Raw genomic sequence first — 55,414 nt, 5'->3', positions numbered from 1 at the left:
CCGTTGGCCCCGCGACCGGCACGGAAGACGTACCGGTCCCGGGCCGCCGATCCGGGACCGGCGGCCAGCGCCTCCCGGAACCAGGCGTGGCGGTGCGAGGTGTGGTTGGGCACCAGGTCGACGATCACCTTCAGGCCCAGCCGGTGGGCCTCGGCGGCCATCGCGTCGAAGTCGTCCAGCGTGCCCAGGCGCGGGTCGACGTCGCGGTAGTCGTCGACGTCGTAGCCGCCGTCGGCGAGTTCGGAGGGGTAGAAGGGGCTGAGCCACAGGGCGTCGACGCCGAGGGCGGCCAGGTGGGTCAGCCGCTGGGTGACGCCGCGCAGGTCGCCGAGTCCGTCGCCGTCGGCGTCGGCGAAGCTGCGGGGATAGACCTGGTAGATGACGGCCTGCCGCCACCAGTTGGGGTCCTTGGACGACAGGTCGGGGGTGCTGGCGGTGCTGGGGGTGCTGCGTACGGTCACGCGGCCTCCTTCGAGATGCCGAGTCGGTACGTGCGGGCGACACGAACTGATCTGGTACGTCTGTCCAGATCACCCGAAAAGGGAACCCGTGCGCCCGCGACGCGCCGGGGGCTACGCCACCGTGCGCTCGACCGTGCCGAGGTACAGCTCCACGTACCGGGGCACGTCCACGTCCAACGCCACGTCCACCAGGGCCTGTTCGCGCATGCCGTCGTGCAGTTCGGACTCGCCGACGCGCAGCCGGCGGTCGACCAGGGTCTGGCCGCGGGACGGGCCGGGGGCCAGGGAGACCTCGACGGGCAGCCGGTGCGTGGTCAGGCCCGCCGGGTCGATCACCGCGCAGACCGCGCCCGCGTCGCCGAGCCCGCCGCCGGGGTCCGTCGCGTCGGTGGCCGGGCCGCGGTGGGCGAGCAGCTCCCCGGCGAGCCGGGTGCCGGGCTCGGCGCTCGCGCGCAGCCGCCGGACGTCCGGGCCGGGCACGATCACCCGCTCGAACACGTCGAGGCCGTACATCGTGATCGGCACCCCGGCGGTGAGCAGGATCGCGGCCGCCTCCGGGTCGTGCCACACGTTGAACTCGGCGACCGGCGTCGCGTTCCCGGTGGCCACCGCGCCGCCCATGAACACGATCCGCTCGATGTTGCCGGTGACCTCCGGGTGGGTGCGCAGCAGCAGTGCGATGTTGGTCAGCGGCGCGGTCGGGATCAGGGTGACCGGGCGCGGGGAGGCGAGGATCTCCCGGCGCAGCAGCGTCACCGCGTCCACGTCGGCGGGGGCACGGGTGGGCGCGGGCAGCCCGAGGTCGCCCATGCCGTCGGCCCCGTGCACGTGCCGCGCGGTGCGCACACCCTCGATCAGCGGCCGCTCGGCACCCCGGGCGACGGGGACGTCCGGGGCACCGGCCCGCTCCAGCACCGTCAGCGTGTTCCGGACGACACCCGCCACGTCCGTGTTCCCGGCGACGCAGGTGACCGCGCGCAGGTCGAGGCGCGGGTGCCGGACCGCCAGCAGCAGGGCCAGGGCGTCGTCGATGCCGGTGTCGCAGTCGATGATCACCGGAATGGGCTGCTGCTGCTCGGAGACGGTGCTCACGGCCGGGGGCTCCTTGTACTTCGCGGGGGGACGCCGATGCGGTGACCCTACGCGGGTGCCGCCGAGTTCCCCGGCTCGGGAGACTCGGGCGCACCCGTGCCGGGAGCGCGGGCTCAGGTGGACGGCCACAGCTCCGGGGCGCGGGCCTCGACCCGGTCGGTGATGCGGTGCAGCAGTTCGGTGCCGGGGAGCCGGCCCGGGCGGCGGCCGTCGCGCAGGCGTACGTCGACCAGGTCGCCGCTCTCCGCCTCCCGCGCGCCGATCACCGCCTGGTACGGCACCTTCCGCGCCGCTCGGACCCGGGCGCCGAGGCTGCCGCGCTCCGGGTCGGCGACCTCGGCGCGCAGGCCGCGGTCGACGGCCTGCCGTACGAGGGCGTGCGCCGCCTCCCGCTGGGCGTCGGCCACCGGCAGCACCACCAGCTGCACCGGGGCCAGCCACGCCGGGAAGGCGCCGCCGTGCGCCTCGATCAGGTGGGCGACCACTCGTTCCACGCTGCCGATGACGCTGCGGTGCACCATGACCGGGCGGTGCCGGGTGCCGTCGGGGCCGATGTAGCGCAGGCCGAAGCGTTCGGGCTGGTGGAAGTCGATCTGCACGGTCGACAGGGTCGACTCGCGGCCGGCCGCGTCCTCGATCTGCACGTCGATCTTGGGTCCGTAGAAGGCGGCCTCGCCCTCCACCGCCTCGTACGGCAGCCCCTCCAGGGCCTCGCGGAGCAGGGCGGTGGCCCGCCGCCACAGCTCCGGGTCCGCGACGTACTTGCCGCCCGGACCCGGCAGCGACAGGCGGTAGCGGGAGGCCCGGATGCCCAGGTCGGCGTGGGCGCGGCGGATGAGCCCGAGGGCGGCGCGGGCCTCGTCGGCGGCCTGGTCCGGGGCGCAGAAGACGTGCGCGTCGTTGAGGTGGATGGCCCGCACGCGGGTCAGTCCGCCGAGGACGCCGGAGGGCTCGGAGCGGTACATCGCGCCCAGCTCGGCGATGCGCAGGGGCAGTTCGCGGTAGCTGCGGGAACGGGAGCGGTAGACGAGGGCGTGGTGCGGGCACAGGCTCGGCCGCAGCACGACCTCCTCGGCGCCCAGCTCCATCGGCGGGAACATGTCGTCGCGATAGTGCTCCCAGTGCCCGGAGATCTCGTACAGCTCGCGTTTGCCGAGGACGGGGGAGTACACGTGCCGGTAGCCGGCCCGGCGCTCCGCCTCCCGGACGTACTCCTCAAGGGTGTGGCGGACGACCGCGCCGTCGGGCAGCCAGTACGGCAGGCCCGCGCCCATGAGCGGATCGGTGTCGAACAGCGCCAGTTCGCGGCCGAGCCGCCGGTGGTCGTGGTGATGGTCGTGGCCGTGGTCCCGGTCATGGTTCCGGTCGTGCACGGTGGTCTCCCTCGGAACGGTCCACGGGACGAGCACCACGCGACGAAGCCCCGGGGCGCTCGCCCCGGGGCTTCGGACTTCTGGTCAGCAGTCAGCGCGCCGGGACGGTCCCCGGCGTCGTCATCAAGGACGAGCAGGCGCGCTTCATGGGTGCGACGGTACGCAGGGCCGGGGCGCGGACGCGAGCGGTTTTTCCTCCGGCCGGGACCCTCAGCGGACGATCACCAGCTCGTGCGAGGTGGTGTTGAGCCGTCGCGCCCCGTCCTCCGTGCAGGTCACGACGTCCTCGATACGGACGCCGAAACGGTCCGGGAGGTGGACGCCGGGCTCGATGGAGAAGCACATGCCAGGTTCCAGGGGCTGGTCCTCGCCCTCCCCCAGATAGGGCGGCTCGTGGGTGGTGACGCCGACGCCGTGGCCGGTGCGGTGCGCGACGTGCCCGGCGTGACCGGCCTCCTCGAGCACCGCGCGGGCCGCCCGGTCGACGTCCTGGCAGGACGCCCCGGGCCGCACCGCCTCGAAGGCCGCCCGCTGCGCCGTCCGGACGGTCTCGTGGACCCGGCGCTCCTCGTCCGTCGGCGCCCCGACGTGGACGGTGCGGGCGATGTCGAAGCCGTAGCCGTCCCGCAGGCCGCCGAAGTCCAGGACGACCATGTCGCCGTCCCCGATGACCCGGTCCCCGGGCCGGTGGTGCGGGTCGGCGGCGTGCGGCCCGGCGCCCACCACCGTGAAGTCGACCCGGCTGCCGCCGTGCCCGCGCAGCAGTCCGGCCAGGTCGGCGGCCAGCTCCCGCTCGCTGCGCCCGCCGAAGCGCAGCCCGATGACCTCCTCGTACGCGGCGTCCGCCGCCGCTGCCGCGGCCGTCAGCCGGGCCACCTCGTCCGCGTCCTTCACCGCCCGCCGCATGGGCAGTACGACGGACAGCGGCTGGTAGGTGGCCAGCGGCAGGGACGCCTGGAGGCAGAGCAGGTGCAGCGCCCAGGTCGCGTCGGAGACGGCGTACCGCCCGTGCGGGCGCAGCAGTCCGGCCGCGGCGGCGTAGGCGTCCTGTCCCTCCCACCAGTCGGACACCCGTATCGCGCCCGCGCCGGGAGCCGCCTCGGCGGTCGGGCGGTCGATCGCGGGCACCAGCAGCCGGGGCTGGGAGGTGGCGGTGAGGACGAGGAGGGTGAGGCGTTCGGTGGTGGCGGTGGGCCGGTAGCCGCACAGCCACACCAGGTCGGGGCCGGGGGTGACCAGCACACCGGCGAGCCCGAGGGCGGCGGCCTCGTACGCGGTGCGGTCCATGCGGGCCGCGTAGACGTCCTCCGCGAAGGCGCCGGGGGCGGCGTCACCCACGGCCTCAGACGTGTCCCGGCCCACCGCTGCCGAAGGCTCCGCTGGACCCCGGCAGCCAGCGCCGCCGTTTCTGGTCCTCGCCGCGGCGGCTGCCCGAGTGGTGCAGTTCGTAGGGCATGAGCCGCGGGCTCCCGTTGTCGTTCAGCGGGATCTCGTCGGGTTCACGCATCTCCCGCTCCTCGCGGACGGCCCCGGTGTCCGGGAGGTGCGGCTGTTCGTCGGCGCGGGGGCGGTCGGGCTCCCGGTCCATGACCCGCATGCCGATGCGTACGGCCCAGACCAACGCCCCGGCGATCACCAGCCCGATGATGAAGACCACTGCCACCTTGAGCCCGCCCGAAGGCGCGGCCAGCACTACATACGTTGCCGTACTCATGTTCTGATTATGTACCCCCAAATGAGATAAAGCGCCTGATATGTCCCCATCTCTGTCCTTGCCTGTGTCCTTGCCTGTGTCCTCGCGATTGGGGCGGGCCGGTGCCTGGTACCCGGTCGGCGTCACCGGTGGAAGGAGCAGCCCATGACCGCGCCGTTGACGGCGGACGCCCATGAGTACGGCCTGGTCGGGGACGGCACCGCGGACGACGGGCCGGCCCTGCAGAAGCTGGTGGACGCACTGGGCGACGCCACCGCCGGGGACGGACGGCCGCGCACCGTGCGCGTGCCCGCCGGGCGGTACCTGATCCGGGACAAGCCCGTGCTCTGGCGCAGCGGCGTCTCGCTGGTCGGTGCCGGACGCGGCGCGACGTGCTTCGCGCTCACCAACCCGGGTGCCCCCACGCAGCCGGTTCCGCTGGCCTGGTTCACCACCGCGCAGCACGGCGCCGGACGGGATCACCACGTCGCCGACGTCACCTTCGCCCACTTCGAGATCGACGGTCTTGGGGTGGAGACCGAGGAGTACGAGGTCCTGGCCAAGGGCCTGGGCCTGCAGTACGTGCTGCGCGGGCGCTTCAGCGACCTGTGGATCCACGACACCGCCGCCACCGGCTTCGGGTGCGACTTCCTCCAGGACACGGTGGTGGAGGGGGTGCTGACCGAGCGGTGCGGGCGGCAGGACCCCGGCGAGAAGATGGGCGGTGCGGGCATCGGGATCGGGGTCGGCGGCTGGGGGCCGGTCGAACGGCTGGCGGTGACCGACTGCACCGCGCGCGGCAACGGCACCAACGGCATCTTCCTCGAACTCCAGCAGGACGACTGGGTCCCGCCCCGCGGCATCCGCCTCACCGCCTGCCACGCCGAGGACAACCGCTACGGCATCTCCGACTGGGGCGCCGACGGCCTCCTGGTCACCGGCTGCACCATGCTCGGCAACCACGTCGCCGGGTTCGACGTGTCGGCGCAGGGCACGACGAGCGTGGGCGGGCGCGGCGGCCTCGTCACCGGGTGCGTGATCGACGGCAACGCGGGGGACGGGATCGCGCTCGGCAACACCCCGGGGCCGTACGGCTTCCACGGCAACCGGGTGAGCAACAACGGGCGGTACGGCTACTGGGAGCACAACCTGTCCGGCGGCGACCAGGAACCCGCCACCGACATCGTCCTGGAGTCCAACGACATCCACGACAACGCGCTGGACGGCATCCGCGTCGACGCCCCGCTGCACGAGCCCGCGATCTTCAGCAACCGGATCCGGGGCAACGGCCGCCGGGCGGCGCCGGAGGCTCACGGGGGCGGCGAGGGCGTCCACTGCGGGCCGCTGTCCCTGACCGACGAGCGGGCCGACTGGCTGCCGGGCGGCCACCGCGGCAAAGAGCTGACGATCGGTGGCGAACCCGGCGGGGCCGAGGTCACCGCCGTGGTCACCGACAACACCGTCACCCGGCTCACGCTCGCCCCCCTGCGCCCGGGAGCCGACACCGCGTGGCCGGACGGCACCCCCGGCCCCGGCACCGCCTACCGCCTCCCGGACTCCCCGGCCCCGCGCGCCGGTCTCACCGCCGCCGCGGCCGTGACCCACCCGTACGTGCACGGCAACCGCGTCCGGGACGACGGGCGCCCCCGCACCCAGGTCCACGCGGTGTGGATCGCGCCCGAGGCCACCTGGACGGGCGGCCGGGTCTCCGGCAACGACTTCAGCGGCAACGGCTCGGCGTCGACCCGTTTCGACTCGGCGCCGAGCGGCGGACGCTGGCGCGACAACGCCGGGTGACGCGGGTGACGCGGGTGACGCACGCGGCGCACATGGCGCACGTGGCTGGGTGACGCGAGGGCCCCGGCACCGTCAGGGTGCGCGCAGCGCGTCCACCGCGATCCGGGCCGCGGTGCCGATCACCGCGTCCGCCGCCGGGAGTACGGCCGCGGTGTGGGCGGTGCGGGTGAAGACGGCCACGGCGTAGCGGCCGCCGTCGGGGTATTCGACGACGCCGACCTCGTTGCGCAGGGTCGGCAGGCTGCCGGTCTTGCCGGCCACGTGCACGTCGTCGAAGGGGAAGCCGGAGGCCAGGCGGTGCGGCCACACCTGGAGGCCCATGATCCGGCGCATCGCGGCGCCGTACTCGGCAGGGCACGCCTCGTCCCGCCAGACCGTGCCGAGCAGGCGGGTCATGTCCCGCGGGGTGCTGTGGTTGGTGCGGGCCGGGTCCAGGGCACGCAGCCGGGTGATGACGTGCGGGTCGGTCAGCGCCCGCGCTCCGTCGGGCCCTGCGTCCTCGCGCATGGTGCCCAGCATCTCGCCGAAGCCGTACACCGCCCGTGTCCGGGTGAGGCCGAGCCGGGCCGCGGTGCGGTTGACGGCGTCCAGACCGACCCGGCGCAGCAGCAGGTCGGCGGCGGTGTTGTCGCTGACGGACATCATCAGGAACGCGGCGTCGCGCAGCGACAGCCGGACCGGGTCGAGCATGGCCGCCAGCCCGGTGGGCCCCGGGGTGCGTCCGGCGGGCGGGCACTCGACCTGCTCGGTGAGGTCCAGGGCCCCGGCCGCCGCCAGCTCGTGCAGGGTCACCAGCACGCACAGCTTGTGGACACTGGCCGTGCACACCGGCTGGTCCGCCCCGGCGCCGATCTGCGCCCCCGAGTCGATGTCCACGGCGTGCAGCCACCCGGTGACCCCGGCGTCGGCGAAGGCCGCGTCCAGCCGTGCGGCGGTGGCGGTGTCGCTCATGACCGGTCCTCCGGTGCCGGGCCGATCCGTGCTGGGCACGCCGGGTAGCGGTGGGCGGCACCCGTGGCGGCGGCGGGCCGTGCGGGTCGGTGGCCCAAGGGGGCTGGGGCGCTCAAAGCCAGAACTCCGATGCCGGGCGTAGGTGCAGGGGCCGGGCGGGTGTCTCGGCGTGGGCGTCGGCCGTGGTGCGCAGGGCGTGGGTGGCCGCGTCCGCGAAGGCGCCGACGGCGGCGTCGCCGCGGCCCCGGGGCCACGCCGCGGAGTGCCGCCAGGCGGGCGGCGCCCCGGCCAGCGGGCGCCAGACCAGGTCCTGGTCGCCGGGGGTCACCAGCCGGGTGTCGCGGGGGCTGAGGGCGACGGCCCCGGACGACAGGACCAGGCCGCGGACGAAGCTCGCGCCCTGGCCGTGCCGTACCGCGGCGGGCGTGTAGCCGCCCCGGGCACAGGCCGTGAGCAGGTCGTCGTAGACCGCGGGGGCGTCGGCGCGCGGGAAGAGCACCAGGTCGTAGCCGGTGAGCGCGGCCAGCGGCACGGCGTCCAGCTCGGTCTGCGGCGCGCCCCGCGGCAGCAGCACGCCGAGGTCGCGGCGGAGCACCGGGCCCAGCTCCAGGCCGGTGACGTCGCACGGGTGGTGGATCAGGCCGACGTCCAGCTCGTGGGCGGCGAACCCGGCGAGCTGCTGGGCGGTGGTCAGCTCGTGCAGCTCCAGTTCGAGCCCCGCGTGCCGGCGGCGGAAGTCGGCCAGCAGCGCGGCGACGGTCTCGCCGGAGATGTCGGGGGACAGGGCGGCGCGCAGCAGACCGCTCTCGCCGTCCCGGATGCGGCGCGCCGCGGTCCGCAGTGACTCGGCGCGGGCCAGCAGCTCACGGGCCTCGGCGAGCAGCAGCGTGCCCGCCTCGGTGATCGCCACCTGGCGGCTGGTGCGCTCGAAGAGCCGGACGCCCAGCTCCTTCTCCAGTCGCTGGATGCGCTGCGACAGGGGCGGCTGGGCCATGCCGAGCCGGGCGGCGGCACGCCCGAAGTGTGACTCTTCTGCAACAGCCACGAAGCACTCCAGGTGCCGCACCAGGTCCACGACCAGTAATCATATCGGTGATTGATCGATCCGACATCCATATCGGTCTTGGACAGGGACTCGGCGGGGTTGCTCTCCTCGGGCCATGCGCTCCTTCCGCGGCCGTGCCCCTGCCCCTGCCCCTGCCCCTGCCTCTGTCTCTGCCTCTCCTGCCCCTGCCTCTGTCCCTGCCGGTGCAGATGCCCCTGTCCGTGCCCGTGCGCATGGCCGTGCCCGCGACTTCGCGGTCCGTGCCCGCCGGTGGCCCGGTGTCCTCGCCCTCGCGGTCGTCCTCCCCCTGGCGGGCTGCGCCAGCGACTCCGGCCGTCCGGCCGCCGCGCCCTCGGCGAGCGGCTCGTCCGCCGTCGGCGGCGGTACGGCCACCGCGGCGCCGGAGGTCAGGGCCCAGCTCCGGGTGGACGGTGACATCCGCCAGTACCTCCTGCACCGGCCACCCGCCCCGCCCGCCGATGGCGAAGGCGACGGTCCGAAGCCCCTCCTCATCGCGTTCCACGGCCGTGGCGCCGACGCCGCCGAACTGCGGGCGAAGACGCGGCTGGAGCGGGCCGCCACCGCGCGCGGCATGCTCGTCGCCTTTCCCGAGGGGCTCGGCCACGGCTGGGGCGCGGGCGCACAGGCGACGAAGCAGCGTCCCGACCCCGCCCTCGACGTGCGGTTCACCGAGGCGCTGATCAAGCACCTGGCCCGCACCGAGCGGGCCGACCCCGACCGGGTCTACGTCGCCGGGTTCTCCAACGGCGGCTCGATGGCCCTGCGCATGGCCGCCGAGCGCCCCGCCCTGCTCGCGGGCGCGGCCTCGGTCTCCGGTCAACTGCCCACGGGGGACGCCGCGGTGGAGCCCACCGGGTCCGTCCCCGTCATGGTCGTCTACGGCGCCGACGACCCCGTACGGCCGCTCACGGGCCTGCCCTCCCCGCCGCCGGACCCCGAGGAGCCGATCCTGCCGACCCGTTCGGCCCGGGACAGCGCGGCGGCGTTCGCGGCGGCCGGGGGCGGGGGCGAGCCGGTCACGCGGGAGGAGAAGGGCTACGACCGGACGGTGTGGCGGCTCGGGAAGGAAGCCCCCGGCGGCGACCGGCGGTCCGGCGGCACCGTGCAGCTCCTCGTCGTCGACGACGCCGGTCACACCTGGCCGGGTTCGACCGTCCCGCCGCCCGAGGGGTTCGGCCCTGTCAGCACGGCCCTCGACGCCACCGACACGATCCTCGACTTCTTCACCGACCCCGGCCCCGGCCACTGACCGGCTCCGGCCCCGGCCTCGGCCGCTGACCCCGCTCCGACCCCGGCCCGGCCACTGACCCGACGAAGGACCTGCCATGCCCGACCTCATGCCCGACGCCCCCCACCTCGCCTCCTCCTCCCGCCGCCGCAGGCCACGCAACGGTGTGCGGGCCGTCGCCGCCGTGGGCGTCGTACTCGCGGTCGCCGCGGGCGGCTCGTACGCCGCCGGGTTCGGCCCCTTCGCGCGCGGCGACGACGGACCCGACCCGGCCGCGATGAAACAGGCGCGCGCCTTCCTCGCCGACTGGGCCGCCGGCCGGCTGCCGAGCGCGGCCGGACGCACCACCGAGCCCGGCAAGGCGCAGGAGGTGCTGCAGAGCTTCACCGCGGGGCTCGACATCGAGAAACCGAAGCTGACGGCGGCGGACGACGACGTGAAGGAGGGCGAGGACGGCACCCTCGGCGTCCCCTTCACCGCGCGGATGCCGGTCACCGGCCTGGGCACCTGGACGTACGAGTCGGAGCTGCCGCTGCGCGAGCAGGACGGGGGCTGGAAGGTGGACTGGCGGCTGTCGCTGGTGCACCCGCGGCTGAGCGAGACGGAGAAGTTCCGCCTGGAGCGCGAGGAGAGCGCCCCGCCGAAGGTCACGGACCGCGAGGGCGTCTCGCTCGTGGGCGCCCAGTACCCGTCCCTGTCCCCGCTCCTGGGCCGGCTCGCCGGTGACGCGGGCGGCGGCGGTCCGCGCGGCGCGGTCGAGCTGGTCGACCGGGCCAGCGGCGAGACCGTGCGCACCGAGGCGTCCTTCGGCAAGAAGCCCGACCCGGCGACGGCGGACCGGCCCGTGCGCACCACCCTGGACGCCGGCTGGCAGTCCGCCGCCGAGCAGGCTCTCGGGGAGGCCGACGGCAAGAACGCCTCCCTCGTCGCCCTGCGCGTCGACAACGGCGAGGTGCTCGCCCTCGCCAACTCTCCCTCCTCCGGCTTCAACCGTGCCGCGTCCGGCACCTACGCGCCCGGCTCCACCTGGAAGATCGTCACGAGCAGCGCCCTGCTTCTCAAGGACGCGGTCGCGCCCGACGACGTCGTGGACTGCCCCAAGTACCTGACCGTGGGCAAGGAGTTCCACAACGTGGAGACCTCCGAACACCCGGGCGCCACCTTCCGCAAGGACTTCACGGAGTCGTGCAACACCGCGTTCATCAGCCTGCGCGGCAAGCTCGACGACGGGGAGCTGGGCAAGGTCGCCCGCACCTACTTCGGGGTCGGCCAGGAGTGGCACATCGGCATCCCGACGTACGACGGCTCGGTGCCGGTGCCCAAGGACGAGACGGAGAAGGCCGCGTCGATGATCGGGCAGGGCCGGGTCCAGGCCAACCCCCTGATCATGGCGTCGGTGACGGCCACCGCGGTCTCCGGCGAGTTCCACCAGCCGTCCGTCACCGCGGGCAACGAGGACGAGACCCGCACCGAGCCGCTGCCCGACGAGGTCGTCAGCCAGTTGCGCGGGCTGATGCGGGCCACCGTCACCGACGGCACCGCGCGCGTCCTGGCCGACCTGCCCGGCGAGATCGGCGCCAAGACCGGCACCGCCGAGGTCTCCGACGACCAGGACAACAACGGCTGGCTCGTCGCCCACCGGGGCAACGTCGCCGTCGCCGTGGTCGTCGAGGAGGGCGTCACCGGCGGCGGCTCGGCGGGGCCGATCGTGCACAGCCTGCTGTCGGCCGTACCGGAGGACCCGTCCTGAGGCCCCTTCTTGAGGACCCTTCTTGAGCCCGTCCCGAGGGGATCAGCCGAGCCGCACCGGCAGTTCCGTCAGCCCCCGCAGCAGGGTGCTGGTGCGCCAGGTGAGGGTCGCCGGGTCGGCGGCCAGGGCGAGCGCGGGATGCCGGTCGAGGAGCAGGCGTACGGCGACGGCGGCCTCGAGGCGGGCCAGCGGGGCGCCCAGGCAGTGGTGCGGGCCGTGGCCGAAACCGAGATGGCCGCGCGGGCGGCGGCCGATGTCGAAGCGGTCGGGGTCGGGGAAGTGCGCCGGGTCGCGGGAGGCGGCGGCGAGGGAGACGAGTACCGAGTCGCCCGCCGCGATCGCGGTGCCCGCCAGCTCCAGCGGCTCGGCCGCGAAGCGGAACGCGGAGGCGTGGACCGGGGAGTGGTACCGCAGCGACTCCTCCACGGCGGCCTCGGTCAGCTCCGGCTCGGCGCGCAGGCGGGCGAGCTGGTCGGGGTGGGTGAGCAGGCCGTGCACCGTGGCCGAGATCAGGTTGACGGTCGTCTCGTGCCCGGCGACCAGGATGAGGAAGGCCATGCCGAGCAGTTCGCCGGGGGTGAGTTCGCCGCTGTCGGCGGCGGTGACCAGATCGCCGAGCAGCGTGCCGTCCGGGGTGCGGCGCTTGGCGTCGGTCAGCTCGGTGAGGTAGCCGGTCAGCGCGGTCGCCGCTGCCCCGGCCGCTTCCGGCGAGGTGGGCATGACCAGCTCGTTCGACCAGGTGTGGAAAGTTGCTCGGTCGCTCTCCGGGATGCCCAGCAGCTCGCAGATCACCGTGACCGGCAGCGGCAGCGCGTACCGGGCGACCAGGTCGGCCGTGCCCGCTCGCGGCAGCGCGTCCAGCAGGTCGTGCGCGATGTGCTCGACGCGCGGGCGCAGGGCGGCGGTCCGGCCCGGCGTGAAGTGTCCGGCGACCAGCCGGCGCAGGCGGGTGTGGAGCGGCGGGTCGCTCTGCAGCATGTTGTGGCCGATGGCGTGCCCGCCGTCGCTGTCCCAGGAAGCGGAGTGCCGGATGTCGTTGCGCAGCCGCGGGTCGGTGAGCGCGGCCCGTGCCGCGTCGCGCGTCACCACCAGCCAGCTCTCGCCGCTGCCCGGCACGAGCGCCCGGTGCACGGCGCCCACGGCCCGCAGGGCGGCCAGTTCCTCGGAGGTGGGCGCGGTCATGGGACCTCCTGTGCACCTGTGAAGGGACATTGAACCGGGGAGTGCTCCCCATTTCCTCGGCCGACGATAGCATCGGCGTTCGGAGCACGGGGAGCACTCCCCGGTTCGTACGACCCGGAGGGTGAGGATGACCGTCGGCGCACGCGACGGAGCGCCCCGGCAGCGACGTGACGCACGGCGCAACCGGGAGCTTCTGCTGGAGGCGGCCCACGAGGTGTTCACCGAGCAGGGGCTGGACGCGCCGCTGGACGTGATCGCGCGCCGGGCGGGGGTCGGCAACGCGACGCTCTACCGCCACTTCCCCACCCGTGCCGCCCTGGTGGACGCCGTGTTCCGGGATTCGCTGACGGGCACGATGGACGCCGGCGAGCGGGCCAGGAGGGCCCCGGACGCGTGGGCGGGCCTCACCGCCTATCTGGAGGCGGTCTTCGGCACCCTGGCCGCCGACCGCGGCTCCAACGACCTCATGACCACGCATCTGCGGGGCGTCGGGAGTCTGGAGGCCGTGCACGAGCACAACCGCGGGACCGTGGACGCGCTGCTGTCCCGGCTCCGCGACGAGGGCACCGTCCGCGCCGACGTCACCACCGAGGACGTACTGTTCGGCCTCGCGGCCCTCGGCCGAGCCGTCCCGGCCCTGACCGCGGCGACGACGACGCCGACGGACGGGGCGGCGCCCGGCGCCGCGACAGCCGCCCCGTCGGACGCCTGGCGGCGCCCCCTCGCCCTGTTCCTGGCGGGGCTGCGCACCGCGCCGGTCGCCGGGGCGCTGCCCGCGCCCGCACTCACCGCCGCCGAACTCGGCGAGGTGCTGCGTGAGCTGGGTCCGCACCGCACCCGCGCCGGGGACCGCGCCCCCGGCGCGTGAGGCGGGCCGGGCTCAGCCCCGGGGGCCGGTGTCGGTGCCGGGGTCCTCGCGCTTGACCGTCTCGCCCTGGATGACGCGCGGCGTCCCCGGTTCGTCCGCGTCCCTCGCCGCGCGGGCCTCGGACTTGAGGATGCGGGCCGACTTGCCGGCCGAGCGGGTCAGCTCGGGGAGTTTCTTCACGGCCAGGACGGCCGCGACGACGATGAGAATGATCGCGAGCTCGCTCAGTCCGAACACGGCGCTCCCCTGGTGAACGTACGGTGCGGGTCCGCGGCACGGACCCGACCACGGAATCTACGGCAAGGCCGGCGGGCCCGGTGCCCGCGCGGCCCGGAGGCTGTCAGAGGTCGAACTCGTTCAGAGGTCGAACTCGTGCGGCGGCAGGTCCAGGGCGTAGCACGCCTCGCGGACCACGGCGCGCTCGTCCTTGTCGAAGTCCCCGTCGGCGCCGCCGATCACGATGCCGATCTGGACCACGGCCCGTGCCTCGGCGGGCTTCTTCTTCGCCTTGGCGATCTCCTGGAGGATGCCGACCTTGCCGAAGGCGAAGTCGGCGGTCAGCTTGTCCAGGTTGCTCTCGAAGCGGCGGCGCAGGTCGTCGGCGGGGAAGTTCTGCAGCACCTCGTTGGTCGAGATCAGCTGGGCGACCCGCTGCCGCTCCGAGGGGTCGACGCTGCCGTCGGCCGCCGCGACCAGCGCGCACATCGCCATGCTCGCGTCGCGGAAGGCGCCGCTCTTGAGGTCGTTCTTCTTCGCCACGAGCTGCGTCTGCATCTGCGACGCGGACTCCTTGAAGCGGTCCCACAGGGCCATGAGAACTCCGTACTCCGTACCGGTCGGACGGGAAGGGGGTGCTGATCGAGGGCGTCCGGGACCGGCTCGGCCCGGCCCGACTCGCGCCGACCCGGCCGCCTGTCCCTCTACATCACTGTAGAAGTTATCAGCCTTCCCCGTCGTCCGAGTCGCCCTCGAAGAAGTCCCCCACCTCGTCCACGACCTCGGCCGCCACCATCCCCCCGGCGATTCCCGCGGCCCCGGCCAGGACGGCGGCGCCGACCCCGGACTCGTGGCCGTACACCGCGTGGGAGCCGTACGACGCGCGGTGCTCGACCAGCTCCTGGATCCAGCCGTCGACGAGGGCGGACCAGTCGTGCGGCCCGGCGGGGCCCTCGTGCGGGACGGTGAAGCGGCTGAGCGCGTCGTGGCCGCCGCGGCCGTCGGCGAACGGGCCGCCGCGCTTGTCCGCCTCCAGCACCACCTCCAGGGCGCCCGGCACGGCCAGGAAGGTCAGCTCGATCTCGTCGACCTGGTGGGCGTAGCGCGGGGGCGGGGTCAGCTCGATCTCCTGGTGGAAGGGCAGCCGCTGCCCGGTGCCCCCGATGCGTCCGTACTGCAGGTCGGCCGAGCGGAAGCCGAAGCCGAGCGCGCCGAGGGCCTCCAGGACGGCCTCCTGGGCCGGGAGCGGCGCCACGGTGAGCGGGTCCAGGTCGCCCCTGTCCCGGGCGCCGGCGACCGCCAGTTCGGTGCGCACGCCGAGCACGATGCCCAGCGGACGCCCGTACAGCTCGGTGGCCGGGGTCTCCCAGGGCAGCGTCACCGTGAACGGGAGGCTCGTCTCCTCACCCGCCGCGAGCCGGAAGGTCCCGCCGACGGTGTGCCGGCCGAAGACGACGACGCCCTCGCCGTCACCGTGCTCCCCGTTCCCCCTCTCCACGCGGGCCACCAGCTCCAGCACGACGTGCTCGACGTCGTGGCCGGAGGTGCCGCCGGCGAGGCGGACCCGGCCCGACAGCGTGCCGCCCGGCCGAGCGGCGCCCGGGTCGAGGACCGTGTCCACCGTGGGTCCGCCCACGCCGAGGGAACCGAGCAGCCGCTTGAACACCATCGAGGCGTTCGCTCCTTCACTTTCGGGCGGGGAACAACCGGAGCCGTCCGGCCGTTCTCTACAGGCGAGTAGAAGCATAGGGGCCTCAGGACTCCCGATCTTTTTGCTCGTCCTTTACCATGAGGGAGAACCCTCGGGCGCCCGGCTGGTACCGGCGCCCACCGACCCCGTTAAGGAGTCCCGTTCCGTAATGGAGCCTCCCAGTACCGGCCGTATCTCGGCCGGCCCGCCAGTGCCCCCGTATGCGCGTGAGGGAAGCGGGGTGGCACGGTGACCGAGGTCCTGCTCCTCCTGCTGGCCCTCCTCCTCACCCTGGCCTGCGCCCTCTTCGTCGCGGCCGAGTTCTCCCTCACCACCGTCGAGCGCTCCGACCTGGAGCGTGCCGCCGAGTCCGGTGAGCGCGGTGCCGACGGCGCCCTGAAGGCCGTACGGTCCCTGACCCTCCAGCTGTCCGGCGCCCAGCTCGGCATCACGGTGACCTCGCTGGTCATCGGCATGCTGGCCGAGCCGTCGATCGCGGTGCTGCTGCGCGGCCCGCTGACGGCGATCGGCCTGGGCGGCGCCGCCTCGACGGTGGCGACCCTGCTCGGCGTGGTCCTCTCCACCGTCGTCCTGATGGTCGTCGGCGAGCTGGTCCCCAAGAACTGGGCGATCTCCCGCCCGCTGGCCGTCGCGAAGGTCGTCGCGGGCCCGCAGCGCGGCTTCACCACCGCCTTCGGCCCCTTCATCCGGCACCTGAACAACACGGCGAACCGCTTCGTGCGCCGCTTCGGCCTGGAACCGGCCGAGGAGCTGGCCTCCGCCCGCAGCGCCGAGGAGCTGGTCGCCCTCGCCCAGCACTCGGCCGCGGAGGGCGCCCTGGAGGCGGACTCGGCCGAGCTGTTCGTCCGTACGCTCCACCTGAGCGAGCTGACCGCGGAGAACGTCATGACGCCGCGCGTGGACGTCAAGGCCCTGGAGGCGCACGCCACCGCCGCCGACGCCGCGAACCTCTCGCACGCCACCGGCCTGTCCCGCTTCCCGGTCTACCGGGACAGCCTGGACGAGGTCGTCGGCACCGTCCACATCCGCGACGTGCTGGCCCTGGAGCCGGACAAGCGCCGGGACACCCCCGTCACCGAGCTGGCCACCGCGCCGCTCCTGGTGCCGGACAGCCTGCCCGCCGACCGTCTCCTGGAGCGCATGCGCGCCACCCGCACCATGGCCGTCGTCATCGACGAGTACGGCGGTACGGCGGGCGTGGCGACGGTCGAGGACATCGTCGAGGAGGTCGTCGGAGAGGTGCGCGACGAGCACGACCCGGTCGAGATACCGGACCTGCTGCCCGCCCCCGCCGACCCGGACGGCCGCGCGGCCTGGGAGGCCGACGGCTCGCTGCGCCTCGACCACCTGGAGCGCATCGGCCTGACCGCGCCGGAGGGGCCGTACGAGACCCTGGCCGGCCTGGTCGCCACCCGTCTGACGCGCATCCCCGCCAAGGGCGACGTGGTCGCCCTGGACGGCTGGCGCATCGACGTCCTCGACGTCGACCACCACCGCGCCGACCGCCTGCGCGTCACCGCCCCGGCGGCCGACGACGCGCCGGCGCACGAGCGGCCGGAGCGTGAGCGGACGTCGCCCGCACCGGCATCCCACGAGCGGTCGGCGCACGAACCGTCGGCGCATGAACCGTCGGCGCACGACGAGCGGGAGCTGGCCCGATGACCGTCGTACAGCTCTTCATCGGCGCGCTGACGCTGCTGACCAACGCGTTCTTCGTGGGCGCCGAGTTCGCCATGATCTCGGTGCGCCGCAGCCAGATCGAGCCGCGCGCGAAGACGGGCGACAAGCGCGCCCGGATGACCCTGTGGGGCCTCCAGCACATCTCCCAGATGATGGCCACGGCCCAGCTCGGCATCACCGTCTCCTCCCTGGTGCTCGGCGCGGTCGCGGAGCCGGCCATCGCGCACCTGATGGAGCCGGTGTTCGAGGCGGTCCACATGCCGCACGCGCTGGTCCACCCGGTGGCCTTCGCCATCGCCCTGACCCTGGCGACGTACCTCCACATGCTGATCGGCGAGATGATCCCGAAGAACATCGCGCTGGCCGCCCCGGCGACCACCGCGCTGATCCTCGGCCCGCCGCTGGTCGCCCTCACCCGGGCCCTGAAGCCGGTCGTCTTCGGCATCAACGCCTTCGCCAACACGCTCCTCAAGCTGCTGCGGGTGGAGCCGAAGGACGAGGTCGAGGCCGTCTTCACCGACGACCAGCTGGCCCGCATGGTGGTCGACGCCAGCGAGGCCGGACTGCTCACCCCGGCCGACGGCGAGCGCCTGCGCGACGCGCTGGAGCTGGGCACCCGCCCGGTCGGCGAGATCCTGGTCCCGGCCCAGAAGATGCGCTCGGTCCCGCACACGGTCACCCCGGCCGAGCTGGAACGCCTGGCCGCCGACGCGGGCTACTCCCGCTTCCCGGTCACCGGCCCCGGCGGCACCGTCCTCGGCTACCTGCACATCAAGGACACCCTGGGCCTGACCGACCGCGAGAGCCCCTTCCCGCGCACGGCCCTCCACCGCGTCACCCGCGTCCGCATCGACACCCCCCTGGACGACACCCTCACCGCCCTGCGCACCGAGGACAGCCACCTGGCCGCCGTCACCGGCGAGACGGGCGCGGTCCTGGGCTTCGTCACGATGGAGGACGTCCTGACGGAACTGGTGGGCCCGACGACGCCGGTGGCCTGACGCCGGGAACCTCCCCCCCGGGCCGCGATCGTCTCCTCCGGCGACAGTGACGTGCGTACCGCCGGAGGAGACCGCCATGTGCGGCTGACCGGGGACGGGGAGCACCCGCCGCTCTTCACGGTGTGCGTGGAGACGGAGGCCGACGGGGCGGTCGAGGCGAGCGCCCTGGCCGCCGTCGCCGGCGGGATCCGCACGCCGGACGAGTACGACCTCTCCCGCACCCTGCTCGGCCGCCTCGCCGACGGCACCAGCACCGTCGGGGAGCTGGTCGCCTGGCGCTGCTGCGGGAGTGGACGGCGGCCTCCGTCTGACCGACGGGTCGGTCACCGACGTGGCCGACTCGTAGCCGACCCCCTACCCGGGTAGCATCCGCGGCTTGGCTCCCCGGGGTGACGTGCCGGCCGGTGCCGTCTTCCTACCTTCCCTCCGTCAGCGCCACGACGAGACGGAGGAGGCGGACGGATGGGTCGCTTCAGGAGGTTCCTGACCACCGCCGTACTGACCACGCTGCTGGTCGGCGGCACGGCCGGCTGGGCGTCGGCGAGCAGCGGGAGCGTGCCGAGCGGTCCGCTTCCCGGTACCGCTTCCTGGCTGGCGGACGATTCCCTGGGCCGGAAACTGCCGGACCCCGCCACCGCCACCCCGGCGGAGGTGGCGGCGTTCTTCGCCGGTCTGAGCCACGCCCAGCAGGACAGACTCGTCGAGGACCACCCCACCGTGGTGGGCAACCTCGACGGCGTCCCCGTGCACCTCCGTTACGAGGCCAACGCGCCCGCGGGCGACCGGGTGCTGGCGTACGACCCGCGCGGGCGCGGGACGATCGCGCGGGTCGCGGGCGACCTGGAGAGCGCCGCCCACGTCTCGGTGATCGTCCCGGGCTCGGACATCGACGCCGAGACCTTCGACCGTACGGCCGAGCGGGCCGCCGACCTCCAGGCGGCGGCGGGCGACGACACAGCCGTCATCGCCTGGGCCGGGTACACGACGCCCTCCGGCATCGGGCTCGACCTGGCCACGGGCCGGCTCGCCGAGGCGGGGGCCGAGCGGCTGGTCCGTCTCACCGAGGGGCTGGACGCGGCCGGTCTGCCCGACCCCGCCCTCTTCTGCCACAGCTACGGCTCCGTGGTCTGCGGCCTGGCCGCCGACGACACCGACGCGAGCGACATCGTCGTCATGGGCTCGCCCGGCATGCGCGCCGCCGACGTCGGCGCACTCGGCACGGACGCCCACGTCTGGGCGGCGAAGTCCCCGCACGACTGGATCGGCCGCGTCCCCAACGTCGAGTTCCTGGGCCTCGGTCACGGCGCGGACCCCACCTCGCCCGGCTTCGGCGCGACCGTCCTGCCCGCCGACGACGTCCCGGCGCACGACGAGTACTTCGCCCCCGGCACCTCCACCCTGACCGCGTTCGCGGCGATAGCGGACGGAGCGCTGTCATGAGGGGCCCGCGTGCCGCGTTCGCCCGGTTCGGCGCCCGGGTCGACGAGCGGACTCCGGCCCACCGCGACCGTGCGATCGATGGCCTGCGCGCGTTGGCGCTGCTGGCCGTCCCGACCGGGCACTGGCTGGTCGGCGGGTTCACCCTCGACGGCGGCGGGCTGCACAACGCCAGTCCGCTGGCCACCTTCGGCGGCCTGGCCCCGGCGAGCTGGGTCCTGCAGATGCTGGGCATCTTCTTTCTGGTCGGCGGCTACTCCTCGTACCTCTCCTACCGGCGCCGCAAGGGGTCGGTGCGGGAGTGGACGGTCGGGCGGCTCAGGCGGCTGGGGCGGCCGGTCCTCGGCGTCACGGCCGTATGGGCGCTGCTGCTCCCCCTGCTGCACTACGGCGCCGGGGTGCCGGCCGACACCCTGCACACCGCGTCGACCCTGGTCGTCCAGCCGTTGTGGTTCGTCGGCGTCTACGCCGTGATCACGGCCCTCACGCCGTACTGCGTCCGCGCGTCCCGACGCCTCGGCGCCTGGGCCGCGGTGCCGTTGATCGGGTCGGTCGCGGTGGTCGACCTCCTGCGCTACGGGCCGTACGCGGACGCGATGCCGTCCTGGCTGAGTCTGCTCAACCTGCTGCCGGGCTGGATGTTCGCCTACCAGCTCGGAGTGTCCTGGGCGGACGGGCGGATCGGCAGGCGCGGGGCGTGGCTGCTGCTGGCCGGCGGTACGGCGCTGTTCGCCACGCTGCTGCTCGCCTTCCACTACCCGATGTCGATGGTGGGCGTGCCGGGCGAGGACCGGACCAACTCCCACCCACCGTCCCTGCTGGTCCTCGCGCTCGCCGCGGCCCAGTCCGGCGCGGCGATCCTGTTGCGCGACCGGCTGGCCCGGCTGCTGCGGCGGCCCGCCCTGTGGGCGCCGGTGGTGGTCGTCAACCTGTCGGCGATGACCATCCTGTGCTGGCACCAGACGGCGATGCTCGCCGCCGCCGTCCCCGCCTCGTACGTCGGGGAGGTCCCCGGTCTGACCGGCGCACCCGACACGGGCGGATGGGTTCTGGCGCGGCTGGCCTGGATGCCGCTCTTCGCGGGGCTGCTCGTGGTGATCGCGAAGTTCGCCCGGCCGCTGGAGGCCCCGTGGGATCGCACCGGCACGGCCCGGCGCGCGGCGGCGGCGGTGCTGGCGGCGGGCTTCGGCTACTTCGCGCTGGCCGCGTGAGACGGCGACTCCGACAGACCCGACGCGGCCCGATCCGGCCCGGCCTGATCCGACTCGGCCCGATCCGGCCCGATCCGGTCCGACTCGACCCCGTCCCGACCTCAGCCTCAAGGAGCCCCCATGCCCCCGGCCCGCGACACCTCCCCGCCGGACATACTCCCGCCGGACACCTCCCCGCCGGGCGCCGCCCCACCCGACACCGGCAGTGAGTTCACGCCGCTGCTGCGCGACGTCAAGGGGCAGCGACTGCTCGAACGGCGCACCGGCTGGTACGCGCGCGCCATCGCGGCCAACGCCCTCGGTCTGGTCGCCGTCGGCACCGGCATGGCGTTCCTCGGCGGTTCGTGGTGGGTGCTCGCCCTCGCACCCGTCCTCGCCGTCCTGTGCGCCCGCACGGCGTTCATCGGCCACGACGCGGGCCACGCCCAGATCAGCGGCGACCGCGCCGTGAACCGCCGCATCGGGCTCGTCCACGGCAACCTGCTGCTCGGCATGAGCTACGCCTGGTGGAACGACAAGCACAACCGCCACCACGCCAACCCCAACCACATCGACAAGGACCCCGACGTCGCCGCCGACGTCCTGGTCTTCACCAGCGAACAGGCTGCCGTCCGCACGGGTTTCCGCGGCTGGCTGACCCGGCACCAGGCGTGGCTGTTCTTCCCCCTCACCCTCCTCGAAGGCGTCGCCCTGAAGGTCCACGGCTTCCGGGACCTGCGCCGCCAGAGCGGCCGCGAGCGCCTCGTGGAGGGCACGCTCCTCGCCGCGCACGTCGCCGGGTACGCCACCCTGCTCCTGACGACCATGCCGCTCGCGCACGCCGTCGTCTTCGCCGCGGTCCACCAGGCCCTGTTCGGACTGCATCTTGGCCTGGCCTTCGCGCCCAACCACAAGGGGATGGACATGCCCGACCCCGACGGCGAGAAGTGGGGCCACCTGCGACGCCAGGTGCTCACCTCCCGCAACATCAGGGGCGGCTTCGTCACCGACTGGTTCCTCGGCGGCCTCAACTACCAGATCGAGCACCACCTGTTCCCCAGCATGCCCCGCCCGCACCTCCGGCTCGCCCGGGGTGCGGTCAAGGCCCGCTGCCGCGACCTCGGCCTCCCCTACGCGGAGACCGGCCTCGTCGACTCCTACCGGCAGGCCCTGCGGCACATGCACGAGGTGGGAGAACCGCTGCGTGCCGACATCTGAGGAGCCGACATCTGAGGGGCCGACACCCCAGGAACCGACAGCCGAGGAGCCGATGCCGTGCGTGCCCGCGGACGCCGCCCCTTCGGACGCCGTCGTGGCGCACACCGGGCGCCTAGGCTGGTGCCCATGACCCCAGTGGAGGAGGGACGTCCGCGTGCGCTGCTCGCGGGGGCGTCGCGGCGGTGGGTGCGGGCGCTGCCGTGGGCCGTGGCGTTCGTGCTGTGCGTCGTGCTGCTGCCCACCACCATCGTGGTCCTCACCGCCGACTACGGGCTGAACGGCGGCGTCGCGAGCGCGCTGGCCGTGGCGCAGTCCGCGCCGCTGCTGCTCGCCGTCGTACGGCCGCTGCACGCCTGGTACGTGGTCTTCGCCGCGGACGTGGCCGGGGCGCTCGCCCTGCTCGGCGTCGACTTCGAGCAGCGGCTGCTGTGGCCGTTCCCGCCCATGGAACTCGTCGGGTACGTCGCCCTCTGCCTCGCCCTGGGCCTGCGCGAGCGGCGCCGGACGCTGGTGCTGGTGTGGCTGGCGACGGCGGGCGCCAACGTCGGCCTGGGATTCGCCGCCCCGCACGGCTCCGGCGCCAAGGAACTGCTGTTCACCATCCTCGGGGGCGTCGCGCTGCTGCTGGGCGGTGTGCTGCGCGAGCGGTCCGAGGTGCAGCGCAGGCTGGTCGAGCAGGAGACGATCAGCGAGGCCGAGCGGGGCCGGCGCACGCTGCTGGAGGAACGCGCCCGCATCGCGCGCGAGCTGCACGACGTGGTGGCGCACCACATGTCCGTCATCACCGTGCAGGCGGACACCGCCGAGTACCGCCTCGCGGCGCTGCCGCCGGACGTGCGGGAGGAGTTCACGTCCATCGCGGCGACCGCGCGGGAGTCGCTCGGCGAGATGCGACGCCTGCTCGGCGTGCTGCGCAACGAGGAGGCGCACGGCGAACTCGCGCCCCAGCCCGGCCTCGCGCAGATCGGGCAACTGGTGGAGGCGACCGCGAGGACGGGCGGCCCGGTGGACTTCACCCCCTGCGACGCCGAGGTGCCCGAGGCGGTGGGCCTGTCGGCGTACCGGATCGTCCAGGAGGCCCTCGCGAACGTCGTACGGCACGCGCCCGGAGCCGCGACGCACGTGTCGCTGTCGGTGTCGCGGCCCGCCGACGGGCAGGGCGGGGAGCAGCCCGCCGACGGCCGGGGCGGGGAGCAACTCGCTGTCGGGCGGGGCGGGGAGCGGCTCACCGTTCTGGTCGTCAACGACCCGCCGCCCGAGCCGCCCGCCGGACCGCTCGAAGTGGGCGGCACCGGGCACGGACTGGTCGGCATGCGCGAACGGGTGCGGCTGGTCGGCGGCACCCTCGATGCGGGGCCGCTGCCGGACGGCGGCTTCCGGGTCGCCGCACAACTCCCCCTGACGGAAGAGGACCTCACGTGACCACGCGCGTCATCATCGTCGACGACCAGGCCATGGTGCGGGCGGGCTTCGCCGCGCTGCTGGCCGCCCAGAGCGACATCGACGTGGTGGGCGAGGCCCCCGACGGCGCCCAGGGCGTCGAGCTGAGCCGGCGCACGCATCCGGACGTCGTGCTGATGGACGTGCGGATGCCCGAGATGGACGGGCTGGAGGCCGCGCGCCGCCTGCTGTCGCCCCCGCCGGGGGTGACCCACCGGCCGCGGGTCCTGATGCTCACCACGTTCGACGTCGACGACTACGTGTACGAGGCGCTGCGGGCCGGCGCCAGCGGCTTCCTGCTCAAGGACGCGCCGCCCGCCGACCTCATCGCGGCGGTCCGCGTGGTGGCCTCGGGCGACGCACTGCTCGCCCCCTCGGTGACGCGCCGTTTGATCGCGGACTTCGCCCAGCAGCGCCCCGCCTCACGGGGCAAGCCCGCGCTGCGGCTCAAGGGCCTGACCGAACGCGAGACCGAGGTACTCACCCTGGTCGCCCGCGGCCAGTCGAACACGGAGATCGCCCGGACCCTGGTGCTGGCCGAGCAGACGGTGAAGACCCACGTGAGCCGTGTCCTCACCAAGCTCGATTTGCGCGACCGGGCGCAGGCGGTGGTCTTCGCGTACGAGTCGGGGCTCGTGGCCCCGGGAGAGTAGTCCCGCCCGGCCGGTCCCGCGGGCCCGGCCGCCTCCTCCTTCTCCCCCTACCGGGGTAGCACCTCCACATTGGCTCCCCGGTATGACGCCCGGCGCCGAGCCGCCCCCGCACTCTTCACCTCGTCATCAAGACGCACGAGCGCACCGACGAGGAGACGGCACCATGAGGCTACGCAAGGGCAAGCGGCGGCAGGCGGACGACCGGGCCGGGGCGGACCACCGCCCCGAGGCCCCGGCCGCCACACCCGGGCTCGCCGTCGAACTGCGCGGGGTCCGGCGGCAGTATGGCCGCGGCGCGGGCACCGTGCACGCGCTCGCGGGCGTCGACCTCGCCCTCCCGCGCGGCACCTTCACCGCCGTCATGGGCCCCTCCGGGTCCGGCAAGTCGACGTTCCTGCAGTGTGCCGCCGGGCTCGACCGGCCGTCGGCGGGTTCGGTGCGCCTCGGCGGTACGGAGATCACCGGCATGGACGAGAACGAGCTGACGGAGCTGCGCCGCAGCCGCCTCGGCTTCGTCTTCCAGGCGTTCAACCTGCTGCCGTCGCTGACCGTGGAGCAGAACGTCCTGCTGCCCATGCGCCTGGCCGGGCAGCGCCAGGACCGCGGCCGCGCCGCCGCGGTGCTCGCGCAGGTCGGGCTCGCCGACAAGGCGCGGCGCCGGCCCGGCGAGCTGTCCGGCGGCCAGCAGCAGCGCGTGGCCGTCGCCCGCGCCCTGGTCACCGCCCCCGACGTGATCTTCGCCGACGAGCCCACCGGCGCCCTCGACACCGGCACCGCGGCGGAGGTGCTCGGACTGCTCCGGCACGCGGTGGACACGCTCGGCGCCACCGTCGTCATGGTCACCCACGACCCGGCCGCGGCCGCCTGGGCCGACCGCGTGCTGTTCCTCGCCGACGGGTCCTTCGCCGACCACCTGGAGCGGGGCTCGGCGGAGCAGATCGCGGCACGGATGACCGCGCTCACCGGGCGTACGCGGGCGATGGCCGGGGCCGGTGCGGGGGTGGCGGCATGAGCGTCAAGCCCAACGGCCTCGCCCGCGCGGCCGTGCGCTTCAAGCCCGCCTCGTTCGCGGGCACGTTCGTCGCGCTGATGATGTCGGCGCTGGTCGTCGCGGCCTGCGGGGTGCTCCTTGAGACCAGCATCCGCGCCTCGGTACCGGCGGAGCGGTACGCGAACGCGCCGGTCGTCGCGGCCGCCGACCAGTCCGCGCGCGTCGTCGCCGACACCGTCGACGGCCCCGAGGAGACCGCGTACCCGCTGCCGGACACCGCCCGCGTGGACGCGGGGCTCGCGGCGAAGGCCGCCGGGGTGCCGGGCGCGGCCACCGCCGTACCGGACTTCACCTTCCCGGTGCACGGCGGTGACGGCCCGTCGGGCGCGCTCACCGGCCACGGCTGGGGCTCGCACGCCTTCACCGGCACCGCGTTGACGCAGGGCGCCGCGCCGCACACGGGCGAGGTGGTCCTGGGCGCCGACGCGGCCCGCACCGCGCGGGTCGGCGTCGGCGACACCGTCGCGCTGGAGACCGCCGACGGGCCGGCCGACTTCCGGGTGTCCGGGCTGGCCGAGGCCGGTGCGGGGGACACCGCGGACGAGGGGGCGGACGGCGTGGGCACCGCCTGGTTCGCCGACGCCGAGGCGCCCGTGCTGGCGGGGCACCCCGGCAAGGCCGACGCCATCGCCGTCATGGCGAAGGAGGGGGCCGACACGGACGCCCTCGCCGCGGCCGTCGAGAAGGCCCTGGCCGGCTCCGGCGCGCGGACGCTCACCGGCGACGACCGCGGTGAGGTCGAGGACCACGGGCTGGCGTACGGCAAGGAGACGCTCTTCGCGGTCGGCGGTTCCTTCGGCGGGATCGCCACGCTGGTCGCCGTCTTCACCGCGGCCGGTACGGTCGCGCTCTCCGTCGGCCAGCGCACCCGCGAGTTCGCGCTGCTGCGCGCCGTCGGCGCCACCCCGCGGCAGATCCGCCGTGCCGTCGCCGCCGAGGCGCTGCTGGTCGCCCCGCTCGCCGGGCTGCTCGGCTGCCTGCCGGGCATCGGGCTCGCGCACTGGTGGTTCGGGCAGATGCAGGACCGCGGGGCCGTCCCCGAGGCGGTCGAACTGCACGTCTCGGGGTTCCCGCTGCTCGCCGCCGTGGGCGTGGGGCTGCTCACGGCGCTCGGTGCCGGCTGGGCGGCCGGGCGCAGGCCCGCGAAGATCAAGCCGGGTCAGGCGCTCGCCGAGGCATCGGTGGAGCGGCTGCGGCCGGGTGTCGTCCGTACGGTCCTCGGTGTGGCAGCGGTGGGCGGCGGTTCGGCGCTCGCCGGTGTGGCGGCCTCCGCCGCCGGTTCCGACGCGGCCAACGCCTCGCTCGGCGTCGTCATGCTCTTCATGCTGGCCGTCGCCCTGCTGGGCCCGATCCTGGCCCGGCTGTGCGCGGGGCTGTTCGGCCTGCTGCTGCGCGGCGGTGACGCCTCCGCGTCGCTGGCCGCCGCCAACTCCCGTACGAACGCCCGCCGCCTGGCCTCCGCGATCACGCCGATCGTGCTGGCGATGGCCTTCGCCTCGACGCTGGTCTTCATGCACACCAGCGAGAGCCACGTCGCCTCGGAGCAGCTCCGCGACGGCATCACGGCGGACCACGTCGTCACCGCCCCGGCGGGCCTGCCCGCCGACGCCGCCGACCGGGCTGCCCGCGCACCGGGCGTCGACGCGGCCGTGAGCCTGCTGGACACGCAGGTGCTGGTGCCCGTCCGCGGCGGTGGCGAGACCTCGCTGCAGGGAACGGCGACGCAGGGCGTCTCGGGCTCCGGCGCGCAGCTCGCGAAGGTCCAGGACCTGGACGTGCGCGAGGGCGGCCTGGACCGGGTGGGGCCGGGCCGGATCGCCATCGACAAGACCCTCGCCACCGCCACGGACGTCGGCCTCGGCGACAAACTGCCCCTCTACCTCCCCGACGGCACGAAGGCCGACCCGGAAGTGGTCGCCGTCTACGGCCGCGGCCTGGGCCTGCCCGCCGTGACCATGGACCGCGCCGCCCTGGACGGCCACGTCACGTCGCCCTTCGCCGACACGCTGCTGGTCAGTGGCGGCGAGGCGGGACCGCTGCGGGCGCTCGGCGAGGTCACCGACGCCTCCGGCTACGCGCTCGCGCAGAACGTGGACCGCGAGTTCGGCGCCTGGGCCAACTACATGATGGCCGCCGTCCTGGGCGGCTTCGCCGCCGTCGCCGCGGTCAACACCCTGGTGATGACGGTCCTGGACCGCCGCCGCGAACTGCACACGCTCCGCCTCGTCGGCTCCACCCGGCGCCAGGTGCTGCGCATGCTGGGCTGGGAGAGCTTGCTGGTGTCGGCGGCGGGCGTGGCCCTGGGCACCGCCATCGCCATGATCACGCTGACTCCGATGATGCGCGGCCTGACCGGCGAGTTCCCGCACGTCCCACCCCTGCTGTACGCCGCCTTCGCCGCGACCGCGGCCATCCTCGGCCTGGCCTCCGTCACCCTCCCGGCCCACAGAACCCTGCGCAGCCGACGCCCATGAGCCCCGGCGAACGGCCCGGCCCGCCCGACGCCCCGGCTCCCGGGCCCACCCGGACGGTCCGGCCGCCACCGGCCCGCACCCGAACTCCCCGAGGGCCCCGTCACGGCGGGCCCCGGGGAGTCGGGGCGTGTCGGCGGCGGGAAGGCGCGTCCGCTCGCGCGGCGGTGCCCCCGGCGCCCCGGTCGACGAGGCATGCGTCCGGTCGCGGCACCCGGCGGCGAAGGCCGTCCGGCGCGGCACGCATCGGCGGCGAGGGCTCGCCCCGCGGGAAGGCCCGGGGCCCGGCCGGAGGGTCCGTCTGCCGGGGGTGTCCCGGTGCGCGCGCCGCCGGTCGCGGGGGTCCGGCTGCCTGTGGCGGCGGTCCCACCGGGCCTCGCCGTCAGTCCCCCTGGCGGCGGGTCCGATGGGGGCTGGCCGCGAAGGCCCGCCCGTGGCGGCGGCCCCGCCCCGCCGTCAGCCCGTTCGCAACGCGTCCGCCGGGGGTGTGCGCAGGGCGTGGCGGGTGGGGAGTTCGATGGTGAGGTACGAGGTCAGGGCCACCGTTGCCGCCACCGCCGGGAGGAGCCAGGACGGGCCGGCCGGCCAGGGGTGGCCGAGGAAGCCCTGGCCGAGGAGGGCCAGGGGGACGGCGGACAGCAGGAGCCCGGAGACGAGGGCCGCGGCGGCGATCACCGCGGCCTCGCGGCGCATCATCGCGCGGACCTGGCGCGGGGTCGTGCCGACCAGGCGCAGCGCGGCGATCTCCGCCCGGCGCTGGGCGGTGGCGGCGACCAGCTTGTTGGCGATGCTCAGCAGCAGGTAGCCGAGGAGCACCACGACCACCGCCAGGTTGACCCACACCTCGGGCGGCGCGTCCGCGCCGGTGGCGTCCTGGGCGGTGCTCGCGACGGCGAGGCCGGGGCGGTCGGCGGCCAGCGCGGCGAGCGCCCGCCCCGCCTCCCGCGTGCCGTCGGTGCGGACCAGGGCCCGCTGGTCGAGGCCGGTCGTGGTGTGCCCGGCGGCCAGTTCGCGGGAGAGGACGACCGGCCCGAATCCCAGCCCCCGGTCGTACACGGCGACGACCCGGGCGTCGACCCGCGCCCCGTCGCCGAGCACCAGGCGCACCCGCTTCCCGAGCCCGGCGTCGCGCGTGCGGGCGGCCTCGGCGCTGACGGCGACGGTCGCCCCGGTCAGCCGGTCCAGGCCGCCGTCGGTCACCCCGAGGTCCACCACGCCCCGGGCGTCCGGCGCGAGGATCATCGCCGAGGCCGACTCGGCCGCGGGCTCGCCCAGCTCGTCGTACTCCCACACCACCGTGGTCGTCCCGGCCGGTGCCGCCGCCCGTACGCCGGGCACGTCCCGCACGGCGGACAGGGTGCCGTCGGGCAGCCCGCCCAGCGCGGGCGCCGTCAGCTCGTACTGGGCGAGCGTGCCGGTGCGGGTGTCGTCGGAGGTGGCGGCCAGCACCGTGGTCTGGGTGAGGGTGTAGGTCAGGACGAAGACGACGCCCATGGCCAGCGGGCTGACCACGCCCGAAAGACGCAGGGCGTAGGCCCGTACGTTGGACAGCGCCAGCCACGTCGGCGCCGCCGCCCCGGGCCGCAGCCGCCGTACCACGGCTTCGCCCGCGCTCCTGACCAGCGCCGGTCCGGACATCGCCAGGCCGATCGCGGCGACGATGCCCGCGACGGAGGTGACCGAGGCCCCGAGGACCGTCCGGGACAGCAGCGGCACCACCGAGAGCGCGCAGGCACCCAGGATCAGCAGCAGCCCGGCCGTGGTCCGCGCCCGCGACGGTGTGCGCGGCTCGCTGCGCGACTCGGCGACCGCCTCGGTGGCCGGCATCCGCGAGGTGCGCCAGGCCGCGCACCGGGCGGAGAGCTGCACGGCCGCCGCGACCAGGAGCAGCGTGGCGAGGGCGGGCAACGGACCCACGGTGAGGGGGAGTTCGGACGGGAGTACGTCGCGGTCGGCCAGCAGCTCCCGGAAGCGTCCCGCCAGCAGGTAGCCGACCGCCACGCCCGGGACCAGGGCGAGGGCCGCGACGACCGTCGACTGCGCGGCGGCCAGGCGGCGGATCTGCCGGGGCGTGGCGCCGACCGCCCGCATCAGCGCCAGGTCGCGGCGCTGCCCGGCGATGGTCACCCCCAGCGCGCCCGCGACGACGAACCCGGTGATCAGCAGCACGATCCCGCCGAGCGAACCGGCGAGCAGGATCAGCAGCGAGCGTGCCGAACCCACGCCCGGCGCCACCGCCTCGCCCCGGTCCGCACCGGTGGTCACCCGGAGCCCCGTGCCCGCGACCTCCGCGCGGACGGCGTCGGCCACCCGCTCCCCGGCGCCGTCGGCGGCCCGCAGGCCGACCAGGTCCACGGTCCCGGCCCGCGGCCCTTCGCCCCCGGTGCTCCGCCCGGCCAGCGCGGCGGCCGTCCCGTCCGCGAACCAGACGCCGCCGTCCGCGCCCGGGGCGTCGACCAGGGCGGAGACCCGGTAGGCGGCGGCGGGGCGGCCGTCGGCCACGACCCGGACCCGGTCGCCCACCGCGAGGCCCGCCGCGTCGGCCGCCGCCGCGTCCACGGCGACGGTCTTCGCACCGGACGGCGCCCGCCCTTCGACCCGCGCGCCGGACAGCAGCCGTGTCGAGGACCAGCCGTGACCCGCCGTCGCCGGGTCCTGGGCGACGGGGACGGGCCGTCCGTGCCCGTCGAGGAGCGCGGCCGGGAAGCCGATGTCGCCGACGGCCGCGGTCACGCCGGGCAGGGCGGCCAGCCGGTCGACGAGCCGGGCCGGGACGGTGGCCCGCTCGGGCAGCGCGATCGGCAGGTCACCGCTCGGGTGGAACTCCTGCTCGGCGGCGACCACGACGTCCGCGCCGGCGAGCCGCCCGGGCGGCAGCTGCGAGCGCAGCCCGGACTCGGCGAGTACGCCGGTGGTGGTGATCAGGGCCGCGCCGCCGAGGACCGCGCACGCCACGGCGAGCAGGGCGGTGATCCGGTGCGCGGCCATGCGCAGGGCGAGGTGCAGCATGTCTACCGCTCCCCCAACGCGACGAGCCGCTGGGCCAGTTGCGGGGCCGTCGGCCGCTCCAGGGCCTCGACCACCCGGCCGTCGGCCATCACCAGTGCCCGGTGCGCGCGGGCCGCCGCGGCCGGGTCGTGGGTGACCATGACCACCGTTTGACCGAGGTCGTCGACGAGTGCGCGCAGCAGGTCGAGCACCTGGTGGGCGCTGCGCAGGTCCAGCGCGCCGGTCGGCTCGTCCGCGAAGACGACGGCGGGCTTGGCCGCCAGCGCCCGTACGACGGCGGCCCGTTGCTGCTGGCCGCCGGACAGCTCGGCGGGGCGGTGCGACAGCCGGTCGGCCAGCCCCACCCGCTCGGTCAGCGTCCGCAGCCAGTCCCGGTCCGGGCGCCGGCCGGCCAGGCGCAGCGGCAGCGTGACGTTGTCCTCGACGCTGAGCGAGGGGATCAGGTTGTACGCCTGGAACACGAACCCGACGCGTTCGCGGCGCAGTTCGGTGCGGCGGGTCTCGTTCAGGCCGGAGATCTCCTGCCCGTCGATGCGGACGCTGCCGGACGTGGGGGAGTCGAGCCCGGCGGCGCAGTGCATCAGCGTGCTCTTGCCGGACCCCGAGGGCCCCATCACCGCGAGAAACGTGCCGTGCTCCACGGTCAGCGACACCTCGTCCAGGGCCCGTACGCCGCCCGGGTACGTCCGGGCGACCCGGTCCAGCGCGATGGCGGGCGCCCGGCGCGCGGTGACGGCGGTGAGGGCTGCGGTGCTCATCGCCGCCCCCGCAGGCCGCGCACGACGAGGGTCCCGGCGGCGAGCACGGTGACCACGCCGCTGGCCAGGTGGAGCGGGGCGGCGGCACCGGTGAAGGAGAGGGCCATGTTGGCGACCGCGCTGAGCACCACCACGGCCCACAGCAGCGTCCGCAGGACGTCCCCGCGCGAGACGGCGTCCGGGCCCTCGCCGGGGGCCGAAGCGGCGGTCGGGACGGCCTGGGGCACGCCCAGGCGGTAGGGGTCCTGCTGGTTGTGGCGATCCTGGTGCGTCATGGCTGCGGCCTCCGTCGGCGTCGCTCTCGGTCGTCCCCGACGCTATGGAGCGAGGCACCCGGCGGCCGATCCCGTGGGCCGCCCGGTCCGGGGTACAGCAGGCTGTACTCTCCGGCTCCGCACCCGCCGCCGGCCCGTCCGGCGGCATAGGGTCGGCCCCACGCGCACGCCGGAGCGGGGCGCACGGACCGGAGGGAGGCAGGCGGATGACGGTGCCGGTCACGTCCGTGCGGGAGACCGCCGTACGGACGCTGCGTGCCGCCGGTGCCGCGACGGGGCAGCTCGTCGGCGGGCTCGGCACCGCGTTCCTGGCGCTGGGCGTGCTGCTGCTGGTGGCGCTGGCCGCCGTGACCGCGCCGGCCGGCGTGGGTCTGCTGCTCGCCCCCGCCGCCCTGCGCGCCCTGCACGCGCTCGCCCGCCGGGAACGCGAACGCCTGTCCCGCCGGGGCCCGGAGATCGTCCCGCCCGACCCGCCGCCCACCCGGCTGCGCGCGGCCCTGGGCGATGCCACCACCCGGCGCGAGCTGAACTGGCTGGTCCGGCACGCCACCCTGGGGCTCCTGCTGGGCCTGCTCGGCTTCCTGCTGCCGCTCTGCGCCGTCCGGGACACCACCTTCCCGCTGTGGTGGCGGCTGAGCCCCGGGGAGGCGACGACCACGTCCATCGGCGTCGGCACCGCGCACGGCTGGCCGGACGCGCTCGCGGCGACCCTGCTGGGCGTGGGCTGGACCGCGATCGTCCTGGGCCTGGGCCCCGGCATGGCGCGGCTCCAGGCCGCCCCGGCCCGGCGGCTGCTCGCGGCGGGCCCGGACACGGACCTGTCGTTGCGGGTGGCGGAGCTGACCGCGACCCGGGCCGCGGCGCTGGACGCGCACGCCACCGAGCTGCGCCGGATCGAACGGTCCCTGCACGACGGAGCGCAGAACCGGCTGGTGTCGGTGACGGTGCTGCTGGGCGCGGCCCGACGCATGGCGGCGCGCGACCCCTCCGGGGCGGACGAGTTGCTGGAGCGTGCGCAGTCCGCCGCGGAGCAGGCGCTGGCGGAGCTGCGTTCGGTGGCGCGGGGCATCCTGCCGCCGGTCCTCGCCGACCGCGGTCTCGCGGGCGCGCTGTCGGGACTCGCGGCGGACTGCGGGGTGCCGTGCCGCGTCGAGGCCGACGTGCCCGAGCGATGCGCGGCGTCGGTCGAGGCGACGGCGTACTTCGTGGTGGCCGAGGCGCTCACGAACATCGCGAAGCACAGCGGTGCCGCCCGCGCCTCGGTCACGGTCCGGGCCCGCGGGGGCCGGCTGCGCCTGCTGGTCGAGGACGACGGCCGGGGCGGCGCCGACGAGGACGGCGGGTCGGGCCTGACCGGCATCCGCCGCCGCGTCGCGGCACTGGACGGCACCCTCCGCCTGAGCAGCCCGCCCGGCGGCCCCACCACCCTGGACGTGGACCTGCCCTGCGGGAGCTGACCCACCGGGCCACGGGCCGGGGCCCGCAGTACGGTGGAGGAACCGGGGGCCTGCCGCGCACCGGCCCCGACACCGGTGCCGCTCCCGGCGATCGACGACGCCGGGCCGGTATCCGCCCGAGCCCGGGGCAGGACTCGCCTCATGACGGTGCACGTGCCGGTGCGGCCGGCGACCACGGAGCGTCAGGAGCGGCCCGCCGCGGCCCACCGGCCGGGTGCGCGGCGTCCGGGCCCGCGGCAGGGTTCCTCGCCGCAGGCCGGTGAGCGGCTGCGGCCGCTGACCCGGCGTCAGATCGAGGACCGGTTCGCCGAGCTGGGCGACCTGTACGCGCAGACCTCCGGCGGCGGCCCCCGGGCGTGGAACGCGGCCCGCGGCGCCTTCCTGCGCCGACTGGGCGCCGACGTACGGCGTCCGGGCTTCGGTCTGCTGATAGCGGAGACCACCGTCCTGACCGGCTGTGCCTACGGCTACCCCGTGCCCGGCGGCGACCCGCGCGGCGTGCGGGGACTCGAGCCGTACCTGCCGGGGAGCGTGCTGTCCGTCGCCGCGTCGGGCCGGCTCTTCCTGGTCTCCGGGATCGTCGTGCCGGCCCGCGTGCGCAGACAGCACCAGGACCGCGCCTGGAACCTCGCCCGGCGGTTGCAGACCCGCCTGCTGGCCGAGCACGAGGCCGCCCTCGGTGTCACCCTGGTGGACCGCACCAACGGCGCGACCGTGCAGGCGCTGCGCTCCTGGGGCTGGCGCTACGCCGAGGGCGACACCCTCCAGTCGTCCGTGCTCGGCCGGTACGGCGTCCTGGTCCTCGGGGGCTGATCCGGCGTTTCCTCCCGGATTGACGGTACATTCCGTGCTAACCTGGACATGTTGCAGTTGTGGTTGCCCTGTGCGTCGACCCCGGGTTCCGGGCAGGTGATCATCGCGGCGATGGGAGGCTCCGCACGGTGCGGGCCTTCAACACTGCCTAGGAGAAAAAAGCATGGCTTCCGGTACCGTGAAGTGGTTCAACGCCGAAAAGGGCTTCGGTTTCATCGCGCAGGACGGCGGCGGCGCCGACGTCTTCGCCCACTACTCGAACATCAACGCCCAGGGCTTCCGCGAGCTCCAGGAGGGCCAGCGGGTGAACTTCGACGTCACGCAGGGCCAGAAGGGCCCGCAGGCGGAGAACATCGTTCCCGCGTAACGACCCGCGTGACGACCCGCGTGCAGTACGTCGCGCGGTAGTCGCGCAGCACCTGTCGAGGGCCCGCACCGCACGGTGCGGGCCCTTCGCGTGTGTTCACCAGCCGGTCGCCACCAGGTGGTTCAGGAGCAGGGCCAGGACCGCCTGCGCCGCCAGCCAGCCGCGCGGCCGGGTGAGGAAGGCGCAGGCCGCGAGGAGCCACAGGGCGAAGGGGAGCCAGATGCGTTCCGTCTCCGCCTTGCTCATGCCGGACAGGTCCGCGGCCAGCAGCGCGAGCAGCGCGGCGGCCACGAGGAACGCCAGCCGGGTCTCCCCGGCCCGCGCACCGTCCGCCCGCACGCCCTCGGCGCGCCGCCGGACCAGTACGCCTCCGGCCCGCCGCAGGCCCGCCACCGTCGCAAGGCCCGTGATGAGCACCGTGCAGGCGAGGTTGGCCCACACCCAGTAGGCGTAGGGGCGGACACCGGCCGCGCCCTCGTAGTACCTCTCTACCAGCAGGTGGTACGCCTCCCACCAGTCGAACCCGGCCGCCGTGAACGCCGCCGGCACCACCGCCGCCCCCGCCAGCAGCGGCACGAACAGCACCGGCCGCGCCCGTACCCCGCGCCGCCCCAGCAGGAGCACCGCCGCCGCGACCACCGCGAACAGCGTCAGGCCGTACGAGAGGTAGCAGGTCAGCCCGAACAGCAGTCCCGAGCCCGCCGCCCACCACAGCCGCCGCCCGGTGACCGCGAGGGCCAGCAGAGCCACCGCCCACGCGGCGACCGCCGCGAAGTAGCCGTCGGCGGACGTGCCCATCCACACCGCCGCCGGTGCCAGGACCAGGAAGGGCGCCGCCCGCCGGGCGAGCCGCTCGGCGGCCAGGGCCCGCACCGCGACCAGCACCGCCACGCCCGCCGTCGCGCCCACGGTGATGGTCAGGGCCCCGGCCCAGCCCCCGCCGCCGAGCCCGATCCGGTCCAGGAGCACGTAGGTGAGCGTGGCCCCGGGCGGGTGACCGGCGACGTGGGCGGGCCAGTTGTCGGGGGAGTGGAGCAGGATGTGGCCGTTGAAGTCCCGCAGGGTCGCCGGGATGTCGTGCCAGCGGTCGATGACCGAGAGGTACTCCTGGCTTGTGGTGAGCCGTCCGGCGACGCCCCGTTCCCACCCGTCGATCAGCGCCAGCGACCAGGTCCAGGCCAGCGCCGTGCCCCAGGCCGCCGGCAGCAGCGCACGCCACGGCAGCCGGGCGGCGACGGCCGGGCCGTACGCCACGACCGCCGCCGCGACCACCACGGCGGCCGGGGTGCCGGGGCCCAGATGCGGGTCCCAGCGGCCCAGCAGGGGCGGCCAGCCGACGATCAGGTCGTCGTAGGTGTACACGTACCGGCCGACCAGGACGGCGGCCGTCACGAGCAGCACGGCGGCCGCCACGGCGTACAGGTCGCGGGGCACGGGGCGCGGGCGGGTCACGGTCACCCCGGCACCGTAGGCCGGGAGATCACGCATCGGGCGGTGCGCACGGCGGACGTCAGCGTTTCGTCATGGGTCGTGGACCGTTCCGGGGGCCGGTCCCGGCCTACGGTCGGGACATGCGCGACCTCGCCCCACGGCTTCCCTCCTCCCCGGGTTTCTGGCGCAGCCCGCTGCGCGGGCCCTGGTTCACCTCGGTGCTCGGCCTCGTCCTGCTCGTCGGCATCACCGTGCTGTTCGTGACGGGGCTGCTGTCCTACGCCGCCTACAACCCGGATCTGGCGCCGGTCAACGACAAGACCCCGGACAAGGGGATCCTCGGCTTCTACCTCTTCGCCTGGCCGACCGACCCGCCCTGGCTGTACCGGCTCACGCAGGGCGTCCACGTGACCCTCGGGCTGGTCCTGATCCCGGTGCTGCTGGCCAAGCTGTGGTCGGTGGTGCCGAGGCTGTTCACGCTGCCGCCGGTCCGCTCGCTCGCCCACGCGCTGGAGCGGATCTCGCTGCTGCTGCTGGTCGGCGGCGCCCTGTTCGAGTTCGCCACCGGGGTGCTCAACATCCAGCTGGACTATCTCTTCCCCGGCTCCTTCTACCCGCTGCACTTCTACGGCGCCTGGGTCTTCTTCGGCGCGTTCGTCGCACACGCCGTGCTGAAGGCGCCGACCGCGCTGCGCAACCTCCGGGCGATGCGGGGGGAGCGGGTGGAGCCGGAGGTGCGGGTGGAGCGGGAGGAGCGGGACGACCTGGTCTCGCCGCGGCCCGCCGCGCCCACCGTCTCGCGGCGCGGCGCGCTGTGGTTCGTCGGGGGCGGCTCGCTGCTGATGTTCGCCACCAACGCGGGCCGCGGCTTCGACGGGCCGCTGCGGGCCACCGCCGTGCTCTCCCCGCACGGGGGACCCGAGCCGGGCAGTGGCCCGAACGGTTTCCAGATCAACAAGACGGCCGCCCACGTCGGCATCGACCCGGCCGAGACCCGCGAGGACACCTGGCGGCTCGTCGTGACGGGGCGGGCGGGAAGCGTCCGGCTCAGCCGCGCCGACCTGCTCGCCATGGAGCAGCACAGCGCGGCCCTGCCCATCGCCTGCGTCGAGGGCTGGTCGACGTCCGACCAGTGGTGGCGCGGGGTGCGGCTGCGGGACCTGGCCGCGCTCGCGGGCCACGGGGACGACCCGCCGGACGTGTTCGTCGAGTCCCTCCAGCGACGCGGCGCCTTCCGCAGCGGGGCCCTGCGCGCCAACCAGGTGGCCGACCCGCGCTCCCTGCTCGCCCTGTACGTCAACGGCGAGCAGCTGAGCCCGGACCACGGACACCCGGCGCGGATCATCGTGCCCGCCGCGCCCGGCGTGCTGAACACCAAGTGGGTGGCCCGGATGACGTTCGGAGACCTGGGATGAAGCGCGTACGCCGGGTGCAGGGGGCGCGGCGGCCCCGGATCGGCAGTCCTTTCCAGATCCTCCTCCTCGCCTGCTCCTTCGCGCTCGCGGGCTACGCGGGCGTGCGGCTGCTCGCCGGCGACTGGCTCGGCGTGGTCCTCTGGTTCGTGGGCGCGGCACTCCTGCACGACTTGGTCCTGCTGCCGCTGTACTCGGTGGCGGACCGGGCGCTCACGGGAGGTCTCGGCGCGGCCCGGCACAGTGAGTGGACCTCGTACGTCCGGTTTCCGGCGGCCTGCTCCGGGCTGCTCCTGTTGGTGTGGTTCCCGCTGATCGGCGGCCGGGTCGACGCGAGCTACGCGGGGGTCACCGGGCTGTCGGCGGACGGCTTCCTCGCCCGCTGGCTGCTGATCACGGCGGTGCTGTTCGGCGGCTCGGCGCTGCTGCTCGCCGGGCGGCTGCTGCGCAGCGCGACGAAGCGGCGCCCGCCCGACGTCCACTGACCGGCACTGCGCCAGCCGGCCGCGCCCGCCCGGCGCAGCAGGGCGCGGGTGCCGATCCGCGCCCACGGGAACGGGCTGCCGGCGGCACGGGCGTGGGCGTCGGTGACGCCGACGAGCTGCACGTGGGCGCGTTCGTCGACGTCGACCGGGGCGGTCTCGGCGATCAGCAGGCCGCCGGGGGCGAGCAGGGCGGCGACGCGGGCGAGCAGCGCACGGGGATCGCCGCCGATACCGACGTTGCCGTCCATCAGCAGGACGGTGTCCCAGCGCCCCTCGCCGGGCAGCGGCTCGAACACGGAGCGCCGCAGGGACTGGCCGCCGAGCCGTACGGTGCGGGTCACGGCGGCCTCGCTGACGTCGATGCCGAGGGCGGTGCGGCCCCGGGCGGCGAGTTCGGCCACCAGTCGGCCGGGTCCGCAGCCCACGTCGAGGACGGCGCCCTCGCAGCGGTCCAGCACCTCCAGGTCCACCGGGTCGGCCCGCGCGCACCAGCGCTCCACCTCCAGCGGCAGCAGCCAGCCGTCGGTGCGGCGCAGGAACAGCGGCCCGTGTCCCGACCGCAGGGCGGCGGCGTAGGGGTCGGAGGCCGCCCAGGCGGGGGCGGGGGACGGCGTGCCGGGGGCGAGTCGCGCGGCGCCCTTCACCGGCTTGCCCGCCGCCGGTCCGCGGCCGGTGCACAGGCCGCCAGCCGGGCGGCGAACCGGCCGTCCGGGGCCAGGGCGGCGACGGCGCGGGCGTCGGCGGCGGTGTCGACGTCGCGCAGCGGCGGCAGGTCGCGCACCCGCAGTCCCGCCGTCAGGAGCCGCTCGCGCTGCACGGCCCCCGTGACCGGCGTCGACATGGGCACGCCCCGCAGCAGGGCGGGTTCCGGCCGGGCCAGGCCCAGGGCCCAGAAGCCGCCGTCCTCGGCCGGTCCGAAGTACGCGTCGCAGTCGTGGAAGTCCACGTCGAGCAGGTCCGGCGTCACCTGCGGGGCGTCCATCCCGATCAGCAGGGCGGGTCCCGCGCACCCGGCGAAGGCGTCCGCGAGCCGTTCGTCGAGCCCGCCGGCGCACTGCGGTACGACGTCGAAGCCGGGCGGCAGCCACGGGCCCGGGGCGCCGTCGAGCACCAGTACCCGGCGCCGCGCGGGCGTCGCGGCCACGGCGGCCAGGGTGTCGGCGAGGGCGGCCTCGGCCAGCGCGGCCGCCTCGGCGGGGGTGAAGGGCGGGGTGAGCCGGGTCTTGACCCGGCCGGGACGCGGCTCCTTGGCGATGACGAGGAGCGTGGTCGTGGCGGTCACCGGGTGCCGCTCCTCTCGCTGTCGCCGACGTCGGCGCGGACGGCCGGCGGCTCGGCCAGGACGCGGCGCATGTCCCGTACCGCGTGCCAGGTGCCGCGCCAGGTGCCGGTCACCTTCGAGGCGCCGGTGCGGGGCAGGTACGGGACGTCGTGCTCGGCGATCCGCCAGCCCGCGTCGGCGGCCCGCACCACCATCTGCAGCGGGTAGCCGCTGCGCCGGTCGGTGAGGCCGAGAGCGAGCAGCGGCTCGCGGCGGGCCGCGCGCAGCGGGCCGAGGTCGTGCAGCCGCAGGCCGGTGCGGTGGCGCAGCATCCGGGCCAGGGCGAGGTTGCCGGCGCGGGCGTGCACGGGCCACGCACCCCTGGTCCGCGGCCGTCGGCGCCCGAGCACGAGGTCGGAGGTGCCGGCGCGGATCTCCTCCACGAACGGCGCCAGCAGGCCCGGGTCGAGGGAGGCGTCGCAGTCGCAGAAGCAGACGACGTCGGCGGTCGCGGCGGTCAGTCCGGCGTGGCAGGCGGCGCCGAAACCGCGGCGCGGCTCGGTCACGACCGTGGCGCCGAGCGAGCGGGCGAGGTCCGCCGAGCCGTCGGTGGAGCCGTTGTCGACGACGAGGGCGCGCCAGCCGGCCGGGACGCGGGCCAGGACCCACGGGAGGGCCCCGGCCTCGTTCAGGCAGGGGAGGACGACGTCGACGTCGGGAGCGGGCGAGGTGGTCACGGCGTTCACCCTACGAACAGGAACCGGACGAATCGGACTTCCACTCCTTACGAAACACGGACGTCGCCGACCCGTCCGCCCTCGGAAGCCCCGCCGCCGAGCCCGCGGTGCGACGCTGGCCCCATGCACCAGCAGCCCGACACCTCCACCCCGGCCCCCGTACCCCCGGCCGCCCCCGTCACCGGGTCTTCGGCCGGGCCCGGTGCCGGGGTTCCGGGCCGGCCCGTCGACCGGGCCCCGGCCGAACCGCTCGTGGTGCCGCCGTCCGTGGCCTCGGGCGAGTTCGTGGGCGGTTCCCCGGCCGGTCCTCCGGCGCGGTCCTCGGACGCCGCAGGGGCGGGCGCCTCCGGCGTGTTTTCGGCCCTGCCCCGCGAGGGGCGCTCGGCCCAGTCCGGTGCCGGGGTTCCGGCTGAGCGTCCGGTCGGTGACGGTTCCCCGGGCCTCGATGGACCTCCCCGCGGATCCGTGGCCGGGCCACCGGGCAGGGGCCCGGCCGGTTCCCCGGGCGTCGGGGCGTCCCCGGCCGAGACCTCGGCCGGAGGCCCGGCCACGGCCGCGCCTGCGCCTGCGCCCGCGCGGATCCTCGTCGTGGACGACGATCCCACCGTCGCGGAGGTCGTGGCCGGGTATCTCGACCGGGCCGGGTACCGCGTCGACCGGGCCGGGGACGGGCCGGCCGCGCTCGCGCGGGCCGCCGCGTACCGGCCCGACCTGGTGGTGCTCGACCTGATGCTGCCCGGCATGGACGGACTGGAGGTGTGCCGGCGAATGCGCGGGCAGGGGCCGGTGCCGGTCATCATGCTGACCGCCCGGGGCGACGAGGACGACCGCGTCCTCGGTCTGGAGGTCGGCGCCGACGACTACGTCACCAAGCCCTTCAGCCCACGGGAACTGGTGCTGCGGGTGGAGTCCGTGCTGCGCCGCACCCGCCCGGCCCCGGCGCCGCGCCCGCCGTCCGCGGCCGGCCTCACCGCCGACCCGGCCGCCCGCAGGGCCACCAAGGGCGGGGTCGAACTGGCCCTGACGCTCCGTGAGTTCGACCTGCTCGTCTTCTTCCTGCGCAACCCCGGGCGGGCGTTCGCCCGGGAGGAGCTGATGCGCGAGGTGTGGGGCTGGGACTTCGGCGACCTGTCCACCGTGACCGTCCACGTCCGGCGGCTGCGCGGCAAGGTCGAGGACGACCCGGCCCGCCCCCGGCTGATCCAGACGGTGTGGGGCGTGGGCTACCGCTTCGACCCCGCCAGCCGGGAGGCGGACTGACCGTGCACGCGACCCTGCTCATCGCTCTCTACGCCTTCGCGGGCGCCACCGCCGCCGGCCTGGTGGGCGCGGCCGTGCTGCGGCTGATCCGGCGGCGCTCGCTGACCGCCTCGCTCGCCGTGGTGGCGGCGGTCGCCGTGCTCGCCATGCTCGCCGGCACGCTGGCCGTCGCCTGGGCGATGTTCCTGTCCCCGCACGACCTGTCCGTCGTCACGACCGTCGTAGCGATGGCGGCCGTCGTCTCCCTGGCCACGGCGCTGCTGCTGGGCCGCTGGGTGGTCGCCCGCAGCCGCGAACTGGCGGCGGCGACGCGCTCGTTCGGCGACGACGGGGACTACGCGGCCCCCACCACCCCCGCCACCGCGGAACTGGACGCGCTCAGCCGCGAACTGGCGGCCACCAGCGCCCGGCTCGCCCAGTCAAGGGAACGGGAGCGCGCCCTGGAGACCTCCCGGCGCGAGCTGGTCGCCTGGATCTCGCACGACCTGCGCACCCCGCTGGCCGGGCTGCGCGCCATGTCCGAGGCGCTGGAGGACGGGGTCGCCGCCGACCCCGACCGCTACCTGCGGCAGATCCGCGCCGAGGTGGAACGCCTCAACGACATGGTCGGCGACCTCTTCGAACTCTCCCGCATCCACGCCGGCACCCTCGTCCTCACCCCCGCCCGGGTCTCGCTCTACGACCTGGTCGGCGACGCCCTCGCCGGTGCGGACCCGCTCGCCCGCCGGCACGGCGTACGGCTGGTCGGCGACGCGGTGGCGGCCGTGCCGGTCGAGGTGGACGGCAAGGAGATGAGCCGGGTCCTGGGCAACCTGCTGGTCAACGCGATCCGCCGGACCCCAGCCGACGGCACGGTCGCGGTCGCCGCCGAGCGGTCCGCCGACGGTGTGGTGGTCTCCGTGACCGACGGCTGCGGCGGCATCCCCGAGGAGGACCTGCCGCGGGTCTTCGACACCGGCTGGCGCGGCACCCACGCCCGTACGCCCCCGGCCGGGGCCGGCCTGGGCCTCGCCATCGTGCGCGGCATCGTCGAGGCCCACAGCGGCCGGGCCACGGTCCGCAACATCCCCGGCGGCTGCCGCTTCGAGGTGACGCTGCCGCCGGCGGAGGCCTGAGACCCGGGGTCACTCCCCCCGCAGGCCCGCCCGCGCGAACTCCCGCATGCCCTCGGTGAACCCCACCTCGGGACGCCAGCCCAGCTCGGTCCGCAGACGCGCCGAGTCGGCGGTGATGTGGCGGACGTCGCCCAGCCGGTACTCGCCGGTGACCACGGGCTCGGGTCCGCCGTACGCGGCGGCGAGGGCGGTGGCCATCTCGCCCACCGTGTGCGGCTCGCCGCTGCCGGTGTTGTAGGCGCCGAGCGCGCCCTGGGGCGGCCCGGCGGCTTCCAGCGCCGCGACGTTCGCCGCGGCCACGTCCCGTACGTGCACGAAGTCCCGGCGCTGGCGGCCGTCCTCGAAGACGCGCGGGGCCTCGCCGCGGGCCAGCGCGGAGCGGAAGAAGGAGGCGACCCCGGCGTACGGGGTGTCGCGGGGCATCCGGGGGCCGTACACGTTGTGGTAGCGCAGCGACACCGCCGTCGCGCCGGTCGTCCGGGCCCAGGCGGCGGCCAGGTGCTCCTGGGCCAGCTTGGTGGTGGCGTACACGTTGCGCGGGTCGGCCGGGGCGTCCTCGCCGACCAGGCCCGGGGACAGGTCCGCGCCGCACTGGGGGCAGGCGGGTTCGAACCGGCCCGCGTCGAGGTCGGCGACGGCGCGCGGCCCCGGCCGCACCACCCCGTGCCGGGGGCACGTGTACCGTCCCTCCCCGTACACGACCATCGACCCGGCGAGCACCAGCCGCCGCACGCCCGCACCGGCCATCGCGGCGAGCAGGACCGCGGTGCCGAGGTCGTTGCGGGAGACGTACTCCGCCGCGTCGGCGAACCCGTTGCCGAGGCCGACCATCGCCGCCTGGTGGCACACGGCGTCCACCCCGGCCAGCGCCCGTGCGAGGGCCGCCGGATCGCGCACGTCGGCGCCGGGGTCCTCCCGGACGTCGTAGCCGACGGGCTCGTGCCCGTGCTCCCGCAGGGCCTGAACGACGTGGGACCCGATGAAACCGGCGCTGCCGGTGACCAGTACGCGCATGCCCGTCACGCTAGGCCCGCGAGGGCGCCGGACCGGGCCCGCCGCCCGGCACGTCACGGGTCCGTAAGGAGCCGGGGGCCGAAGAACCCTCGCGACCGACCGGCGGCTTTGCCATTCCTTTACAACCCGTCCGGTCCCCGCCTCGTCTCTCCGTCCGACCCGCATCACCACCCCCCCACGTGGTGCGCCGACGACGAGAGAGAGCGACCCGATGCGCCGAACCATCCTCACCGCCGTGGCCCTGGCCTGCACCGCCGTACTGGCGGGCACCGGGACCGCGTTCGCCGACGACCCCAGCCCGGTCCCCTCCGCCCCCGCCGAGAGCGCCCCGAGCCCCGGTACCGGAGCGACCGACGCGACCCCCGCACCCGCCCCGTCCGTCAGCTCTCCCGCCGCCGAGCCGACCGAGGCACCGGCCCCCGCGCCCGCCGACGGCCAGGTCTCCGTCGTACCGGAAGGCGCGGCCGACACCGGAGTGGCGGCGCCCTCCGACCCGGCCGGGACCGACGCGTCCGTGGTCGGCGCCAGCACCGGCGGGGTGCTCCTCGCGGGCGGCGTGGTCCTCTTCGTCGTCCGCCGCCGACGGGCGGCGGCGACCGGCGCATGATCCCGCGCCCCGGCCGCGCCCTCGCGACCGTCGCACTGGCCGCGCTGCTCGCGGGCTGCGGCGGCGGCCGGACGGACGGCGACGCCGCCCCCGGCCGCCCGGCAGCCACGAAGGCCACGGCGGCACCTCCCGCGCAGGCCCCGGCGAAGTCCGTGCGGCCCCTGGCGCGTTCGGTGCCGGTGGGGCTGCGCATCCCCGCCATCGGGGTCGACACCCCGGTCATGGGCCTGGGGCTGGCCGCGGACGGCACGGTGCAGGTCCCGCCCGTCACGGACGACGACCGCGCCGGCTGGTACCGGCACTCGCCGACGCCGGGTCAGGTGGGTCCTTCGGTCCTCCTGGGCCACGTCACGGTGGGCAGGTACGGCGACGGGGTCTTCCGCGACCTCGCCCGGCTGCACCGCGGCGAGCGGATCGAGGCCCGCCTGGAGAACGGCGCGGCCGCCGAGTTCACGGTCACGGCCGTACGGACGGTCGCGAAGGCCGACTTCCCGACGCAGGACGTCTACGGGGACGTGGCCGGACCGGAGCTGCGGCTCATCACCTGCGGCGGCCCGCGCGACGGCGAGGAGTACCGGGACAACGTCATCGTCTTCGCCGAACTGAGCGCCACCAAGGGCGTTTAGGGCAGGCCCCAGGGCCGGACAGGCCCTGGGCCGGGTCCCGGTGGCCCCAGGCCGGGTCCCGGTGCGCACCGCATACCCTCACGACCATGGAGAGCGTTGAAACGGTCCCGTGACAGGGCGGCGTCCGAACTGTTCGCCGCCCTGTATCCGCGCCTCGCCGGCTGGTGCCGCCGGCTCGTCGACGACGACGAGACGGCCCACGAGATCGCCTCGGAGGCGTTCACCCGGCTGTGGGCCCGCTGGACGTCCGTGGAGGAGCCCCGCGGCTTCCTCTACGTCACAGCCGCCAACCTGGTCCGCGACCACTGGCGCAAACTGGAGCGCGAGCGCCGGGCGGTGCGCCGGGTCACCGCGGAGGTCGCCGTGCGCCCGCACCCCGAACAGGCCGACCCCTCGGTCCGGCTGCTCGTACAGTCGCTGCCGGAGCGACTGCGCGTGCCGATCCTGCTCCACTACTACGCCGACATGCCGATCCGGGAGGTGTCCGTGCTGACCGGACGCAAGGAGGGAACCGTCAAGGCCGACCTGCACGCGGCCCGCGAACTGCTCCGCGTCCATCTGAGGAGAAGCCTTGACCACACGCCTTGAGGACGAGATGGACGGGCCCGGTTCCGGACCGGACGGCGACGATCCGCTGCTGGTCGTACTGCGTCCGGGCGCCGACTTCCTGGGCCCGCCGCCGGGCCGTTACGAGGCGATCCGCCGGGCGGCGTCCCGGCGGCGCCTGCTGCGCGCCGCCGCCGGTGCCGCCGCGACCGCTGCCGCCGCCGCCCTGATCGCGCTGCCGCTGCACTGGGCGGCCCCAGCCGCGCCCACCCGCCCGGCGCCACCGCTGGCCCCGGCCCCCGTCGATCCCGCCCCGCAGACCACACCGAGCCCGGCCCCGCCGAGCCCGGTCCCGCCCAGCGACTCCACGCGGGCGCCCGGCACCGGCCCCGCACTGCCGACCGAGGAATCCGGCCCGTCCACCGCCACCCCGTCGCCGTCCGAACCGGCATCCGAGCCGAGCGCCCCGCCGGTCCGGCAGGGAGCGTCGAACGCGCCGGGCGCCGTGGTGCCCACGCCCGCGGTGGACGGGGCGGCTGCTACAACGGGGCGATGATCTATCACGTGGTGCCGCTCGCCGAGTGGAACGCCGACCCGGGGCGGCCGTACGCGCCCGCCTCCCTCGCGGAGGACGGGTTCGTCCACTGCTCGCCCGACGAGGAGACCACGCTCGCCGTCGTCAACGCCTTCTACCGCGGCGCGCCCCGGCCGCTGGTGGCGCTGCTCGTCGACGAGGACCGGCTCACCGCGAGGTGCGAGTGGGAGGCCGCCGCACCGGCGCCGCCGCCGGGTGTCGCCGGGGGCACCCTCTTCCCGCACGTGTTCGGCCCCCTCGACCGTGCGGCCGTCCGGCATGTGCTGGAGGTCCGCTGGGACGACGGGGGCCGGGCCACGGAGCTGTGCTGATCGTGCCTCAGCCGTCCTGGGGGGTGACGACGGTGCCGCCGAGCAGCACGGACGTCGTGCCTCAGCCGTCCTGGGGCGTGACGACGGTGCCGCCGAGCAGCACGGACGCCGTCTCGACCGGTGTGGCGGCGGGCGCCGACGGCGCGGGTTCGGCGCCGGGGGCGGGGTGGCAGGTGAAGCCGAGGCGGGCCATGGCCCGGGTCACCTCGCCGCCGCTGAAGTCGCGCCGGTCCTGCCGGGTGACGACCTCGCCCACCTGCTTGACGGGGTAGCGGCGGCGGCCGATGGTCACGGACTCACCGGTGACGGGTTCGGGCGTGACGCCCTTCATCGAGTCCAGCACCCCGCCCTTGGTGAGGTCGAACGGGTACCGGGCGATGACACAGCGCATGTTGCCTCCACGAGCGGGATGGGTTTCCGGTGGTGTCGGGGGGAAGTCCGACGGACCGTCCTAGGCCGCCGAGCCGGTCGAACCGGCCGAGCCGCCGGTGGACTGACGGCGCGGCCTGCGGCGCGGGGAGTCGCCGGTGGGCCGCCCCTGGGCGGCGCGGCCCTGGCCGGCGGTGCGGGGCTGCGCGGCGCCGGTGCGGGCCTGGGTGCCGGCCCCCTGTCCGCCGCCGCGCCCCTGCGAGGAGCGGCCGCGGCGACCGCGGGACGACGATCCCGCGCCGGAGGCGGCGCGCCGGGGGCGCTCCACGACCGGTGCGGCGATGACGACGGGGATGCCGGAGGGGGTCTGCGCACCGGTGATGCGGGTCAGCTCCGCCTCGCCCGAGCGGACCGGCGTGACCTGCGGGGTGATGCCGGCCGCGGCCATCAGCCGGGTCATCTCGCGCCGCTGGTCCGGCGTCACCAGGGTGACGACGCTGCCGGACTCGCCGGCCCGGGCCGTACGGCCGCCCCGGTGCAGGTAGTCCTTGTGGTCGCCGGGCGGGTCCACGTTGACGACCAGGTCGAGGTTGTCGACGTGGATGCCGCGGGCCGCGACGTTGGTCGCCACCAGCGCGGTCACCTGCCCGTCCTTGAACTGGGCGAGGGTCCGGGTGCGCTGCGGCTGGGACTTGCCGCCGTGCAGTCCGGCGGCGCGCACCCCGCTCTTCAGCAGCTGCTTCACCAGCCGGTCCACCCGGTGCTTGGTGTCCAGGAACATGATGACCCGCCCGTCGCGGGCCGCGATCTCGACGGTCGCGCGCTGCTTGTCCTCGTCCTGCACGTGCAGCACGTGGTGCTCCATCGTGGTGACGGCACCGGCCGACGGGTCGACGGAGTGGACCACCGGGTCCGTCAGGTAGCGGCGGACCAGCCGGTCGACGTTGCGGTCGAGGGTGGCCGAGAACAGCATCCGCTGCCCGTCCGGCTGCACCTGGTCGAGCAGGGCGGTGACCTGCGGCATGAAGCCCATGTCGGTCATCTGGTCGGCCTCGTCGAGGACCGTGATGGTGACGTCGCCGAGGGCGCAGTCGCCGCGGTCGATGAGGTCCTTGAGCCGTCCGGGCGTCGCGACGACGACCTCCGCGCCGGAGCGCAGCGCCCCGGCCTGCCGGCCGATGGACATGCCGCCGACCACGGTGGCCGACCTCAGACCCACGGCGCGGGCGTACGGGGCGAGCGCGTCGGTGACCTGCTGGGCCAGCTCACGGGTGGGGACCAGGACCAGGGCGAGCGGACGCCGCGGCTCGGCACGCCGGCCGGCCGTACGGGCCAGCAGGGCGAGACCGAAGGCGAGGGTCTTGCCCGAACCCGTGCGGCCGCGGCCGAGGACGTCCCGTCCGGCCAGGGAGTTCGGCAGGGTCGCCGCCTGGATCGGGAACGGCACGGTCACGCCCTGGTCGCCGAGGGCGGCCAGCATGCGGGCCGGCAGGTCGAGTTCGGCGAAGGTCTCGACGGCGGGGAGCGCCGGGGTGATGGTCTTCGGCAGCGCGAACTCGCCGCCCTGGGGGGCGGCGGCCGGCCTGCGGCCGGAGTTCTGGGAGCGGCCGGCCGACCGGGAGCGACGGGGGCCTTCGCCGGAGCGCCGGCGGTCGTTGGTGCGTGTGCGGTTCATGGGGAACCTTCCTTGATACGGCACGTATCAAGGGAGACCCGCAGCGGAGGAGCGGCGCAGGGAATCGCAAGAACGAGCCGGCCGGTCGATTTCGGCGTGCTGGGCCGAGCGGACCGGGAGAATTGGTGAATGCGGGAACGCGGGTAAAGCGAACGCGGGGGAGGGAGTGTGGAGAAATCCGTGCCCCCGCGCGGGGCGCGGTGCGCCCGGAAACGCGGCGAGCTGGGGCCCGCACCCCAAGGTGCGGGCCCCAGCTGCGGAGTATGCGTGAGCGTCAGGCCGGGGTGATGTTCTCGGCCGTCGGGCCCTTCTGGCCCTGCGCGATGTCGAAGGTCACCTTCTGACCCTCGAGCAGCTCGCGGAAGCCCTGCGCGTTGATGTTCGAGTAGTGGGCGAAGACGTCGGGGCCGCCGCCGTCCTGCTCGATGAAGCCGAAGCCCTTTTCGGCGTTGAACCACTTCACGGTGCCGGAAGCCATGTTTTCTCCTTCGGTACGGTGCTCGGAGTTCACCCTGTGTGCACTCCGGTCGCCGCGATGATCACCCCGTCGGAAAAACCTTCAGGCAACCACAACTGCAACTTCCCTCGACAGTAGCACGCCGTGATCGGCCGGGTGCCGGCGATAATCTCGGCCCGATCGGCCGCCCGGGGAATATTCCCGGACCGGCGGCCGACTTCTCCCGCCGTCACGGCGGACAGCGCCCCCGGGACGCCGCGGACACCCCCCGACCGAGACAAAGGACACGTCCGCGCGGGCGGCGGTCAGCCGAGGTCGGCGAGGTCCTCGGCGGTGAGGGCGATCGACCCGGCTGCGGTGTTCTCCTCCAGGTGGGACAGGGAACCGGTGCCGGGGATGGCCAGGGTGACGGGCGAGGACGCGAGCAGCCAGGCCAGGGCGATCTGCTGGACGGTGGCGCCGTGCCGGTCCGCGACCGCGGCGATACGGTCCCCGCGGATGTCGCTCAGGCCGCCGCCCAGCGGAAAGAACGGGACGTAGGCGATGCCGGCCTCCTCGCAGCGGGCCAACACCTCCGTGTCGTCGCGCTTGTCGGTGTGGAAGTGGTTCTGGACGGCTGCCACGGGTGCGATCGCCCGCGCCTCGGCGAGGTGCCCGGCGTCCACGTGGCTGAGGCCCAGGTGCCGGATCAGACCCTCCTCGCGCAGTGCGGCCAGCGCCTCGAAGCGGGCGGCGACGGACTCGCCGTGCGGCGGCGGTTCCATGCCGCCGATGCGCAGGTAGACCAGGTCGAGGCGGTCGACGCCCAGGCCCTTCAGGTTCTCCTCGACCAGGGCCCGCAGCGCGCCGGGATCGGTGGTCGCCTGCAGACCTCCGTCCGGGGTGCGCAGCGGCCCGACCTTGGTGGCGATCACCAGGTCGTCCGGGTAGGGGTGCAGGGCTTCGCGGATCAGGTCGTTGGCGCGGACGGAGCCGTCGTCGTTGGTGTAGAAGGCGGCGGTGTCGATGTGGTTCACGCCGAGTTCCACGGCGCGGCGCAGTACGGCGCGGCCGGTCTCCGGGTCGCGGGCCGGGCCGTGGAAGCTGTTGGTGGGCAGGCGCATGGCGCCGAAGCCGAGCCGTCCGATCACGAGGTCGCCGCCGAGGCGGAAGTCGTTGCTCATGCCGCCACCCTGCGAGGCGCCGCCCCCACCGCACGAGACCGTGGCAGCTTGCTGCCAACCCCCCGCCCACCACGACCGATGCCACCACCGCCGACCGGGCCACCCGGGCGCGGGGGCTGCCCGGGGGCGTCGACACCCCGGCGCCGGGCCGTCCCCCCGGGTCGTAGTGATCGCCGTTGGTCCGGTCACCACCGGGGCGGGCGCGTCACAATGGCCGTATGGCAGAGAGCATGACGGTGCACGGTGACGTGGAGCTGCTGGCCCGGGCCGGGCACCTCTTCTCCTCCGTCCGGGAGGAGTTCGTCTGTGCCGCCCGCGACCTCGACACCTGGCCCCGGCCCGCCGCCCGGCAGGTCGCCCGGAGCCGGGTGCGGGACAGCGGTGCCACGCGGGTGCGCAAGCTGCTCAGTCCGGCCGCGCTGGCCGACGAGGGCGGCCGGGCCCACCTGAACGAGCTGGCCGCCCGGGGCGCCCGGGTGCGGATCGCCGCCAGTGGCCTCCCGCACGAGACGATCATCATCGACCGGCGGTGGGCGATCCTCGCCGGAGCGGACGCGCCCGGGGGCCGCGCGTACACCGTGACCGCCGCGCCCACCCTGGTCGGCGGTGTGCACGCCCTGTTCGAGGCCGCCTGGGAGGCGGCCACCGACCTCGTGTCCTTCCTGCGGGGCGAGCAGCCGCAGCTCGACGCCGGGAGCCGGACGGTGCTGCGCGCACTGGGTTCGGGTGCCACCGACGAGGCCGCGGCGCGGGAACTGGGCATGTCGCTGCGCACCTACCGGCGCCGGGTCGCCGAACTGCTCGACGCCCTCGACGCGGGGTCGCGGTTCCAGGCGGGGGTGCGCGCGGGCGAACTCGGCCTGAGCGGCTGACGGGCCGAGCGGCTGAACGGCTGAATGGCCGGGGGAACGGTTCGGTGCCCCGCTGCGTCGTCCCCTTCCAGGGCACGGCGGCCGTGTCCCGGGGAGGGGCGGCACAGTGGCTGCGGACGGGTTCGCCAAGTGGACACGGCGGTTCGAGGACGAGCGCGAGCGCAGACGTGCGCAGGGCGACCCGGAGTGGGAACGGGGCGCCGTGCTGCACCGCGCGGTGTGGGCGGGCATCCAGCGTTTCCAGGTCGGCGAGGACGGCGACGGGGCGAACCTCGTCGCCAAGGCCGAGGCGGCCGGCGACGCCGACTACGCGCGGGCGGTGCGGCTCTTCGTCGCCGAGGAGCAGAACCACGCCCGGCTCCTCGCCCGGCTGCTGGCCGCGGGCGGCAGACCGACGCTGAGCGGCCACTGGAGCGACACCGCCTTCGTGCGGCTGCGGCGGCTGCTGGGCCTGCGCACCGAGCTGCTGGTGCTGATGGTCGCCGAGGTCGTGGCGCTGCGCTACTACCGCGCCCTGCGGGACGGCACGGACGACGCGCTGACCACGGAGGTGGCGGGCCGGATCCTGGCCGACGAGCGGCGCCACGTCCCCTTCCACTGCGCGCGGCTGCACGACTCGCTGGCCGGGCTGCCCGCCGTCACGCGCCGCCCCGTGCTGGCCCTGTGGCGGCTGCTCCTCCTCGCGGCCACCCTGGTCGTCGTCGCCGACCACGGCGCGGGGCTGCGCCGCCTCGGCGTCGGACGGCGCCGTTTCGCGGCCGACGTCATGGCCTCGTCCGCCGAGGTGGTCGAGGCGGTACTGGCCCCGCGGCCGGACGCGTGGACGGGCGGCGCGTGAGAACCGGCCGTCCTACTTGCTGACGGCGAAGCGCATCAGCGCGTGCTCGTCGCCCTGCTTGATCTTGCCCGTCTCGTTGACGACCTCCAGCTTCCAGGTGCCGCCGACCCGCACCGCCTTGGCCACCGCGCAGCCGTTGTCCTGGCTGAGCAGACTGGGCCAGATGTCGGCGACCTGCTCCGAGCTGCCCCCGGTCGCGTCGTAGACCTTGAAGCTGATGTTGCGCGCCTTCTGGAAGGAGCTGCCCTTCTTGTACGCGGCGGCCACGAACACGATCGACGTGATGACGCTGGGGAGCCGCGCGAACTCGACGGTCACCGTCTCGTCGTCACCGTCCCCGTGGCCGGTCTGGTTGTCGCCGCTGTGCAGCAGCGAGCCGTTGCCCATCGGGTCGAGCGAGTCGAGCCCGGCGAGCCGTACCGGGTCCCCGCCCTGCATCGCGACGGCGATCAGGTCGAGGTCGGTGCCGGTCTTGCGCCGCAGCTTGCCGAGCACTCCGCCGCTGCTGCCGGCGGTGGGGTCCCAGGAGACGCCGATGGACAGGTGGGTCACCCCGTCGAGGTCCGCGGGGCCGCCTTCCTTGGTGAGCGTGATCATGCGTGGGTCATCCTCCGTGGTCGTGCCTGTGCCGCAGAGTCTGCCTGGCGCGGAGACGTTTCGGCAGAGCGGGGGCAGCCGGTCAGTTTTCGAGAAGCACCGCGGGCCCGCCCGCTCCTACCGTCTACGACATGAACTCCATCGACTCCGTCACCCTCGAGGTGGCCGACACCGAGGCCGCCGCCCGCTTCTACTCCGACGCCTTCGGGCTCGACGGGTCGCGGGTGCGGGTCCGCGCCTCCGACGCCCCGACGAGCGGTTTCCGCGGCTTCACCCTGTCGCTCGTGGTGGCCCAGCCCGGCAACGTCGACGCGCTGTTCACCGCGGCCGTCGAGCACGGCGCCACCGTCCTCAAGCCCGCCGCGAAGTCGCTGTGGGGCTACGGCGGGGTCGTCCAGGCACCGGACGGCACGGTATGGCAGATCGCCACGTCGGCGAAGAAGGACACCGCTCCGGTCACCCGCGACGTCGACGAGATCGTGCTCCTCCTGGGCGTCGAGGACGTGAAGGCCACCAAGCGGTTCTACGTCGAGCAGGGCCTCACCGTGGGCAAGAGCTTCGGCGGGAAGTACGTCGAGTTCGCCACCGGCCCGGACACCGTCAAGCTCTCCCTCTACAAGCGCCGGGCCCTCGCCAAGGTCGCCGGGGTGTCCGCCGACGGCACCGGTTCGCACCGTCTCGTCGTCTCCGGCGGCACCCGCCCGTTCGCCGATCCCGACGGCTTCGCCTGGCAGCCGGAGCTCCGAAACTGATGGGCTAGTTTCCTGTGCATGTCTTCACGGGAAACACCGCGAATACCCAGGGGCGGGACGCGGGCGAGACTCTGGGCCGTTGCGGGTGCGGCGACCCTCGCGTTCCTCGTCGCGCTGGAGATCGCCGCGCGCCGCTACGGCCTGCCGGGGCCGATGACCAACCAGGCCAAGGAGTTGGTGTTCGCCCCCGCCTCGGGGCCCCTGCTCTACGCCGGCCTGGCGCTGACGATGGTGGTCCTGACCTGGCGGCAGCGGTTCGTGGCGGCGGCCGTCGCGGTCGGCATCGACCTCGCCGTCGTACTGGTGCGGTGGGCGGCGGACGCCACCGCGTCCGGCAGCCACTCCTTCGGCAACGGGGCGCTGTGGGTGGTCCTGGGCTGCGGGGTCGTCGCCGTGACGCGGCGCACCGGCGCCGAACGGATCCTGCTGCTGAAGGGCGTCGGGCTCGGCCTGCTGCTGGTGGCCGGGCGCAAGACGGGCGACGCCTGGCTGCTGATCACCTCCAAGACCCGCCCCGACGTCCTCGACCGGTACGTGGCGACCGCGGACCACGCGCTGGGCAACCCGTCCTGGCTGGTGGGCCGGGCCGTCGAGGCCACCGGCCCGGTCGGTGAGCACCTGCTGGACTGGGTCTACGCCCAACTCGCGGTGGCCGCGGCCGTCGTCGCCCTGTACCAGCTGCGCAAGGTGGGCACCGAGCGCCGCTTCCCGCGCCACCACCTGGTCCGCACCTTCCTGCTGATAGGTCTGCTCGGGCCGGGCATCTACATGATCTTCCCGGTCGTCGGACCGGTCTTCGCCTACGGCACCGGCGCCTTCGGCACCGGCGGCGAGGAGTGGGCGATCGCCAACCTGTGGCCGCACACGCCACCGCCGATCGCCGCACCCCACCCGTTCACCTACGACGGGATCACCCCCCGCAACTGCATGCCCAGCCTGCACACGGCATGGGCCACCGTGATCTTCATCCACTCCCGGAACGGCCCGCGCGTCCTGCGCTGGGCAGGAACGTTCTGGCTGGTCGCCACGCTCACCGCGACGCTGGGGTTCGGCTACCACTACGCCATCGACCTCGTCGCCGGCGTGGTGTTCGCGGTCACGGTCGAGGCGGGGCTGCGCGCCCTGGACCGGGGCTGGGACCGGTCGGGAAGCCTGCTGGTCGCCCACGGGGCGGTGGTGTTCGCCGCGATCCTGGCGTCCACGCGCTACCTGTCGCTGGAGATGGCCCGGCACCCTTGGGTCTTCGGCCCGCTCCTGCTGCTGGCGATGGCCTCGGTGATCCACGGCTACATACGGACCACGAAGAGCTGGGAACCGGTGCCCGCGGTGCCGCAGGCGCTCCCGGAACCACGGCTCGAGGCGGCCTGAGCGCCCGGGGGCCCGCACGCCTGCTGAATTGCGAAAGTTGGCAAGTCGTTGGATGCTGGGGCCCCGGGTCCGCAGGAGGCCGTGGACCGGTTTCCCTGTGGAGACGCGATGAGCACCCTGCTCCAGCCCCTGCCCCACCGGCACGTGCTCACCCTGCCCGCGGCGCCCCCGGCGGTCCGGGTGGCCCGGGAAACGGCCGAGCAGGCCCTCGCCGAGTGGGGCGTGAACCCGGGGCACCCCACCGTCGCACCCGCCCTGCTGATCCTCAGTGAACTGGTCACCAACAGCGTCCGCCACGCGTCGCCGCCGAGCGAGCAGGTGACCGTCACCTACGCGATCGGAGACGACTGCCTGGCCTTCGCCGTGCACGACCGGCACCCGCACCAGCCGCGGCTGCACGGCGCGGAGACCACCGGCCGGACCGGGGGACTGGCGACCGTCATGGAGCTCACCGGCACCCTGGGCGGCACCGCGGTGGTCCGGGGCGACTGCGACGGCCGGGGCAAGAGCATCTGGATCACGCTCCCGCTGTGAGGCGAGGACCGCTGCGAGACGCGGACCGGCCCGCCCTCACGAGGAGCCGTAGCTCGTCAGGGGCGGGGTGCGCAGGGCGATGACGGCCTTGTCGTCGTGGCCGTTGCCGGGCCGGTGGGCGACCAGGGCACGGCACAGGTCCTCGGGCGCCAGCCCCACCAGCCGCGAGGCGGTGACGGCCAGGGCGTCCAGGCCCCGGTCCAGCGGCTGGCCGGGGACCTCCACGAGGCCGTCGGTGAACAGGACGACGGTGCTGTCCACCGGCAGGGGCCGGCAGTGGTCGGGCCGCGGCAGGTCGGGCGCCACCCCGAGGGGGAGTCCGGGCTCCACGTCCAGGTAGCGGACCCGCCCGTCGGGCAGCAGCACCAGCGGCGGCGGGTGCCCCGCGCTGGACCACCGCAGCTGCCACGTGCCGTCGGCGGGCTCCAGCCGCGCGAGGAGCGCGGTGGCGACCGGGGCCTCGTCCAGGGCCGCGTTCATGATCCGGTCGAGCCGGGAGAGGGAGGTGCTGGGTGCGGCGCCCGGGTCGTAGTACAGGGCGCGCAGCATGTTGCGGATCTGGGACATGTCGGCCGCGGCCCGCAGGTCGTGCCCCACGACGTCGCCGATCACCGCCGCGCAGGCCCCGCCGGGCAGCAGCATGGCGTCGTACCAGTCGCCGCCCACGGCGGCGGGCGCGCTCGCCGGACGGTAGGCCGCGCCCGCGGTGAAGGGACGCAGGTCGGGCAGGCGCGGCAGCAGCAGCCGCTGGAACTGCTCGCTGCTGTTCTGCACCTGCTGGTAGAGGCGGGCGTTCTCGATCGCCACGCCCGCCGTGCCGGCCAGCGCGCGGATCACGCCCTCGTCGTGCCGGTCGAAGGGCTGCCCGTCCTTGCGTTCGGAGAGGTAGAGGTTGCCGTAGATCCGGCCGCGCACACTGATCGCCACCCCGAGCAGGCTGCGCATGGGCGGGTGTCCGGGCGGGAAGCCCGCCGATTCCGGGTGGCGCGAGATGTCCTTGACCCGCAGCGGCTCGGGGTGGTGGATCAGGTGCCCCAGCAGGCCCCTGCCCCGCGGCAGCTCCACGCCCTCCAGGTCGGCCAGCTCCTTCGTGGTGAGCCCCAGCGGAATGAACTCCTCCAGGAGCCTGCCCTCCTGGTCGAGGACGCCCATGGCCCCGTAGCGGGCGCCCACCAGGTCCA

Annotated in this window: 55 protein-coding genes (2 of these 55 running past the window's edge); 30 read left to right on the top strand and 25 right to left on the bottom strand. The window is 75.2% G+C overall.

Annotated elements, in window-relative coordinates; translation table 11 throughout:
• The 5 genes from IE258_RS06735 to IE258_RS06715 form a co-directional block, all read right to left on the bottom strand.
• Positions 1 to 461, bottom strand: the 5' portion of a protein-coding gene (locus IE258_RS06735) for a glycoside hydrolase family 13 protein (RefSeq protein ID WP_189740216.1). 1,222 nt of this gene lie to the left of the window's left edge; only the first 461 of its 1,683 coding nucleotides appear in the window; the start codon lies at positions 459 to 461; its stop codon lies beyond the left edge, outside the window.
• Between the two features lie 111 nt (positions 462 to 572).
• On the bottom strand, positions 573 to 1,553 hold the full coding sequence (locus IE258_RS06730) for a nucleoside hydrolase (RefSeq protein ID WP_189740213.1): 981 nt from the start codon (positions 1,551 to 1,553) through the stop codon (positions 573 to 575).
• 113 nt (positions 1,554 to 1,666) lie between these two features.
• Complete coding sequence (gene thrS, locus IE258_RS06725; RefSeq protein ID WP_189740210.1) at positions 1,667 to 2,926, bottom strand: threonine--tRNA ligase; 1,260 nt, start codon at positions 2,924 to 2,926, stop codon at positions 1,667 to 1,669.
• A 210-nt stretch (positions 2,927 to 3,136) separates the two neighbouring features.
• Positions 3,137 to 4,264, bottom strand: coding sequence for an aminopeptidase P family protein (locus IE258_RS06720; RefSeq protein ID WP_189740207.1), 1,128 nt, complete (start codon positions 4,262 to 4,264; stop codon positions 3,137 to 3,139).
• A gap of 4 nt (positions 4,265 to 4,268) precedes the next feature.
• Positions 4,269 to 4,640, bottom strand: coding sequence for a DUF6479 family protein (locus IE258_RS06715; protein WP_159325022.1), 372 nt, complete (start codon positions 4,638 to 4,640; stop codon positions 4,269 to 4,271).
• 144 nt (positions 4,641 to 4,784) lie between these two features.
• On the opposite strand from IE258_RS06715, the gene IE258_RS06710 reads away from it, so the two are divergent.
• Positions 4,785 to 6,416, top strand: a complete 1,632-nt coding sequence (locus IE258_RS06710) for a right-handed parallel beta-helix repeat-containing protein (RefSeq protein WP_189740204.1) — start codon at positions 4,785 to 4,787, stop codon at positions 6,414 to 6,416.
• 72 nt (positions 6,417 to 6,488) lie between these two features.
• Here IE258_RS06710 and IE258_RS06705 read toward each other — a convergent pair whose 3' ends face one another.
• Positions 6,489 to 7,367, bottom strand: a complete 879-nt coding sequence (locus tag IE258_RS06705; RefSeq protein WP_189740201.1) for a serine hydrolase — start codon at positions 7,365 to 7,367, stop codon at positions 6,489 to 6,491.
• Between the two features lie 112 nt (positions 7,368 to 7,479).
• Positions 7,480 to 8,412 carry a LysR family transcriptional regulator gene (locus IE258_RS06700; protein WP_229891964.1) on the bottom strand — a complete coding sequence of 311 codons (933 nt, stop codon included), beginning with the start codon at positions 8,410 to 8,412 and terminating at the stop codon, positions 7,480 to 7,482.
• A gap of 424 nt (positions 8,413 to 8,836) precedes the next feature.
• On the opposite strand from IE258_RS06700, the gene IE258_RS06695 reads away from it, so the two are divergent.
• The gene (locus IE258_RS06695) at positions 8,837 to 9,682 is read left to right on the top strand and encodes a CE1 family esterase (RefSeq protein ID WP_229891963.1); all 846 of its coding nucleotides are present in this window, start codon (positions 8,837 to 8,839) and stop codon (positions 9,680 to 9,682) included.
• A gap of 88 nt (positions 9,683 to 9,770) precedes the next feature.
• On the top strand, positions 9,771 to 11,411 hold the full coding sequence (locus IE258_RS06690) for a penicillin-binding transpeptidase domain-containing protein (protein WP_189741146.1): 1,641 nt from the start codon (positions 9,771 to 9,773) through the stop codon (positions 11,409 to 11,411).
• A gap of 42 nt (positions 11,412 to 11,453) precedes the next feature.
• On the opposite strand, the gene IE258_RS06685 is transcribed toward IE258_RS06690, so the two are convergent.
• Positions 11,454 to 12,593, bottom strand: coding sequence for a cytochrome P450 family protein (locus tag IE258_RS06685; protein WP_189740193.1), 1,140 nt, complete (start codon positions 12,591 to 12,593; stop codon positions 11,454 to 11,456).
• 127 nt (positions 12,594 to 12,720) lie between these two features.
• On the opposite strand from IE258_RS06685, the gene IE258_RS06680 reads away from it, so the two are divergent.
• Positions 12,721 to 13,461, top strand: coding sequence for a TetR/AcrR family transcriptional regulator (locus IE258_RS06680; RefSeq protein ID WP_189740190.1), 741 nt, complete (start codon positions 12,721 to 12,723; stop codon positions 13,459 to 13,461).
• A gap of 12 nt (positions 13,462 to 13,473) precedes the next feature.
• Here IE258_RS06680 and IE258_RS06675 read toward each other — a convergent pair whose 3' ends face one another.
• The 3 genes from IE258_RS06675 to IE258_RS06665 all read right to left on the bottom strand — a co-directional run bounded on the left by IE258_RS06675 (position 13,474) and on the right by IE258_RS06665 (position 15,346).
• The gene (locus IE258_RS06675; protein WP_127894981.1) at positions 13,474 to 13,698 is read right to left on the bottom strand and encodes a twin-arginine translocase TatA/TatE family subunit; all 225 of its coding nucleotides are present in this window, start codon (positions 13,696 to 13,698) and stop codon (positions 13,474 to 13,476) included.
• 120 nt (positions 13,699 to 13,818) lie between these two features.
• Entirely contained in the window at positions 13,819 to 14,274 is a 456-nt protein-coding gene (locus IE258_RS06670; protein WP_127894980.1) for a tellurite resistance TerB family protein, read from the bottom strand.
• A gap of 127 nt (positions 14,275 to 14,401) precedes the next feature.
• Positions 14,402 to 15,346, bottom strand: a complete 945-nt coding sequence (locus IE258_RS06665; protein ID WP_189740186.1) for a sporulation protein — start codon at positions 15,344 to 15,346, stop codon at positions 14,402 to 14,404.
• A 270-nt stretch (positions 15,347 to 15,616) separates the two neighbouring features.
• Between IE258_RS06665 and IE258_RS06660 the strand changes: the two genes are divergently transcribed.
• The 10 genes from IE258_RS06660 to IE258_RS06615 all read left to right on the top strand — a co-directional run bounded on the left by IE258_RS06660 (position 15,617) and on the right by IE258_RS06615 (position 27,532).
• Positions 15,617 to 17,050 (top strand): hemolysin family protein, encoded by a 1,434-nt coding sequence (locus IE258_RS06660; protein WP_229891962.1) that lies wholly within the window; start codon positions 15,617 to 15,619, stop codon positions 17,048 to 17,050.
• Complete coding sequence (locus IE258_RS06655) at positions 17,047 to 18,069, top strand: hemolysin family protein (RefSeq protein WP_189740183.1); 1,023 nt, start codon at positions 17,047 to 17,049, stop codon at positions 18,067 to 18,069. Before IE258_RS06660 ends, IE258_RS06655 begins: the two co-directional genes overlap by 4 nt.
• Before the next feature lie 78 nt (positions 18,070 to 18,147).
• Complete coding sequence (locus tag IE258_RS06650) at positions 18,148 to 18,435, top strand: hypothetical protein (protein ID WP_229891961.1); 288 nt, start codon at positions 18,148 to 18,150, stop codon at positions 18,433 to 18,435.
• Positions 18,436 to 18,531: 96 nt separating this feature from the next.
• A complete protein-coding gene (locus IE258_RS06645) occupies positions 18,532 to 19,509 on the top strand; it encodes an alpha/beta hydrolase (protein ID WP_189740179.1) in 978 nt (325 codons plus the stop codon).
• On the top strand, positions 19,506 to 20,717 hold the full coding sequence (locus IE258_RS06640) for an acyltransferase family protein (protein ID WP_189740176.1): 1,212 nt from the start codon (positions 19,506 to 19,508) through the stop codon (positions 20,715 to 20,717). Before IE258_RS06645 ends, IE258_RS06640 begins: the two co-directional genes overlap by 4 nt.
• A 120-nt stretch (positions 20,718 to 20,837) precedes the next feature.
• Positions 20,838 to 21,914 carry a fatty acid desaturase family protein gene (locus tag IE258_RS06635; protein WP_189740173.1) on the top strand — a complete coding sequence of 359 codons (1,077 nt, stop codon included), beginning with the start codon at positions 20,838 to 20,840 and terminating at the stop codon, positions 21,912 to 21,914.
• 126 nt (positions 21,915 to 22,040) lie between these two features.
• Positions 22,041 to 23,336 carry a sensor histidine kinase gene (locus IE258_RS06630; protein WP_189740170.1) on the top strand — a complete coding sequence of 432 codons (1,296 nt, stop codon included), beginning with the start codon at positions 22,041 to 22,043 and terminating at the stop codon, positions 23,334 to 23,336.
• Complete coding sequence (locus IE258_RS06625) at positions 23,333 to 24,007, top strand: response regulator (protein WP_003975186.1); 675 nt, start codon at positions 23,333 to 23,335, stop codon at positions 24,005 to 24,007. The genes IE258_RS06630 and IE258_RS06625 overlap by 4 nt, the downstream gene beginning before the upstream one ends.
• A gap of 163 nt (positions 24,008 to 24,170) precedes the next feature.
• Positions 24,171 to 25,019 (top strand): ABC transporter ATP-binding protein, encoded by an 849-nt coding sequence (locus IE258_RS06620; protein ID WP_189740166.1) that lies wholly within the window; start codon positions 24,171 to 24,173, stop codon positions 25,017 to 25,019.
• Positions 25,016 to 27,532: an ABC transporter permease gene (locus tag IE258_RS06615; protein WP_189740163.1), complete on the top strand. Its 2,517-nt coding sequence runs from the start codon at positions 25,016 to 25,018 to the stop codon at positions 27,530 to 27,532. Before IE258_RS06620 ends, IE258_RS06615 begins: the two co-directional genes overlap by 4 nt.
• 453 nt (positions 27,533 to 27,985) lie before the next feature.
• On the opposite strand, the gene IE258_RS06610 is transcribed toward IE258_RS06615, so the two are convergent.
• The 3 genes from IE258_RS06610 to IE258_RS06600 are packed head-to-tail and all read right to left on the bottom strand — an operon-like array spanning position 27,986 to position 31,571.
• On the bottom strand, positions 27,986 to 30,538 hold the full coding sequence (locus tag IE258_RS06610) for an FtsX-like permease family protein (RefSeq protein WP_189740160.1): 2,553 nt from the start codon (positions 30,536 to 30,538) through the stop codon (positions 27,986 to 27,988).
• 2 nt (positions 30,539 to 30,540) lie between these two features.
• Positions 30,541 to 31,296: an ABC transporter ATP-binding protein gene (locus tag IE258_RS06605; protein WP_189740157.1), complete on the bottom strand. Its 756-nt coding sequence runs from the start codon at positions 31,294 to 31,296 to the stop codon at positions 30,541 to 30,543.
• Positions 31,293 to 31,571, bottom strand: coding sequence for a hypothetical protein (locus tag IE258_RS06600; RefSeq protein WP_189740154.1), 279 nt, complete (start codon positions 31,569 to 31,571; stop codon positions 31,293 to 31,295). Before IE258_RS06600 ends, IE258_RS06605 begins: the two co-directional genes overlap by 4 nt.
• Positions 31,572 to 31,777: 206 nt before the next feature.
• Here IE258_RS06600 and IE258_RS06595 point away from each other — a divergent pair, with 206 nt between their 5' ends.
• From IE258_RS06595 to IE258_RS06585, 3 genes are all read left to right on the top strand, one after another.
• Positions 31,778 to 33,028 (top strand): sensor histidine kinase, encoded by a 1,251-nt coding sequence (locus tag IE258_RS06595; protein ID WP_159325043.1) that lies wholly within the window; start codon positions 31,778 to 31,780, stop codon positions 33,026 to 33,028.
• 141 nt (positions 33,029 to 33,169) lie between these two features.
• On the top strand, positions 33,170 to 33,841 hold the full coding sequence (locus tag IE258_RS06590) for a hypothetical protein (protein WP_189740151.1): 672 nt from the start codon (positions 33,170 to 33,172) through the stop codon (positions 33,839 to 33,841).
• 163 nt (positions 33,842 to 34,004) lie between these two features.
• Positions 34,005 to 34,208 carry a cold-shock protein gene (locus IE258_RS06585; RefSeq protein WP_059299396.1) on the top strand — a complete coding sequence of 68 codons (204 nt, stop codon included), beginning with the start codon at positions 34,005 to 34,007 and terminating at the stop codon, positions 34,206 to 34,208.
• 96 nt (positions 34,209 to 34,304) lie between these two features.
• On the opposite strand, the gene IE258_RS06580 is transcribed toward IE258_RS06585, so the two are convergent.
• Positions 34,305 to 35,696: a hypothetical protein gene (locus IE258_RS06580; RefSeq protein WP_189740148.1), complete on the bottom strand. Its 1,392-nt coding sequence runs from the start codon at positions 35,694 to 35,696 to the stop codon at positions 34,305 to 34,307.
• A gap of 83 nt (positions 35,697 to 35,779) precedes the next feature.
• Between IE258_RS06580 and IE258_RS06575 the strand changes: the two genes are divergently transcribed.
• A complete protein-coding gene (locus tag IE258_RS06575; RefSeq protein ID WP_189740145.1) occupies positions 35,780 to 37,054 on the top strand; it encodes a molybdopterin-dependent oxidoreductase in 1,275 nt (424 codons plus the stop codon).
• A gap of 334 nt (positions 37,055 to 37,388) precedes the next feature.
• Here the strand turns inward: IE258_RS06575 and IE258_RS06570 are convergent, their stop codons facing one another.
• Genes IE258_RS06570 through IE258_RS06560 form a run of 3 tightly spaced genes read right to left on the bottom strand, consistent with a single transcriptional unit; the run spans position 37,389 to position 39,543 of the window.
• Positions 37,389 to 38,180: a class I SAM-dependent methyltransferase gene (locus tag IE258_RS06570; RefSeq protein ID WP_189740143.1), complete on the bottom strand. Its 792-nt coding sequence runs from the start codon at positions 38,178 to 38,180 to the stop codon at positions 37,389 to 37,391.
• Complete coding sequence (locus IE258_RS06565; protein WP_189740140.1) at positions 38,177 to 38,818, bottom strand: TIGR04282 family arsenosugar biosynthesis glycosyltransferase; 642 nt, start codon at positions 38,816 to 38,818, stop codon at positions 38,177 to 38,179. The genes IE258_RS06570 and IE258_RS06565 overlap by 4 nt, the downstream gene beginning before the upstream one ends.
• Positions 38,815 to 39,543 (bottom strand): glycosyltransferase family 2 protein, encoded by a 729-nt coding sequence (locus IE258_RS06560; RefSeq protein ID WP_189740137.1) that lies wholly within the window; start codon positions 39,541 to 39,543, stop codon positions 38,815 to 38,817. Before IE258_RS06560 ends, IE258_RS06565 begins: the two co-directional genes overlap by 4 nt.
• A gap of 579 nt (positions 39,544 to 40,122) precedes the next feature.
• On the opposite strand from IE258_RS06560, the gene IE258_RS06555 reads away from it, so the two are divergent.
• Positions 40,123 to 40,794, top strand: coding sequence for a response regulator transcription factor (locus IE258_RS06555; RefSeq protein WP_373309726.1), 672 nt, complete (start codon positions 40,123 to 40,125; stop codon positions 40,792 to 40,794).
• 2 nt (positions 40,795 to 40,796) lie between these two features.
• Positions 40,797 to 41,909 (top strand): sensor histidine kinase, encoded by a 1,113-nt coding sequence (locus tag IE258_RS06550; RefSeq protein WP_189740134.1) that lies wholly within the window; start codon positions 40,797 to 40,799, stop codon positions 41,907 to 41,909.
• Positions 41,910 to 41,918: 9 nt separating this feature from the next.
• Here IE258_RS06550 and IE258_RS06545 read toward each other — a convergent pair whose 3' ends face one another.
• On the bottom strand, positions 41,919 to 42,923 hold the full coding sequence (locus IE258_RS06545) for an NAD-dependent epimerase/dehydratase family protein (RefSeq protein ID WP_189740131.1): 1,005 nt from the start codon (positions 42,921 to 42,923) through the stop codon (positions 41,919 to 41,921).
• A gap of 211 nt (positions 42,924 to 43,134) precedes the next feature.
• Here IE258_RS06545 and IE258_RS06540 point away from each other — a divergent pair, with 211 nt between their 5' ends.
• The 5 genes from IE258_RS06540 (at position 43,135) to IE258_RS06520 (ending at position 45,608) form a co-directional block, all read left to right on the top strand.
• On the top strand, positions 43,135 to 43,530 hold the full coding sequence (locus IE258_RS06540) for a RodZ family helix-turn-helix domain-containing protein (RefSeq protein ID WP_189740127.1): 396 nt from the start codon (positions 43,135 to 43,137) through the stop codon (positions 43,528 to 43,530).
• A complete protein-coding gene (locus IE258_RS06535; protein WP_189740123.1) occupies positions 43,527 to 44,156 on the top strand; it encodes a class F sortase in 630 nt (209 codons plus the stop codon). Before IE258_RS06540 ends, IE258_RS06535 begins: the two co-directional genes overlap by 4 nt.
• Positions 44,157 to 44,252: 96 nt before the next feature.
• Positions 44,253 to 44,744, top strand: a complete 492-nt coding sequence (locus tag IE258_RS06530; protein WP_003975205.1) for an RNA polymerase sigma factor — start codon at positions 44,253 to 44,255, stop codon at positions 44,742 to 44,744.
• Positions 44,728 to 45,258, top strand: a complete 531-nt coding sequence (locus IE258_RS06525) for a hypothetical protein (RefSeq protein ID WP_229891960.1) — start codon at positions 44,728 to 44,730, stop codon at positions 45,256 to 45,258. Before IE258_RS06530 ends, IE258_RS06525 begins: the two co-directional genes overlap by 17 nt.
• Entirely contained in the window at positions 45,255 to 45,608 is a 354-nt protein-coding gene (locus IE258_RS06520) for a DUF952 domain-containing protein (RefSeq protein WP_189740121.1), read from the top strand. Before IE258_RS06525 ends, IE258_RS06520 begins: the two co-directional genes overlap by 4 nt.
• Positions 45,609 to 45,669: 61 nt before the next feature.
• On the opposite strand, the gene IE258_RS06515 is transcribed toward IE258_RS06520, so the two are convergent.
• The 4 genes from IE258_RS06515 to IE258_RS06500 form a co-directional block, all read right to left on the bottom strand.
• Positions 45,670 to 45,999 (bottom strand): SCO5918 family protein, encoded by a 330-nt coding sequence (locus IE258_RS06515; RefSeq protein WP_189740118.1) that lies wholly within the window; start codon positions 45,997 to 45,999, stop codon positions 45,670 to 45,672.
• Positions 46,000 to 46,059: 60 nt separating this feature from the next.
• A complete protein-coding gene (locus IE258_RS06510) occupies positions 46,060 to 47,652 on the bottom strand; it encodes a DEAD/DEAH box helicase (protein WP_189740115.1) in 1,593 nt (530 codons plus the stop codon).
• 274 nt (positions 47,653 to 47,926) lie between these two features.
• Positions 47,927 to 48,130 (bottom strand): cold-shock protein, encoded by a 204-nt coding sequence (locus IE258_RS06505; protein WP_003975209.1) that lies wholly within the window; start codon positions 48,128 to 48,130, stop codon positions 47,927 to 47,929.
• Between the two features lie 284 nt (positions 48,131 to 48,414).
• Entirely contained in the window at positions 48,415 to 49,272 is an 858-nt protein-coding gene (locus tag IE258_RS06500; RefSeq protein ID WP_189740112.1) for an oxidoreductase, read from the bottom strand.
• Positions 49,273 to 49,490: 218 nt separating this feature from the next.
• Between IE258_RS06500 and IE258_RS06495 the strand changes: the two genes are divergently transcribed.
• A complete protein-coding gene (locus IE258_RS06495; protein ID WP_189740109.1) occupies positions 49,491 to 50,144 on the top strand; it encodes a helix-turn-helix domain-containing protein in 654 nt (217 codons plus the stop codon).
• A gap of 106 nt (positions 50,145 to 50,250) precedes the next feature.
• On the top strand, positions 50,251 to 50,982 hold the full coding sequence (locus tag IE258_RS06490; protein WP_189740106.1) for a ferritin-like domain-containing protein: 732 nt from the start codon (positions 50,251 to 50,253) through the stop codon (positions 50,980 to 50,982).
• A gap of 12 nt (positions 50,983 to 50,994) precedes the next feature.
• Here the strand turns inward: IE258_RS06490 and IE258_RS06485 are convergent, their stop codons facing one another.
• On the bottom strand, positions 50,995 to 51,579 hold the full coding sequence (locus IE258_RS06485) for a TerD family protein (RefSeq protein WP_189740103.1): 585 nt from the start codon (positions 51,577 to 51,579) through the stop codon (positions 50,995 to 50,997).
• A gap of 131 nt (positions 51,580 to 51,710) precedes the next feature.
• Here IE258_RS06485 and IE258_RS06480 point away from each other — a divergent pair, with 131 nt between their 5' ends.
• The 3 genes from IE258_RS06480 (at position 51,711) to IE258_RS06470 (ending at position 54,233) form a co-directional block, all read left to right on the top strand.
• Complete coding sequence (locus IE258_RS06480) at positions 51,711 to 52,331, top strand: VOC family protein (RefSeq protein WP_189740100.1); 621 nt, start codon at positions 51,711 to 51,713, stop codon at positions 52,329 to 52,331.
• Positions 52,332 to 52,349: 18 nt separating this feature from the next.
• Positions 52,350 to 53,699, top strand: a complete 1,350-nt coding sequence (locus IE258_RS06475) for a phosphatase PAP2 family protein (protein WP_189740097.1) — start codon at positions 52,350 to 52,352, stop codon at positions 53,697 to 53,699.
• A 108-nt stretch (positions 53,700 to 53,807) separates the two neighbouring features.
• Positions 53,808 to 54,233, top strand: coding sequence for an ATP-binding protein (locus IE258_RS06470; protein ID WP_189740094.1), 426 nt, complete (start codon positions 53,808 to 53,810; stop codon positions 54,231 to 54,233).
• 36 nt (positions 54,234 to 54,269) lie between these two features.
• Here the strand turns inward: IE258_RS06470 and IE258_RS06465 are convergent, their stop codons facing one another.
• On the bottom strand, positions 54,270 to 55,414 hold the 3' portion of the coding sequence (locus IE258_RS06465; protein WP_189740090.1) for a GAF domain-containing SpoIIE family protein phosphatase. The gene runs 337 nt beyond the window's last position; 1,145 of the gene's 1,482 nt are visible here — the last part of the coding sequence; the start codon falls outside the window, past its right edge; its stop codon occupies positions 54,270 to 54,272.

Source organism: Streptomyces tendae (genome assembly GCF_014650435.1).
Classification (GTDB): Bacteria; Actinomycetota; Actinomycetes; order Streptomycetales; family Streptomycetaceae; genus Streptomyces; species Streptomyces tendae.
This window is presented reverse-complemented; position numbering and strand designations above follow the sequence as displayed.

Coding starts and splice junctions, on each gene's coding strand:
- IE258_RS06715 (WP_159325022.1), bottom strand. CDS start 4,640: ATGAGTACGGCAACGTATGTAGTGCTGGCCGCGCCTTCGGGCGGGCTC.
- IE258_RS06710 (WP_189740204.1), top strand. CDS start 4,785: ATGACCGCGCCGTTGACGGCGGACGCCCATGAGTACGGCCTGGTCGGG.
- IE258_RS06705 (WP_189740201.1), bottom strand. CDS start 7,367: ATGAGCGACACCGCCACCGCCGCACGGCTGGACGCGGCCTTCGCCGAC.
- IE258_RS06690 (WP_189741146.1), top strand. CDS start 9,771: ATGCCCGACGCCCCCCACCTCGCCTCCTCCTCCCGCCGCCGCAGGCCA.
- IE258_RS06685 (WP_189740193.1), bottom strand. CDS start 12,593: ATGACCGCGCCCACCTCCGAGGAACTGGCCGCCCTGCGGGCCGTGGGC.
- IE258_RS06680 (WP_189740190.1), top strand. CDS start 12,721: ATGACCGTCGGCGCACGCGACGGAGCGCCCCGGCAGCGACGTGACGCA.
- IE258_RS06670 (WP_127894980.1), bottom strand. CDS start 14,274: ATGGCCCTGTGGGACCGCTTCAAGGAGTCCGCGTCGCAGATGCAGACG.
- IE258_RS06665 (WP_189740186.1), bottom strand. CDS start 15,346: ATGGTGTTCAAGCGGCTGCTCGGTTCCCTCGGCGTGGGCGGACCCACG.
- IE258_RS06655 (WP_189740183.1), top strand. CDS start 17,047: ATGACCGTCGTACAGCTCTTCATCGGCGCGCTGACGCTGCTGACCAAC.
- IE258_RS06645 (WP_189740179.1), top strand. CDS start 18,532: ATGGGTCGCTTCAGGAGGTTCCTGACCACCGCCGTACTGACCACGCTG.
- IE258_RS06640 (WP_189740176.1), top strand. CDS start 19,506: ATGAGGGGCCCGCGTGCCGCGTTCGCCCGGTTCGGCGCCCGGGTCGAC.
- IE258_RS06635 (WP_189740173.1), top strand. CDS start 20,838: ATGCCCCCGGCCCGCGACACCTCCCCGCCGGACATACTCCCGCCGGAC.
- IE258_RS06630 (WP_189740170.1), top strand. CDS start 22,041: ATGACCCCAGTGGAGGAGGGACGTCCGCGTGCGCTGCTCGCGGGGGCG.
- IE258_RS06620 (WP_189740166.1), top strand. CDS start 24,171: ATGAGGCTACGCAAGGGCAAGCGGCGGCAGGCGGACGACCGGGCCGGG.
- IE258_RS06615 (WP_189740163.1), top strand. CDS start 25,016: ATGAGCGTCAAGCCCAACGGCCTCGCCCGCGCGGCCGTGCGCTTCAAG.
- IE258_RS06610 (WP_189740160.1), bottom strand. CDS start 30,538: ATGCTGCACCTCGCCCTGCGCATGGCCGCGCACCGGATCACCGCCCTG.
- IE258_RS06605 (WP_189740157.1), bottom strand. CDS start 31,296: ATGAGCACCGCAGCCCTCACCGCCGTCACCGCGCGCCGGGCGCCCGCC.
- IE258_RS06600 (WP_189740154.1), bottom strand. CDS start 31,571: ATGACGCACCAGGATCGCCACAACCAGCAGGACCCCTACCGCCTGGGC.
- IE258_RS06595 (WP_159325043.1), top strand. CDS start 31,778: ATGACGGTGCCGGTCACGTCCGTGCGGGAGACCGCCGTACGGACGCTG.
- IE258_RS06590 (WP_189740151.1), top strand. CDS start 33,170: ATGACGGTGCACGTGCCGGTGCGGCCGGCGACCACGGAGCGTCAGGAG.
- IE258_RS06585 (WP_059299396.1), top strand. CDS start 34,005: ATGGCTTCCGGTACCGTGAAGTGGTTCAACGCCGAAAAGGGCTTCGGT.
- IE258_RS06580 (WP_189740148.1), bottom strand. CDS start 35,696: ATGCGTGATCTCCCGGCCTACGGTGCCGGGGTGACCGTGACCCGCCCG.
- IE258_RS06575 (WP_189740145.1), top strand. CDS start 35,780: ATGCGCGACCTCGCCCCACGGCTTCCCTCCTCCCCGGGTTTCTGGCGC.
- IE258_RS06545 (WP_189740131.1), bottom strand. CDS start 42,923: ATGCGCGTACTGGTCACCGGCAGCGCCGGTTTCATCGGGTCCCACGTC.
- IE258_RS06540 (WP_189740127.1), top strand. CDS start 43,135: ATGCGCCGAACCATCCTCACCGCCGTGGCCCTGGCCTGCACCGCCGTA.
- IE258_RS06535 (WP_189740123.1), top strand. CDS start 43,527: ATGATCCCGCGCCCCGGCCGCGCCCTCGCGACCGTCGCACTGGCCGCG.
- IE258_RS06520 (WP_189740121.1), top strand. CDS start 45,255: ATGATCTATCACGTGGTGCCGCTCGCCGAGTGGAACGCCGACCCGGGG.
- IE258_RS06515 (WP_189740118.1), bottom strand. CDS start 45,999: ATGCGCTGTGTCATCGCCCGGTACCCGTTCGACCTCACCAAGGGCGGG.
- IE258_RS06510 (WP_189740115.1), bottom strand. CDS start 47,652: ATGAACCGCACACGCACCAACGACCGCCGGCGCTCCGGCGAAGGCCCC.
- IE258_RS06505 (WP_003975209.1), bottom strand. CDS start 48,130: ATGGCTTCCGGCACCGTGAAGTGGTTCAACGCCGAAAAGGGCTTCGGC.
- IE258_RS06500 (WP_189740112.1), bottom strand. CDS start 49,272: ATGAGCAACGACTTCCGCCTCGGCGGCGACCTCGTGATCGGACGGCTC.
- IE258_RS06495 (WP_189740109.1), top strand. CDS start 49,491: ATGGCAGAGAGCATGACGGTGCACGGTGACGTGGAGCTGCTGGCCCGG.
- IE258_RS06485 (WP_189740103.1), bottom strand. CDS start 51,579: ATGATCACGCTCACCAAGGAAGGCGGCCCCGCGGACCTCGACGGGGTG.
- IE258_RS06480 (WP_189740100.1), top strand. CDS start 51,711: ATGAACTCCATCGACTCCGTCACCCTCGAGGTGGCCGACACCGAGGCC.
- IE258_RS06475 (WP_189740097.1), top strand. CDS start 52,350: ATGTCTTCACGGGAAACACCGCGAATACCCAGGGGCGGGACGCGGGCG.
- IE258_RS06470 (WP_189740094.1), top strand. CDS start 53,808: ATGAGCACCCTGCTCCAGCCCCTGCCCCACCGGCACGTGCTCACCCTG.